The 57,671-nt window shown below is 59.1% G+C and carries 47 protein-coding genes and 6 pseudogenes (1 of these 53 running past the window's edge); 24 read left to right on the top strand and 29 right to left on the bottom strand.

Translation table 11 applies throughout. The annotated features are described in order from the left end of the window. Positions 1-389 carry the start of an aldehyde dehydrogenase family protein gene (locus AB4Z53_RS31825; protein ID WP_441599312.1) on the bottom strand. It extends 1,045 nt beyond the left edge of the window, so the window shows 389 of its 1,434 coding nt (coding positions 1-389); its start codon is at positions 387-389; its stop codon lies off the left edge, out of view. A gap of 170 nt (positions 390-559) precedes the next feature. Between AB4Z53_RS31825 and AB4Z53_RS31820 the strand changes: the two genes are divergently transcribed. From AB4Z53_RS31820 to AB4Z53_RS31810, 3 genes are all read left to right on the top strand, one after another. Continuing rightward, complete coding sequence (locus tag AB4Z53_RS31820; RefSeq protein WP_441599303.1) at positions 560-1,435, top strand: 2-hydroxy-3-oxopropionate reductase; 876 nt, start codon at positions 560-562, stop codon at positions 1,433-1,435. A 118-nt stretch (positions 1,436-1,553) separates the two neighbouring features. Next, positions 1,554-2,351 carry an IclR family transcriptional regulator gene (locus AB4Z53_RS31815; RefSeq protein WP_441599302.1) on the top strand — a complete coding sequence of 266 codons (798 nt, stop codon included), beginning with the start codon at positions 1,554-1,556 and terminating at the stop codon, positions 2,349-2,351. A 203-nt stretch (positions 2,352-2,554) separates the two neighbouring features. Beyond that, positions 2,555-2,977, top strand: a complete 423-nt coding sequence (locus AB4Z53_RS31810) for a GlcG/HbpS family heme-binding protein (RefSeq protein WP_192358135.1) — start codon at positions 2,555-2,557, stop codon at positions 2,975-2,977. Between the two features lie 597 nt (positions 2,978-3,574). Here AB4Z53_RS31810 and glcF read toward each other — a convergent pair. The 3 genes from glcF to AB4Z53_RS31795 are packed head-to-tail and all read right to left on the bottom strand — an operon-like array spanning position 3,575 to position 7,532. Next, positions 3,575-4,888, bottom strand: a complete 1,314-nt coding sequence (gene glcF / locus AB4Z53_RS31805; RefSeq protein ID WP_441599301.1) for a glycolate oxidase subunit GlcF — start codon at positions 4,886-4,888, stop codon at positions 3,575-3,577. After that, positions 4,888-6,096 (bottom strand): glycolate oxidase subunit GlcE, encoded by a 1,209-nt coding sequence (gene glcE / locus AB4Z53_RS31800; RefSeq protein WP_441599300.1) that lies wholly within the window; start codon positions 6,094-6,096, stop codon positions 4,888-4,890. Before glcE ends, glcF begins: the two co-directional genes overlap by 1 nt. Continuing rightward, entirely contained in the window at positions 6,093-7,532 is a 1,440-nt protein-coding gene (locus tag AB4Z53_RS31795; RefSeq protein ID WP_441599299.1) for an FAD-linked oxidase C-terminal domain-containing protein, read from the bottom strand. Before AB4Z53_RS31795 ends, glcE begins: the two co-directional genes overlap by 4 nt. Before the next feature lie 187 nt (positions 7,533-7,719). On the opposite strand from AB4Z53_RS31795, the gene AB4Z53_RS31790 reads away from it, so the two are divergent. The 3 genes from AB4Z53_RS31790 (at position 7,720) to AB4Z53_RS31780 (ending at position 13,583) form a co-directional block, all read left to right on the top strand. Beyond that, on the top strand, positions 7,720-8,976 hold the full coding sequence (locus AB4Z53_RS31790; RefSeq protein WP_441599298.1) for a glycerate kinase type-2 family protein: 1,257 nt from the start codon (positions 7,720-7,722) through the stop codon (positions 8,974-8,976). Between the two features lie 202 nt (positions 8,977-9,178). Next, positions 9,179-11,455 (top strand): NADP-dependent malic enzyme, encoded by a 2,277-nt coding sequence (locus tag AB4Z53_RS31785; protein ID WP_441599297.1) that lies wholly within the window; start codon positions 9,179-9,181, stop codon positions 11,453-11,455. Positions 11,456-11,534: 79 nt separating this feature from the next. Then, entirely contained in the window at positions 11,535-13,583 is a 2,049-nt protein-coding gene (locus AB4Z53_RS31780) for an alpha-amylase family protein (protein WP_441599296.1), read from the top strand. A 189-nt stretch (positions 13,584-13,772) separates the two neighbouring features. Here AB4Z53_RS31780 and AB4Z53_RS31775 read toward each other — a convergent pair whose 3' ends face one another. The 13 genes from AB4Z53_RS31775 to AB4Z53_RS31715 all read right to left on the bottom strand — a co-directional run bounded on the left by AB4Z53_RS31775 (position 13,773) and on the right by AB4Z53_RS31715 (position 29,762). Further along, on the bottom strand, positions 13,773-14,417 hold the full coding sequence (locus AB4Z53_RS31775; RefSeq protein WP_441599311.1) for a hypothetical protein: 645 nt from the start codon (positions 14,415-14,417) through the stop codon (positions 13,773-13,775). Between the two features lie 541 nt (positions 14,418-14,958). Then, complete coding sequence (locus AB4Z53_RS31770) at positions 14,959-15,774, bottom strand: ATP-binding cassette domain-containing protein (protein WP_192358149.1); 816 nt, start codon at positions 15,772-15,774, stop codon at positions 14,959-14,961. Positions 15,775-15,784: 10 nt separating this feature from the next. Then, the gene (locus AB4Z53_RS31765; RefSeq protein ID WP_441599295.1) at positions 15,785-16,669 is read right to left on the bottom strand and encodes an ABC transporter ATP-binding protein; all 885 of its coding nucleotides are present in this window, start codon (positions 16,667-16,669) and stop codon (positions 15,785-15,787) included. Then, a complete protein-coding gene (locus tag AB4Z53_RS31760) occupies positions 16,666-17,601 on the bottom strand; it encodes an ABC transporter permease (protein WP_291161593.1) in 936 nt (311 codons plus the stop codon). The genes AB4Z53_RS31765 and AB4Z53_RS31760 overlap by 4 nt, the downstream gene beginning before the upstream one ends. A 13-nt stretch (positions 17,602-17,614) precedes the next feature. Continuing rightward, positions 17,615-18,532: an ABC transporter permease gene (locus AB4Z53_RS31755; RefSeq protein ID WP_192358223.1), complete on the bottom strand. Its 918-nt coding sequence runs from the start codon at positions 18,530-18,532 to the stop codon at positions 17,615-17,617. A 65-nt stretch (positions 18,533-18,597) separates the two neighbouring features. Next, positions 18,598-20,139 (bottom strand): ABC transporter substrate-binding protein, encoded by a 1,542-nt coding sequence (locus tag AB4Z53_RS31750; RefSeq protein WP_441599294.1) that lies wholly within the window; start codon positions 20,137-20,139, stop codon positions 18,598-18,600. A 75-nt stretch (positions 20,140-20,214) separates the two neighbouring features. Beyond that, positions 20,215-21,243 (bottom strand): D-2-hydroxyacid dehydrogenase, encoded by a 1,029-nt coding sequence (locus AB4Z53_RS31745; RefSeq protein ID WP_441599293.1) that lies wholly within the window; start codon positions 21,241-21,243, stop codon positions 20,215-20,217. 321 nt (positions 21,244-21,564) lie between these two features. Further along, positions 21,565-22,452, bottom strand: coding sequence for an SMP-30/gluconolactonase/LRE family protein (locus AB4Z53_RS31740; RefSeq protein ID WP_441599292.1), 888 nt, complete (start codon positions 22,450-22,452; stop codon positions 21,565-21,567). Positions 22,453-22,610: 158 nt separating this feature from the next. Then, positions 22,611-23,840, bottom strand: coding sequence for a mandelate racemase/muconate lactonizing enzyme family protein (locus AB4Z53_RS31735; RefSeq protein ID WP_441599291.1), 1,230 nt, complete (start codon positions 23,838-23,840; stop codon positions 22,611-22,613). Positions 23,841-23,858: 18 nt separating this feature from the next. Beyond that, complete coding sequence (locus AB4Z53_RS31730) at positions 23,859-25,592, bottom strand: ABC transporter ATP-binding protein (protein ID WP_441599290.1); 1,734 nt, start codon at positions 25,590-25,592, stop codon at positions 23,859-23,861. 13 nt (positions 25,593-25,605) lie between these two features. Continuing rightward, on the bottom strand, positions 25,606-26,745 hold the full coding sequence (locus AB4Z53_RS31725) for an ABC transporter permease (protein WP_441599289.1): 1,140 nt from the start codon (positions 26,743-26,745) through the stop codon (positions 25,606-25,608). A 4-nt stretch (positions 26,746-26,749) separates the two neighbouring features. Beyond that, a complete protein-coding gene (locus tag AB4Z53_RS31720) occupies positions 26,750-27,736 on the bottom strand; it encodes an ABC transporter permease (protein ID WP_441599310.1) in 987 nt (328 codons plus the stop codon). Positions 27,737-27,809: 73 nt separating this feature from the next. Next, a complete protein-coding gene (locus AB4Z53_RS31715; protein WP_441599288.1) occupies positions 27,810-29,762 on the bottom strand; it encodes an ABC transporter substrate-binding protein in 1,953 nt (650 codons plus the stop codon). A 325-nt stretch (positions 29,763-30,087) separates the two neighbouring features. On the opposite strand from AB4Z53_RS31715, the gene AB4Z53_RS31710 reads away from it, so the two are divergent. The 3 genes from AB4Z53_RS31710 to AB4Z53_RS31700 are packed head-to-tail and all read left to right on the top strand — an operon-like array spanning position 30,088 to position 32,623. Then, the gene (locus AB4Z53_RS31710; protein ID WP_441599287.1) at positions 30,088-30,807 is read left to right on the top strand and encodes a FadR/GntR family transcriptional regulator; all 720 of its coding nucleotides are present in this window, start codon (positions 30,088-30,090) and stop codon (positions 30,805-30,807) included. A 3-nt stretch (positions 30,808-30,810) separates the two neighbouring features. Further along, positions 30,811-31,716: an NAD-dependent epimerase/dehydratase family protein gene (locus tag AB4Z53_RS31705; RefSeq protein WP_441599286.1), complete on the top strand. Its 906-nt coding sequence runs from the start codon at positions 30,811-30,813 to the stop codon at positions 31,714-31,716. Positions 31,717-31,768: 52 nt separating this feature from the next. Next, positions 31,769-32,623: an aldose epimerase family protein gene (locus AB4Z53_RS31700; protein WP_441599285.1), complete on the top strand. Its 855-nt coding sequence runs from the start codon at positions 31,769-31,771 to the stop codon at positions 32,621-32,623. A 324-nt stretch (positions 32,624-32,947) separates the two neighbouring features. On the opposite strand, the gene AB4Z53_RS31695 is transcribed toward AB4Z53_RS31700, so the two are convergent. Beyond that, positions 32,948-33,799: a ferritin-like domain-containing protein gene (locus tag AB4Z53_RS31695; RefSeq protein ID WP_113135603.1), complete on the bottom strand. Its 852-nt coding sequence runs from the start codon at positions 33,797-33,799 to the stop codon at positions 32,948-32,950. 185 nt (positions 33,800-33,984) lie between these two features. Here AB4Z53_RS31695 and AB4Z53_RS31690 point away from each other — a divergent pair, with 185 nt between their 5' ends. From AB4Z53_RS31690 to AB4Z53_RS31655, 8 genes are all read left to right on the top strand, one after another. Further along, positions 33,985-36,204 carry a 4Fe-4S binding protein gene (locus AB4Z53_RS31690; RefSeq protein WP_441599309.1) on the top strand — a complete coding sequence of 740 codons (2,220 nt, stop codon included), beginning with the start codon at positions 33,985-33,987 and terminating at the stop codon, positions 36,202-36,204. A 40-nt stretch (positions 36,205-36,244) separates the two neighbouring features. Further along, positions 36,245-38,158 (top strand): TAT-dependent nitrous-oxide reductase, encoded by a 1,914-nt coding sequence (gene nosZ, locus AB4Z53_RS31685; RefSeq protein WP_441599284.1) that lies wholly within the window; start codon positions 36,245-36,247, stop codon positions 38,156-38,158. After that, positions 38,155-39,525, top strand: coding sequence for a nitrous oxide reductase family maturation protein NosD (locus AB4Z53_RS31680; RefSeq protein WP_441599283.1), 1,371 nt, complete (start codon positions 38,155-38,157; stop codon positions 39,523-39,525). The genes nosZ and AB4Z53_RS31680 overlap by 4 nt, the downstream gene beginning before the upstream one ends. Further along, positions 39,522-40,436, top strand: coding sequence for an ABC transporter ATP-binding protein (locus tag AB4Z53_RS31675; RefSeq protein ID WP_441599282.1), 915 nt, complete (start codon positions 39,522-39,524; stop codon positions 40,434-40,436). The genes AB4Z53_RS31680 and AB4Z53_RS31675 overlap by 4 nt, the downstream gene beginning before the upstream one ends. Further along, positions 40,433-41,260 (top strand): ABC transporter permease, encoded by an 828-nt coding sequence (locus AB4Z53_RS31670; protein ID WP_441599281.1) that lies wholly within the window; start codon positions 40,433-40,435, stop codon positions 41,258-41,260. Before AB4Z53_RS31675 ends, AB4Z53_RS31670 begins: the two co-directional genes overlap by 4 nt. Then, complete coding sequence (locus AB4Z53_RS31665) at positions 41,257-41,823, top strand: nitrous oxide reductase accessory protein NosL (protein WP_060586046.1); 567 nt, start codon at positions 41,257-41,259, stop codon at positions 41,821-41,823. The genes AB4Z53_RS31670 and AB4Z53_RS31665 overlap by 4 nt, the downstream gene beginning before the upstream one ends. Beyond that, positions 41,816-42,811, top strand: a complete 996-nt coding sequence (locus AB4Z53_RS31660; RefSeq protein ID WP_192358028.1) for an FAD:protein FMN transferase — start codon at positions 41,816-41,818, stop codon at positions 42,809-42,811. The genes AB4Z53_RS31665 and AB4Z53_RS31660 overlap by 8 nt, the downstream gene beginning before the upstream one ends. Positions 42,812-42,888: 77 nt before the next feature. Next, positions 42,889-43,314, top strand: coding sequence for a pseudoazurin (locus AB4Z53_RS31655; protein WP_441599308.1), 426 nt, complete (start codon positions 42,889-42,891; stop codon positions 43,312-43,314). Positions 43,315-43,665: 351 nt separating this feature from the next. Here the strand turns inward: AB4Z53_RS31655 and AB4Z53_RS31650 are convergent, their stop codons facing one another. Then, complete coding sequence (locus AB4Z53_RS31650; RefSeq protein WP_441599280.1) at positions 43,666-45,462, bottom strand: chloride channel protein; 1,797 nt, start codon at positions 45,460-45,462, stop codon at positions 43,666-43,668. Between the two features lie 147 nt (positions 45,463-45,609). On the opposite strand from AB4Z53_RS31650, the gene AB4Z53_RS31645 reads away from it, so the two are divergent. From AB4Z53_RS31645 to AB4Z53_RS31630, 4 genes and pseudogenes are all read left to right on the top strand, one after another. Beyond that, complete coding sequence (locus tag AB4Z53_RS31645) at positions 45,610-46,041, top strand: MarR family winged helix-turn-helix transcriptional regulator (RefSeq protein ID WP_441599279.1); 432 nt, start codon at positions 45,610-45,612, stop codon at positions 46,039-46,041. Positions 46,042-46,650: 609 nt separating this feature from the next. After that, positions 46,651-46,788 (top strand): annotated as a pseudogene (locus tag AB4Z53_RS31640) (IS630 family transposase); the annotation flags it as partial. Then, positions 46,780-47,285, top strand: a pseudogene (locus AB4Z53_RS31635) (UPF0149 family protein); the annotation flags it as partial. The pseudogenes AB4Z53_RS31640 and AB4Z53_RS31635, both read left to right, overlap by 9 nt. Before the next feature lie 72 nt (positions 47,286-47,357). Continuing rightward, positions 47,358-47,525, top strand: a complete 168-nt coding sequence (locus AB4Z53_RS31630) for a hypothetical protein (protein WP_441599278.1) — start codon at positions 47,358-47,360, stop codon at positions 47,523-47,525. A 16-nt stretch (positions 47,526-47,541) separates the two neighbouring features. Here the strand turns inward: AB4Z53_RS31630 and AB4Z53_RS31625 are convergent, their stop codons facing one another. From AB4Z53_RS31625 to AB4Z53_RS31605, 5 genes and pseudogenes are all read right to left on the bottom strand, one after another. Next, a complete protein-coding gene (locus tag AB4Z53_RS31625; protein WP_441599277.1) occupies positions 47,542-48,417 on the bottom strand; it encodes a bile acid:sodium symporter in 876 nt (291 codons plus the stop codon). A 64-nt stretch (positions 48,418-48,481) separates the two neighbouring features. Continuing rightward, a complete protein-coding gene (locus AB4Z53_RS31620; RefSeq protein WP_441599276.1) occupies positions 48,482-49,459 on the bottom strand; it encodes a DUF2950 domain-containing protein in 978 nt (325 codons plus the stop codon). A 21-nt stretch (positions 49,460-49,480) separates the two neighbouring features. Beyond that, a complete protein-coding gene (locus tag AB4Z53_RS31615; RefSeq protein ID WP_441599275.1) occupies positions 49,481-50,848 on the bottom strand; it encodes a DUF3300 domain-containing protein in 1,368 nt (455 codons plus the stop codon). A gap of 439 nt (positions 50,849-51,287) precedes the next feature. After that, a pseudogene (locus tag AB4Z53_RS31610) lies at positions 51,288-51,923 on the bottom strand (adenylate/guanylate cyclase domain-containing protein); the annotation flags it as partial. A 47-nt stretch (positions 51,924-51,970) separates the two neighbouring features. Beyond that, positions 51,971-52,153, bottom strand: a complete 183-nt coding sequence (locus AB4Z53_RS31605) for a hypothetical protein (RefSeq protein WP_441599313.1) — start codon at positions 52,151-52,153, stop codon at positions 51,971-51,973. A gap of 44 nt (positions 52,154-52,197) precedes the next feature. On the opposite strand from AB4Z53_RS31605, the pseudogene AB4Z53_RS31600 reads away from it, so the two are divergent. Then, a pseudogene (locus tag AB4Z53_RS31600) lies at positions 52,198-52,455 on the top strand (transposase); the annotation flags it as partial. Positions 52,456-52,691: 236 nt separating this feature from the next. Beyond that, entirely contained in the window at positions 52,692-53,297 is a 606-nt protein-coding gene (locus tag AB4Z53_RS31595) for a toll/interleukin-1 receptor domain-containing protein (RefSeq protein ID WP_441599274.1), read from the top strand. A gap of 169 nt (positions 53,298-53,466) precedes the next feature. Here the strand turns inward: AB4Z53_RS31595 and AB4Z53_RS31590 are convergent, their stop codons facing one another. The 4 genes and pseudogenes from AB4Z53_RS31590 to tnpA all read right to left on the bottom strand — a co-directional run bounded on the left by AB4Z53_RS31590 (position 53,467) and on the right by tnpA (position 56,866). After that, entirely contained in the window at positions 53,467-54,273 is an 807-nt protein-coding gene (locus AB4Z53_RS31590) for a ParB/RepB/Spo0J family partition protein (RefSeq protein ID WP_441599273.1), read from the bottom strand. Beyond that, positions 54,270-55,781, bottom strand: a complete 1,512-nt coding sequence (locus AB4Z53_RS31585) for a recombinase family protein (RefSeq protein WP_441599307.1) — start codon at positions 55,779-55,781, stop codon at positions 54,270-54,272. Before AB4Z53_RS31585 ends, AB4Z53_RS31590 begins: the two co-directional genes overlap by 4 nt. A 355-nt stretch (positions 55,782-56,136) precedes the next feature. Beyond that, a pseudogene (locus AB4Z53_RS31580) lies at positions 56,137-56,316 on the bottom strand (IS30 family transposase); the annotation flags it as partial. A 103-nt stretch (positions 56,317-56,419) separates the two neighbouring features. Continuing rightward, positions 56,420-56,866, bottom strand: a complete 447-nt coding sequence (gene tnpA / locus AB4Z53_RS31575; protein ID WP_441599272.1) for an IS66-like element accessory protein TnpA — start codon at positions 56,864-56,866, stop codon at positions 56,420-56,422. Positions 56,867-56,906: 40 nt separating this feature from the next. Here tnpA and AB4Z53_RS31570 point away from each other — a divergent pair. Next, positions 56,907-57,002 (top strand): annotated as a pseudogene (locus AB4Z53_RS31570) (cold-shock protein); the annotation flags it as partial. A gap of 96 nt (positions 57,003-57,098) precedes the next feature. Here AB4Z53_RS31570 and AB4Z53_RS31565 read toward each other — a convergent pair. Beyond that, complete coding sequence (locus AB4Z53_RS31565) at positions 57,099-57,638, bottom strand: hypothetical protein (protein WP_441599271.1); 540 nt, start codon at positions 57,636-57,638, stop codon at positions 57,099-57,101. Positions 57,639-57,671 lie beyond the last annotated feature (33 nt).

Below are 57,671 nucleotides of genomic sequence, written 5' to 3'. Positions count from 1 at the left end.
CCGATGTTCGGGCGCACCGATGGGACCACTTCGCCCGTCAGACGCAGCGTTTCACCCGCGAAGAAGTCGAAGATCTGGGCTGCGCGAGTGACCTCTCCGATCGCCTCCGGAAGAATTTTGCCTTCCTCGCGAGCGAGCAACGCGCCAAGTTCGTCCTTGCGAGCCAGAATCTCGTCAGCGGTTTTCCTCAATATGGCATGGCGCTCGAGAATTCCCGAACGCGACCAGGTTGGAAATGCCGCCTTGGCGGCGGCGATGGCATGTTTTGCGTCATCGGCGCTCGCCCGCACGTACATGCCAACGACGTCATCCGTGTTCGACGGATTAATGTTTGGCGAGGCCTCGTCACCGACCCACTCGCCGGCAATCAGGTTCTGGTAAATAGTCATCTTCGTCATGGCTTTCTTTTTTGGTCCGAGTAAATGCCTACCTCTGAAGTAGACAGGAACTTACAACGTCGGGATCGCTCACTGCCGAATCCAGACAATTGACACTGATTTGTAATTTGTGCGATGAAGTTGTCAATATTTGCGTAAACCAATTGAGGTGAGGAGCCATCGTGTCTGTTATCGGATTTATCGGTTTGGGAACCATGGGCCGGCCAATGGCGGAACGGCTGATCCAGGCGGGGCATCAAGTCCGCCTTAATCGCGTCAAGGCTGCATCGAGCAACCTGGTCGAATTGGGAGGGGTTGGCGTCGATACCCCCGCGATGGCCGCCCAAGGTGCGGAGTTCGTGATCTTAATGTTGCCAAACACGCCCGACGTCGAGGCCGTGCTCTTCGGGCAAGCGGGTGTTTGCGAAGGCCTCTCCCCCGGCGCCCTTGTCATCGACATGAGTTCGATCGATCCGGTAGCCACCCGTGACTTCGCAAAGCGAGTCGAAGCCAAGGGTGCTCGATATCTCGATGCTCCGGTGTCGGGCGGTGAAATTGGAGCAAAAAACGGAACGCTTTCGATCATGGTTGGCGGTGACGAAGAGCAGTTTTCCCGTGCGCGACCTTTGTTCGAGACGATGGGCAAGAACATCACGCTCGTCGGCGCGAACGGTGCCGGCCAAGTAGCGAAGGTTGCCAACCAAATTATCGTGGGCCTCACGATCGAAGCCGTCAGCGAGGCGCTGGTCCTGGCTGAACAGGCGGGTGCAAACCTCGAGAAGGTTCGTGAGGCGCTGCTGGGTGGCTTCGCCCACTCACGCATCCTGGAGGTTCACGGCAAGAGAATGATCGACAAGACGTTCGATCCGGGCTTCGCCCTTCGCCTTCATCACAAGGATCTTAGTTTGGCAACAGACGCCGCGCAGGCCCTCGGAGTTAAGATCCCCAACACATCCGCTACGCGCGAGCTCATGTCCACTGCCTTGAAAAAGGGTAACGGTGACCGCGACCATTCCGCGCTCTTTCTGGAGATCCGGGATCTGGTCGAAACGCAATGAGCTGGCGCCGGTTGGGACGAGCCGTTTGGCGCGGCGATTGCCTGTCAATGGTTCGGCTCGCCAGCGTTTTAGGCTTTGAAGTTCCGTCGTCGACATCGGTTCCTGGGAGGAGTGGACCATGATGGATGAGGCTGCGAGATCGGGATCAGTCCAGTCGGTCGACCGAGCGATGTTCTTGCTTGAACTGCTTAGCCAGCATGATGAAGGATGCCGTTTGTCGCAACTCGGGCGTGAGGCGCGGCTGTCCCCGTCGACCACGCACCGCCTGCTCACCACGCTCGAGAAACGCCGCCATGTTCAATTCGACCCTCGCACGGCGAGGTGGCACATTGGCCTGGCGATGTTGAACATCGGCTCGGCCTTCTTGCGTAGGGCAAGCTTCGTGTCGCTGGCCCAACCGTTTCTCCAGCGTCTTCGCGACCAGACGAAGGAAACGGCGAACCTGGGAATGGCGGACGATGGCGAGATCACCCTTGTCTCTCAGGTCCCAAGCAGACAGATCGTACGGTCGATTGGCCGCATTGGAGGACGCGTGCCCATGACATCATCGGCTATGGGGAAGGCGATTCTATCGACCTACCCCTCCGAGGATATCGAGGAGATCGTCGAACTGCGGCGAATGTTCAGAAAGACGTCGCATTCGATAACGCGGCTCGAGGCACTTCGTCTCGAACTCGAAACCGTGCGAGCGAACGGCTATGCGATCGACAACGCCGAGAACCGTAGCAACGTCAGGTGCATTGCCGGTGTCGTCTACAATGAGCGTGCTGAAGCCATCTGTGCGATCTCGATTTCCGGACAGGTCGACCGAATGCCGGCCGAACGCATCGACCAGCTCGCGCCTTATGTTGTCGATACGGCGCGAAAAATCACAGCTGCGGTGACCGGCTCCGCTGAGTTGATGCGGTCGATGTAATAGTTCCGGCCGAATGTCAGTTTGAAGTGCGGCCGCACACATTCCGCATGGTGAAAAACCCAGAACTTCGATTGTCCCTTCCACGCCGTGACTCGTATCGAACGGCATTCGGCGCCCGGAACACCCCGCTGCCCGTGCGACGGCAGCCCCTCATCGTGGCCGATGACGAGCGCCGACCTACATGGTTCTTAGAAAGGAAAATCATGCTGACTGTAAAGAGACTGAGCCTGGAAGATGCGCGCGTACTCATCAAGGGGGCACGCGAGAAATCGGTCGAAATCGGCGTACCGATGTGCATCGCCATCACTGACGAATCTGGACAACTGATCGCATTCGAACGGATGGACGGCGGAAAGATAACCAGCTCCATAATCGCGCAGGACAAGGCTTTCACTGCTGCAGGCGCGAAGCGCACAACCGAAAGCTACGGCGTGGCCAGTCAGCCAGGCAGCCCGGCATATGGCATCAACGCCGCGATCGGCGGGCGGCTGATGATTGTGGCTGGCGGGTTGCCGGTTGTCGTCGAAGGTGAAGTGGTCGGCGCCATCGGTATTAGTTCGGGGACACCCGCACAAGATACCGAGTGTGCGCAAGCGGGTATTGATCGCTTTCTATCGTCTCTCTGACCGAGCCCTAGGATCCTCGGTCCTCCGCAGCGCGACTACGTTGGTGTCGCGCTGCCTGCTGAAGGCAGACGCCGATCGAGAACATCAAGAAGGCGGCGGCCGATTGACGCAAGCGCCGCCGAGCGATGTCTCGCACTTTCGAGCGTGAGAGACATTATTGACCACACGGCTCTACAAGCAACCGTACTTAAGGAAGAAACGACTGCTGCGCTGAAGTCCCAGCTTGAAGCTCTGTCGAATTCTGTTTCCGCGGGAAAGGCCTAGGCGCCGGTATGGGGCAAGCAGTTGCGCGGGAGCCAAAGCGGTGTCACCCGAGACGCCAATCCCAATAAGACTGTTTCTCGCGCGCGGTTTTAGCTAAGCGATCGACGGAGTTTCACCGGATCTGGCGAACGCGCTCAATCATTTCATGGAGAAAATTTTGAAAAGTCGGCCTAGCCCCCATCGGCCCAGCTGAATTGAGGCCACACCCGGAGTACGGCTATCGCCGCTCACGGTGACCAATTCTGGCGCGAAAGACCCCTAGCCTCCGCTGAATATACCGCTGCTTTCGCTATGGCTTGTACTTCGCTCAACAGTGGTCGATCGCGTAGATCGTTAGCCTTCAACTCCAAGTGCCGTGAGCTTTTTCGGCTTCGGCCCCCCATAGGCCCAGTCGAGCAGTTCGACCGTGTGCACGATCGGAAGCGCCGTTCCCGAAGCGATCTGCGTTATGCAGCCGATGTTGCCGGTGGCGATGATATCCGCCTTCGTCTTCTCGATGTTCTTCACCTTGCGGGCCTTTAACTGCGCTGAGATCTCCGGCTGAAAGATATTGTAGGTGCCGGCCGAACCGCAGCAGAGATGGCCTTCCGCCGGATCACGAACGGTGAAACCTGCGTTTTTCAGAAGGTTCTTGGGGAGCATGGTGATCTTTTGGCCGTGCTGCATCGAGCAGGCGGAGTGATAGGCGACGGCGAGCTGCTTCGGTTCCTGTTTTGGGAGGTCAAGTGTCGAGAGATACTCGGTGATGTCCTTGCCGAGACTAGAGACCTTTGCCGCCCGTTCCGCATACATGGGGTCGAGACGGAGCATATGCCCATAGTCCTTGATCGTCGTGCCGCAGCCCGATGCGGTGATGATTATGGCGTCCAAGCCACCGGTTTCGATTTCTCGCATCCACACATCGACGTTGCGGCGGGCGAAGTCGAGGGCCTGCTGCTCGCGGCCCATATGGTGCACCAGCGCGCCACAACATCCCTCCCCTTGTGGCACCACCACCTCCACACCGAACCTGTCCAGCAGACGAAACGTTGCCTCATTGATACCGGGATCCAGGACTGGCTGCGCGCAGCCGGAGAGGATCGCCACCCTACCACGCTTTTGAGCGCCGGCCGGTACGGCACCAACGGTCGATGAAGCGGAAGTGACGATGGAGGTCGGTGCAAGATCCAGCATCGCCCCGAGTGGCTTCAGTGCAGGTATACGACTGAAAATTGGAGCAAAGGGCCGAGCGAATTTCGCCAAAGAGAGAGCCGCGCGAAATCGGTTCGGATATGGCAGTACAGCAGCAAGCAGGCTGCGGAGCATCCGATCGATCAGCGGGCGTCTGTAAGTGTTCTCAATGTGGACGCGAGCATTGTCGACCAGATGCATGTAGTCGACGCCGGACGGGCAGGTTGTGACGCAAGAAAGGCAGGAGAGACAGCGGTCGATATGTGTGACGACCTCCTCGTCGGCGGGGCGGCCATGTTCCAGCATGTCCTTAATAAGATAAATGCGTCCTCGGGGGCTGTCGAGCTCGTTACCGAGCGTCACATAGGTGGGACAGGTGGCGGTGCAGAAGCCACAATGTACACAGCGGCGTAGGATCTTCTCGGATTCTGCCACATGCGGGTCGGCAAGTTGCGCAGGTGTGAAGGAGGTTTGCACTAGACGGTTCCTCCCATCTTGCCGGGGCAGAAAATGTCGGCTGGGTCGAGCTTCATCTTTATGCGCGCTGAAAGCGCGGCTACCGCGGGCGCCAAGGGTTCGAAAGCCAGAGTTTCGGCGGCTACCGCGTCAGACGTCCGCATGAGCGTTGCATGTCCTCCGCCGAGGGCGCTGATCTGCCGTCTGAGCAGCTCCGCTTGGGGATTGGTTTCCATTCGCATCCAGATCAGGCCACCTTGCCAGTCGAAGTATGCGTCGACATCGGTCTTCAGCCGCAGCGCAGCGACGAGCTGGACTCCGGCAGAGGGTGCGACGGAGATACGCCAGAGCGGTCGCCGCGTACCGTCGGCATAAGGGTGGACGTCTCGAATCTCACTCCAGAGCACCTGGCTTTCGTCCAATCCAAGACGAGATGTCGAGCCAAAGCTCTCCATCGCGGCGACAAGTTTCTCGGCCCGCGCAGAAACGGAGGCTGCGGTGCCTTCGAGGCGAAGAACAACCGCTTCGCTGTCCCGAAGCGCACCGCCACGGAAGCTCTCCTTGACGCTTGCTGGCAGGTAGGCCGCTCCCGATACTTCGACCGGCATCGCCATCGCAGTCGACATAGCCTTTACGGGGTCAACACCATCGAAGCTTGAGACCACAATCGTCTCGATTGCCGCCGGCAGCGGTTGGACGCGGAACGTCACTTCGGTCATGAAACCAAGCGTGCCATGGGAGCCGGCGAGAAGTTTCACAAGGTCGAGGCCGGTGACATTCTTCATCACGCGACCGCCTGCCCGGATCGCCTCTCCCCTGCCATTGATGAAACGTACGCCGAGCAGACCGTCGCGGGCCGCCCCCGAAACAAAGCGACGGGGACCTGACACATTGGCCGCGAACACACCGCCGATCGTTGGCTCGCCCGACGTCCCCAAGACTGCCCGAGGGTCCATCGGCTCAAAAGCCATCATCTGTCTCTTTTCCGCGAGGGCCGCCTCCACCTCCGCCACCGGCGTGCCGGCTCTGACGGTCATGACCATCTCTTGAGGCTCATAGTCGACGATTCCCACGAGGCCAGTGGATCGCAGGACCGTCCGGGCGGGCGCGCCAACGTAGAAGTTAGAGCGGGTAGATCCGCCAGCAACGGAAAGTGGCGTCCCATCCGTCATTGCTGCGCGCACCATTTCGGCCGCCTCGAGATCACTGGCCGGTATCAATGTTGTCATGCTGGGCGTCCATCTAACGGAAAAACCTTTGACGGGTTCAGGATCCAGTCTTCATCGAAGGCGGACCGCACCGCCATCTGCTGATTGAGGTCCGCGTCGGAGTATTGATGTCGCATGAGATCACGTTTCTCGATCCCGACTCCGTGCTCACCGGTGAGGCAACCACCGGCATCGACGCAGAGCTTTAGTATCTCATTGCCAGCGGCCTCTGCCTTGGCTGCATCGTCCGGATCATTGGCATTGAACAAAATCAGCGGATGCATATTGCCGTCGCCAGCATGGAAGACGTTTGCGACCCTCAATCCAAACCTCTCGATGATTTCGGAGGTCTTGTTGAGGACATAGGGGAGCTTGCCTAGAGGCACCGTCCCGTCCATGCAAATGTAATCGGCGATGCGACCGGTCGCACCGAAGGCGGACTTTCGGCCTTTCCAGATCAGTGCGGCCTCCGTGGCAGACTGACTTTCTCGTACCGTCTTGACGCCATGGCGATGTGCGATCTCGACGATGCTTTCAAGCATCGCCTCCATGTCGGCATCGGCCCCCTCGACTTCAACGATCAAGAGTGCACCCACATCGAGCGGATAACCCGCCTGGGCAAAAGCTTCACAAATCTCGATGGCCTGCTTGTCCATGAACTCGATCGCAACGGGAATAATTCCGGCCCCGATCACATCGGCGACGCAGGCGCCCGCCTCCTCCGAAGTTTCGAAGCCGAACAAGACCGGCCGTGCACCCTCCGGCTTGGCAATCAGCCTGACCGTCGCCTCAGTGATGATACCGAGCTGTCCCTCCGACCCGCAGACAAGGCCAAGCAGATCGTAACCCGCCGCGTCCAGGTGCTTGCCGCCAAGTTCGATGACCGTGCCATCAACCAGGACCATCTTGACGCCAAGCAGATTGTTGGTGGTGACCCCATACTTCAAACAGTGCGCGCCGCCGGAATTCATGCCGATGTTGCCGCCGATCGTGCAGGCGAGCTGCGAGCTCGGGTCAGGCGCATAAAAGAAGCCATCGGCGCTGACGGCTTCCGAGATGCTTAAGTTCGTCACTCCAGCTTGGACCGTCGCGGCGCGGTTGACATAGTCCAACTCCAGAATGCGTGACATCCTGGAAAGACCGAGCACGACCGCGTCTTGCTGAGGTATCGCGCCGCCGCACAGCGAGGTACCCGCGCCCCTCGGGACAATGGGAATTCCATTCCTATAGCAATAGCGCGTCACTGCGGCGACCTGTTCCGTCGTTCTGGGCAGAACGACGGCGAGCGGCAATTGCCGATAGGATACAAATGCGTCCGTTTCAAAGGGAACCAGCTCCCGCGCCTCATGCACTAGGCAATCCGTCGGCAGTAGACTGGCTAGGTCGGCCAGAATCGATTTTCTGTTCGCGATCACAGCCTCGCGTGGCGGTAGAAATCTAATTTGCTCAGCGATCATGGGGGTCCTGGAGCAGCAAAACAATGGTTATGACCGATGTAGCGGATTGATCGCGGAGCTTCTGCATTCGGCTTTGAACTTTCCACGATGCGGAAAAGGCAGGGGAGCCGGTTAACCAGACCCGGACTCAACGCTAATCATGCCACCGTTCAAGGAACACAAGCCAAGCTGCATGCTGGAGTGGGGTATGGAAAGCAGATCGCTCTTAACCGACTTGTTCGCCGCCGCCGTCGCGGCGGCGGATCCGACAACGGGTATGAAGAGGCACCTGCCCGCGCCGCCCCACGAAGGAAGAACCGTTGTGGTCGGCGCCGGCAAGGGAGCAGCCCAAATGGCGGCGGCGCTGGAACGACTTTGGCCAAAACCTCTGACTGGGGTCGTGGTCACTCGATACGGTTTCGGATGTCCGACCCAGTCGATTGAGGTTCTGGAGGCTTCGCATCCCGTTCCTGACGCCGCCGGCCTGATCGGCGCGAGGCGTCTTGAAGAGACAATCATACATCTCACCGAAAAGGATCTCGTGATCGCCCTGATTTGCGGCGGCGGGTCAGCTTTGCTGCCTGCCCCGCCGGACGGGGTGACGCTGGAGGACGAGATCGCGTTGAACAAGGCGCTCTTGGCTTCTGGCGCTCCCATCTCAGCTATGAACGTAGTTCGGAAACATCTCTCGACGATCAAGGGCGGTCGTCTCGCCGCGAAAACACGGGCGCGTGTGGTTAGTCTCATCGTCTCAGACATTCCTGGCGACAACCCGGCCTTCGTCGCATCGGGCCCAACCATTCCAGACGCTTCGACGAGACAAGACGCGATCGCGATTGTCGAGCAATACCGGCTGAAACTCCCCGACGCGATGCTTGCTCATCTCCATTCGCCAGCCGCCGATGCGCCAAAGGTCGATGATCCCATCTTCGCTCGTCACGAGCACTTCATCGTCGCCTCGGCGGCAAAGTCGCTCGAGGCCGCAGCCGAAGTGGCCCGCACGCAGGGCGTTGCCGCGCAAATTCTTTCGGATTCGATCGAAGGTGAAGCGCGTGAAGCGGCGCTCGTCCATGCCGCCATCGCCCGAGAGATCCTGTTGCGCGACCGGCCGTTTGCAAAGCCGGTCGTCCTGTTATCTGGTGGCGAAACCACTGTCACGTTACGCGGCAAGCACGGAAGAGGTGGGCGCAATGGCGAGTTTGCACTGGCGGTCGCACTGGCAATAGACGGCTTCGACATTACCGTGCTAGCCGCCGACACTGACGGAATCGACGGGTCTGAACAGAACGCGGGCGCTTTCGCCGACGGCACCACCGTGCGACGTCTAAGGGCTCTAGGACTCGATGGAGCGAAGCTGCTTCTCGAGAATGACAGCTTTTCGGGCTTCGCCGCCCTTGGCGATGCCTTCCACACTGGTCCGACCGGCACGAACGTCAACGACTTCCGCGCCGTGCTCGTCACGTGACCTCAAGCCCCGTCAGTGTGGATCGCACATTGGCTCTGCCCGCTTTCCATCAGGTGGAAAAGTTGGCGACTAGGAAGCCACGGCGACCGCGATCTCCTTAAAGCTGACGGAATGCAAAACGCCCCCTGCCCCGTTTCTGCAGCGACGCGTCTCACAACACCAACAACCGACCCTGACTTCAGACTACAAAGAGGAAGACGCCATGGACAAGCTCACTCGCACGCGTGCATCGGTGACCGAACAGGAAGCACTCGACTTCCATGCCGAGGGCCGACCGGGCAAGCTCGAAATCAACCCGACCAAACCGATGGCGACACAGCGCGACCTGTCGCTTGCCTATTCGCCGGGCGTCGCCTTTCCGGTAAAGGCCATCGCGGCGGACCCGGCCTCCGCCTACGACTATACGGGTCGTGGCAACATGGTGGCGGTCATCTCGAACGGCACAGCCATCCTCGGCCTCGGCAATCTCGGTGCGCTTGCGTCAAAGCCTGTCATGGAAGGCAAGGCCGTGCTGTTCAAGCGCTTTGCCGACGTCGACTCCATCGACCTTGAAGTCGATACCGAAAACGTCGACGAGTTCATCAATTGCGTGCGTTTCCTCGGCCCCTCCTTCGGCGGCATCAACCTCGAAGACATCAAGGCGCCGGACTGTTTCATCATCGAGCAGAAGCTGCGCGAGGTCATGGACATCCCGGTGTTTCATGACGACCAGCACGGCACGGCGATCATCGCCGCGGCGGGCCTCATCAACGCGCTGGCGCTGACCGGCCGCGACTTCAAGACGACCAAGCTCGTCTGCAACGGTGCGGGTGCGGCGGCAATCGCCTGCATCGAGCTCATCAAGTCGATGGGTTTTGCCTCTGACAACATCATCCTCTGCGACACCAAGGGCGTGATCTTCGAAGGCCGCACCGAGGGCATGAACCAGTGGAAGTCGGCGCATGCGGTCAAGACCGACCGCCGCACGCTCGCCGAAGCGCTCGACGGCGCCGACGTGGTCTTCGGCCTCTCGGCAAAGGGCGCCCTTTCGGAAGACATGGTGCGCTCGATGGCGCCGCGGCCGATCATCTTCGCCATGGCCAACCCGGATCCGGAAATCACGCCGGAAGAAGTCGCCCGCATCCGCGACGACGCGATCGTCGCCACCGGCCGTTCTGACTATCCGAACCAGGTCAACAACGTGCTCGGCTTCCCCTATATCTTCCGTGGCGCGCTAGACGTGCGCGCGACGACCATCAACGACGAGATGAAGATCGCAGCGGCTGAAGCGCTGGCGAGCCTTGCCAAGGAAGACGTTCCTGACGATGTCGCCGCAGCCTACCAGGGCAACCGTCCGCGTTTCGGTCCGCAATACATCATCCCGGTCCCCTTCGATCCACGGCTGATTTCGGCGATCCCGATGGCGGTCGCGAAGGCGGCGATGGAAAGCGGCGTCGCCCGCAAACCGATCACCGACCTCGAAGCCTATGGCCGCCAGCTTTCCGCCCGCCGCGACCCGATCGCCGCCACCACCCAAGGTCTCTACGAACGGGTTCGCCGCTTCCCCAAGCGCGTTGTCTTCGCAGAGGCGGAGGAAGAGCAAGTCATGCGCGCGGCGATTTCGTTCTGCAACCAGGGCCTCGGAACAGCGATCCTGCTCGGTCGCGACGACCTGATCCGTGCCACGGCGGAAAGAGCCGGCATAGAGCTCGACCGGCCGGGCATCGAAGTCGTCAACGCGCGCCTTTCGCACCGGGTGGATGCCTATGTCGAACACCTCTATGCCCGCCTGCAGCGTCAAGGCTTTCTCCATCGAGACGCTCAACGTCTGATCCACAATGACCGCAATCACTTTGCGGCGACGATGGTTTCTATCGGCGATGCCGACGCCATGGTGACCGGGACAACGCGGAATTACGCAACCGCATTGCAGGATATTCGCCGGTGCATCGACACCAAACCCGGACACAAGGTGATCGGGATTTCTCTTGTCGTTGCGAGAGGGCGCACCATTTTTGTCGCCGATACGGCGGTTCATGACATGCCAAATGCGGAGGATATCGCCGACATCGCCACCGAAGCCGCGCGCGTTGCCAAGCGCATGGGCTACGAACCGCGTGTCGCGCTACTAGCCTACTCCACGTTCGGTCAGCCGATTGGCGAACGTTCGCAACGGGTGCGGGAGGCGGTCGCAATCCTGGATCAGCGGCGGGTGGAGTTCGAATACGACGGCGAAATGGCCGCTGACGTAGCGCTCAATCCGCACCGGATGGAGCAGTATCCTTTCTGCCGGCTCTCAGCTCCGGCGAACGTGCTGGTGATGCCGGCAATCCATTCCGCGTCGATTGCCACCCGGATGTTGCACGAGCTCGGCGCTGCGACGGTGATCGGCCCCCTGCTACTCGGTCTCGACAAATCTGTTCAGATCACCTCGATCGGCGCGAAGGACACGGAGATTGTCAATTTGGCGACTATCGCGGCCTACAACGCAGGCGAGTAACAATTCACGTGGTGGCGGTCAGTCGCCGGAGGGGTGTTCTCGAGGTTCCTTTTAACTCCATTGGTAAAGGCGATACGTGATGATTGAAAAGGACACGACTGTCGACGAGACCTCCGACCGGTGGTGGACGCGGGCCTTCTCAAATGTGCAGACTAACATCCAGGAGATCGATGCAACGATGGACGTCGAGCAGGCGCTTGACTTCATCGAAGCTCAAGGGGCCGATACTTGGCTTCTCAACGTCGGGGGGATCGCATCCTTCTATCCGACGGACCTCCCGTTCCAGACCCGCGTCCCATTCCTCAAGGAGCGCCCATCAGGCGATCTGATTGGAGATGCGGTCGCCGCCGCGAGAAGGCGCAATGTCAGGGTGCTGGCCCGAATGGATTTCTCCAAGGTCTCGACCCGGATTGCCCAAGAACACCCGGACTGGCTTTTCAAGTCTCCGAATGGGAAAGCTCAAATCTACAATACGTTGTACACAACCTGCCCCTGTGGGGACTATTATCAGCATCGGTCGTTCGACATCATCGATGAAATTCTAGACCGCTATGAAATCGGCGGCTTTTTCGTCAATTGGTTCCGCTTTTCGGAATTCGACTATAGCCGTAACTATCACGGGGTCTGTCACTGCGAAAAATGCAAGACTGCGTTCGCGGCCTTCGCCGGCGACGCGGAAATCCCCGACACACCCCAACACCCCAGCTACTCACTGTGGTTGCGGTTTGCCACAGGGGTCCTCCAGGGACTTGTTGACAGACTGGCAAAGCACATAGAGGAGAAGAATCCCGGCGTTGCCCTGATCATGAGCCGCAGGTCGCCGATCATCTACTATGAGGCCAACAATGGCGTCGGACGCGAACCCTGGCATCACGCGACATCGGAAGCCGTGAGCGTCTACCGAACGGGCATGCCGACTTCGTCCATCCTGGTGAATTCAACCTCCTTCGTCGACATGCCCTACAGGATGGCAGGCGAGCAGCCCGAGCATTTCGCGCAGTATCTGCTCCAGGCGATCGCGCGAGGTGGCAATCCGTCAACGTACCTGATGGGCGCGCCAGGGCGCATCCCGTACGCGAATCTGCCGATTGCAGGCGAAATCCAGAGGTTCTACCAAGATAACCGCGCCATCTACAGTGACTACCGTCCGGGCTCAACGGTCGCGCTGATCCGACCCGATCCCTTACGCAAGGCGGAGGAAGGATACGTCGATTCCGTCTCGGAGTTTCGGGGGCTCTATTCCATACTGAAGGAGAAGCACATTCCCTTCGACGTGCTTGCCGCCGAGTTGATCGCAACGATAGCCGGTGACGGAAGTCTGGCGCGCTATTCGACGATAATCCTTCCCGACCTCGGTGAAGTGGGCATGGCGGCTGAATGCCTGGATGATTATGTCGTACGGGGCGGCAGTCTCGTGCTCACGGGAAGCAGCGCTGTGACTTCGGAAGGAGGGATCGAACTTTCTTCGGCTCCGGCCGCGATGAGGGCATCCAGCCCCAAGTCCGGAATTGAACTTTGGGCAACCTACATCTCCGACAGCGCACAGCCGAACGCCAGCGCGTTCCAATACGGTGGTGCGATCGTTCCCGTCTTCGGCGAACACGCAAGCTTTGTCTGGAAGCCGTCGAGCAGGAAGTCCAGTCACCTCCTCCCTCAAGCGCCTTACGGGCCACCTGAAAAATGCTACGGCCATATCAGCAGTGGCGAACCGGGAGCTGTTCGTATGTCGAGTGGCGAAGGAGTAGTTGTCCAGATCCCCTGGACAGTGGGGCGCACGTATCACGAGTTTGGCACGACCGCGATAAGAGACTACTTCCTCTCGACAATCGACGATCTGGTCAAAGCCCGCGTTTCCGCCAATCTGCCCGAGCAAGTCGAGGTAATCGTTGGGAAGGTCGACGGCGGTGAGGTCATCCACGTAATAAATCAGTCCGGGGCACGGCGCAGAACATTCGGGCCGCATGTTCGGATTACCGGAGGAAGTCTCCGGGTCCGCGACGGATCGGGATCGCCGAAGCTCTTGGTTTCACAGCGGCCGCCGGAGACGAAACGGGAAGGTGACGATCTGATTATCGAACTGCCGCCTGTCGAGCTGTTCGAGGTCCTCTTTGTCCCTACGTCGCCATAACAACAGCGTGCGCCCAAGCGGAGGTCGCAGCCCCTAACGACCAGACGTGTCTATCGGGCCGTTCGCAAGCGTCGTCCGAACGGCCTACGACGCCCATGAAGTCGCGGATTGTCACTGTGCTCGCAAGCTTCGGTGCCAGACGGACATAGACCAGTTCGCTGACAAGCTCGACGAGCGTCTGCGTTAGAATCACTGCGGGAAGCACGGGGACTTCGCCGGCACGGCGAAGGCCAGCGGCAAAACGACCAGAGAGTTGCGGGCGGCGGCGCTGAAGGCGACCGAGCGTGCCGCCGGCACGTCGAGCCGGAACAGGTTGGCGATGGCCCAGCCCGCAAGCGGTGCGATGACGGCGAAGGCCACGTAGATCGGCAACACCTGCAGGGCGTCATTGAGGGCCGGGTCGAGCTGCGGCACCACCGCCGCGACGACGACAAAGAGCACGACGGCGGTCGCCGGGACGGGCAGCAGGGCCAGTGCGACAGAGGTCCTTGCTCCGACCACGCTTCTGCCAGCCCAGAGCTGGACGAGCAAGGCAGCCGTCAACGGAACAGCAGTGAGCCAGACAAATGCATGCACGAATGGCCCGATCTGAACGAGTGCCGCCGCATCGGATCCGAGGAATAAGACCAGATAGCCCGGCAGCAGCAACATCTGGACGATCAGCAGCGCAGGCGTCGCTGCAAGGAGCAGCCGGGCGTCGGCACGGCCAAGATGCGAGAACGTGACGACATAGTCGATGCAGGGTGCGAACAGCACCAGCAGCACGCCGAGCCGCAGCATGGTATCGACAGGCAGAAACTGGACGAGCGCGGCCACGATTGCCGGGACGACCAGAAAGTTGGTGGCGAGCAGGATCGCGAGGAATCTGAAGCGGGAGAATGACTTGCCGTAGTTCGGCGAGCGGAACCTGAAGAAAGGTCACGAAGAGCATCAGCGCGAGGGCAGGATAGATACCGACCTCCAACGCCGTGGTGCCGGGGATGACAAGCGCGACGAACGTGGCAAGGACCACGGCGAAAAAGTAGATTCTTCGAGGATCTCGCGGAGGCTGGTCAAACGAAATGCTTTCCACTGTCAGATGAATCGCGGCAATGTTTCATGCAGTCGGAGGGACAACAACACCGGTCAGATTTTCGGGGTCAGCCGTCGGAGCCACTTCGCCATTGCGCTTTCAATGGCCGCCCTGCCCGTTCGACTCCGGAGAGGGTCATTCGTCGAGTTGATAATCCCGAGGTTCTCTTAAATAGAACTGTGATTCAGTTCCCGATGTCTACCTGGCGGCGGCGAGTGAACGAGTCAATTCTCTGAGGCCGCGGAACCGCGGCCCTGCCCAAGTTATACCTTTGATCAATCAATTGACCTGGTTAGGCGATGTTCAGTGCTGCTCTGCAGCCATCGGCGACGAAGCCAACAACGACTTCGTATACTCATGTCGTGGGTTCTCGAATACCGATGCAGTGGGCCCTGCCTCGACGAACGCTCCCTTGTTCATCACGGCGACCTTGTTTGCAACGAGGCGCACGAGAGGCAGGTCATGCGAGATGAATATGTATGCCAAGCCACGCCGCTCCTGAAGCGACATCAAGACCTTGATCACCTGAGCCTGAACCGATACGTCCAACGCGGACACCGGCTCGTCCAAAATCAAGATCTTGGGCTCAAGTGCGAGCGCTCGAGCGATCGCGACACGCTGTCTTTGTCCTCCCGACAGTTGGTTGGGATAATAGGAGGAAAAGTGCTGTGGAAGATTGACTTCCGCCAGCAGCGCATCAATCCGCGCCTTGCGCGCAGATTTCTCGACCACTCCGGCATGGATCTGCCAGGGCTCCGAAATGATTTCTGCCACCGTCCTTCTGGGGTGAAGGGACGCATAGGGGTCCTGAAACACCATTTGCAGGTACCGACGCTGCCGCTGCATGTCGGCATGCGAGAAGCGCAGGATGTCGTCGCCTCGGTAGAGAACGGCACCACTATCGGCGTCAACCAGCCGCAGGAGTGTGCGAGCGAGCGTCGACTTGCCTGAGCCGGATTCTCCTACGACAGCCAAACATTCCCCTTCCTCGAGGGTGAAGCTGATATCGTTCACCGCGACGATTGCGCCCGGCGTCTTTCCGCGACCACCGAAGGTCTTGCGGAGATTTCGCACCTCGAGCAACGGCGGTTCAGTGGCGGTGTGCGTTTTGTCGTTCATAAGGCATTCCCTATTGGCTGATCACGACCTGCGGGGCGGATGCGCTACCTCCGCCTCCCGATGACGAGTCCGTCACAAAGGCCTCTGGAATGGGTTCCAAGTCGCGCCAAGATTTGACCCGACCGGGATGTGCCATAAGCAATGCGCGGGTGTAGGGATGGCGCGGCCGTTGGAAGATTTCCTCGGTAAGCCCCTCTTCCACGATTTGACCGGCATACATGACGATGATCCGCTTTGAGATCATCCGGGCGACGGCAAGGTCGTGCGTCACGAAGATAAGGCCCATGCCGGTCTCGGCCTGCAAGCTCTTGATCAAGCGCAAGATGCCTGCCTGAACCGTTACATCGAGGGCGGTAGTCGGTTCGTCGGCGATGAGGATCTTCGGCTTCATCCCAATCGCCATCGCTATACAGATGCGCTGCCGCATGCCTCCCGAAAACTGATGGGGGTAGTTGTCGAAACGGTCCTTCGCGTTGTGGATACCAACTTGTTCCATAATGCGGATTGCTTCCGCCCGTGCAGCTTTAGTGGACATCCCCATGCGTACGGCGAAGATCTCGCTGAGCTGCGAGCCGATGGTGTATACGGGGTTCAGTCCGTCGAGGGCATCCTGGAAGACCATCCCGATCCCGAGCCCACGGATGTCTTGCATGGACTTTTCCGACCGGCCCACGATCTCGGTGCCGTTGAACATTATGCTGCCCCGAACAATGCCCGGCGCGTCGACGAGCCCTAGTAGCGACCGCCCCATCACCGTCTTGCCGGAGCCGCTCGCTCCAACCACGGCAATGGCATCGCCCATCTCCATCGAGAACGAAACACCGCGCACGGCGTCGACCGTCCCAAAGCCGCTCTCGAAAGTGATCCTTAGATCGGATACTTGAAGCAAGCTCATTGGGCTGCTCCTTTCTTCTTCTTAGCTCGGAAGAACAGCGTGCTCTGGGCGGGGTCTTCCACCGCACGGAGCCAGTTCGACAGGATGTTGGCCGACAGGGCGGTCAGAACGATGACCGCACCGGGGAAGACCGCGACGAACCAGGCCGATTTCAGATAGGCGCGTCCGTCCGAGACCATCATTCCCCAGTCCACGTCGGGGCGCTGCAGGCCGATCCCCAGGAACGTGAGACTTGCTGCAGCCAGGATGACGGCCGCCACCTCCAGCATCGCCAGAGTTCTGATTGTCGGGAACACAAGAGGTGCTATCTCCCGTGTCATGATCCGCCAGTTCGACGCGCCTAGCGATCTTGCGACTTCGACGAACATCCGCTCTCGAATTTCCATCGTCTGTGCACGGGTAGTCCGCAAGTAGACGGGAATGCGGGTGATCCCGAGGACAATGATTAGGTTGAAAATGCTCGGCTGGAGTACAAACAGCACGACCAGCGCCATCAGGAGCGAGGGAATGGTGTGCAGAATGTCCGCGATGCGGAGCAGGATGTTGTCGATCCAGCCCCCAAAGTAGCCCGACACCAGGCCGATTGCGTAGCCAAGGGCGGCCGATATTCCGACGGCGAATACCGCGATGAGAACCGATGTGCGCGCCCCGACGATCAATTGAAGCATGATCGGGCGTCCCAGGCTGTCTGCTCCGAGGAAAAAGGCAAAGCCCTTGTCCATCTGGAACGGTGCGAAGAATCGCAGCGCGATGGTCTGGTTGTTCGCCTGCTCGATGACAAGGGGCGCGACGACGAAGGCCATCACGATCACGAACAACAGCCAGCATGCGGAGGCGACAGCCAAGGGCGAAGCGACGAACATCTGCCAACGAGGGGAGGCGCGCCAGCGCGTCAGGCGATTTCCGGCTGTTGAAAGAAAAGCGGTTTGCAACGGAGTTACTCCCTCACGTCAGTCTGATGCGGGGATCGACGATCATGCAGATGATGTCGATCAAGAGATTGAGAATGATGACAGAGAGTCCGATGACCACAACGCTTGCTTCCAAAACCGGAAAGTCTCGGTTCAAGATTGCGCCCACGATCGACCGTCCGATGCCCGGAAACGCGAAGACCACGCTTACGATCACCGCGCCATTCACCATCCCTGCCGCGATATCGCCGGCAACGGAGATGATCGGAAGGGCGGCGTTGCGAAGCGCATGACGGTAGATGATCCGCCGTCCAGCGATGCCACGTGCTCTGGCGTTGCGAATGTAGCCGGACGAGAGGACGTCGATCATCGCGCCACGAACAACCTGCGTCAGCACGCCGATAGGGCCGATGCTCACGGTCGCGACTGGGAGGATCCAGGACAGCCAACTATTGCTACCTGATGTGGGCAAGACCCGTAGTTGCACTGCAAAAAGCAGGATCCCGACGAGAGCGAACCAGAAGTGGGGCATGCTGCTTGTCATGAGCGACAAGATGGTGATGACCCGGTCGGGGGTGCGAAAACGATACACTGCGGCAAGCGACCCTAGAGCCAGAGCTGCCGCGATCGCGATAGCCATGGCGATCGCCGCCAGGAGCAGCGTCATAGGCATCTCGCTCAAAGCCGCCTCCATCGCGGGGCGCTGTTGCCAAATAGACATTCCGAAGTCGCCGTGCGCGAGCCTGCTGACAAAGATCCCGAACTGCTGGATGACGGGCTTGTCGAGCCCATAGGCTCGATTGAACGCCTCGATCACTTCCGGCTCGGCGCCTTCCGGAAAGAACAGGTCGATGGGCGACCCGGTCAGTCTGGAAAGGAAGAACACGACGACAACAACGCCGAGAAGGGTCACGAGACCCGAAACCAACCGGCGGCCTAAAAAAGTTAACATTTCTAATTCCTCCGATGCAGGAGCCGCCTGGAGAACGCGGCTCCTGCATGTGGACCACGTTCCAATCAATCGTCGAGGGTGATATCCGCGATGCGAATCTCGAGCCCCGACAGCGGGTTTGGCTGGTAGTGGACACCCTCCGCCAGCATGATCAGCCTGATCTGCTCGGCGACGCCGATCATGCCCGCCTCCTTGAGGAGAAGGCTCGACGCCTGCTGGTAGAGTTCCGCGCGCTTGTCGCCGGAGGCGACTTCAGCGTCGGCTACAAGCTTATCGAGCTCAGGATTGCAGATGGCCGAATTGAGGCCCTTGCATGTGATGTACTTCGGGTAGCTGAAGCTCGCGTCGCCCGACGTGTTATCATGCGAGATCATCTGCAGCGTGGCGGGCTCTTCCGGCGGGAACGGCTGCCGGAGGAATTCGCGCCAAGCCGTGTTCTCCATGCTCATGATGTTGGGATTGAGGCCCACTTCACGCAGGTTTTGGGCGATCGCCTGTACGAGTTCGCCTCCATCAGGAAGAATGTCCGGGCGGGTGATGATGTCGAACGAGGTCTCGACCGCATGACCATCCGCCTTTGCCGCTGCAATCAGTTCTTTCGCCTTCGCCGGATCGAACTTGAAGGCCTGTTTGTCGTCATAGCCCGAGAGATATCCGTTCACCTGCGGTCCGAGCATCTGGTAGTACGGGGCGCCTGTCACGCCCAGGATGGCCGGCACAAGCGTGTCGCGATCCACGGCGTAGGAAAGCGCCTGGCGTACGCGTGGATCGACGAACGGCTCCTTCATGGTGCTGGGGCGCATGATGAAGATACGGTTGTCCTTGAACGTCACCGTCCGGCCGTCGTCTGTGGCATCCTGCGCTTGGATGCTCAAGGCAATCTGAGCCTCACCCGTCTCTACCATGCTTGCGCGAACCGACGGCTCCTTTCGGTAGATATAGGTGACGTCCTTGATCTGCGGAGCTTTGCCCCAGTAACCATCGAAGCGGCTCAGCTTGACCGACTCGCCCTGCTTCCTGCTGACGAACTGGTACGGGCCGGTGCCGACAGGGTTGAGGACTTTGTCGGGCTTGGTTTGGCTGGCCAGATCACCAATGTCTATATAGGAAAGTCGGAGCGGCAGGATCGGATCGACGACCGTCGTCGTAACTCTCAGCGTCTCGTCATCGACGACTTCAGCTTTCACCGGGTCCGGAATTTGCCCGCTGTTGAGGCATGCGAGGCCGGGGTAGTTCGGTCCGCCCTGAGTTCGCATGATATTTGCCGCAGCGGCGGCGGCGTTGAAGTCGGTGCCATCATGGAACTTGACACCTTTCTTCAGCTTGAACTCCCATACGACGTCGCTGGTCTGCTTCCAGGACTCCGCGAGAAGCGGCTCCACCTTGCCGTCGACCGGACTGACATGCGTCAAGGATTCGAACAGGTTTCCTCGTGCGATGTTCCCGTTCTGCGCGGGTTGGGTGTCGCAAGGGTCGAGCGAATCCAGCTCGACGGCCAGAACAACGGTGATCGGCTTGTCCGATGCCTGCGCAAAGGCCGGCATCGCAGTCAGCATAGTGGCAGCGCTCGCCGCGGCAATGGCGCTCAGTACGAGATTGCTTTTCATTTCATCCTCCCTGATGTTGAACCCACTGGCTGCGGTGGTCGGTTCCTCCCGCAAGCCAAAACTTCGATGCCGCCCTCACGACTTGGGCGTGAACATATCTTTCGCGCTCAGCGCGTTGAGCATGGGCTCGCCTGAAAGGTAGCGGCCGATGTTGTCCAGTATCATGTTGATCGACCGGCGACGCTTGTCGGGCAATCCAGGCGTCATGTGCGGCGTTATGAGGACGTTCGGTTGATCCCACAACGCCGAGTCCGCCGGCAGCGGCTCTTTGCTGAAGACGTCGAGGCCCGCGCCCGCGATCTCGCCGGACTTCAGGGCCTCTAGCAATGCGGCTTCATCGATCACCAGGCCGCGCGCCATATTGATGATAAGCGCCGTGCGCTTCATCTTCGCGAACTGCTGCGTCGAGAACATATGATAGGTGACGTCGGTGAGCTGCGTCGCCAACATGATGACGTCGGCTTCTTCGACCAACTGGTCGATGCTGTCTCCCCGCTCGGAGCAAAGCATAAGGTCGACGTTGGAAGGTGAAGAGACCACGCTACGATTGTAGGCAATCACCTTCATCTGGAACGCCTTTCCGAGAGCTGCCATCTCCACGCCCGTCTGACCGTAGCCGACAATCCCGAGCGTCTTGCCGGCAAGTCCCAGCTTTTCGCCATAGCCTGGAATTCCCCGCCAGACATGAGCGGTTTGCATCTCGATAAGTTGCTTGGCGTCATAGGTGAGCGCCAGAGCAAAGTAGAACGCGTGCTGAGCGAGTGCAGCGGCTGATCTTCCTGCCGCGCCGGTGACGATCAGACCCTTCTCGAAGACCTCGGGCCGTGCTGACTTCGTTAGCCCCGAATGGTCGCAGTGCACCCACTTGAGGTTCGGAGCGTTGATGTACCGGTCGTCGAGATCGCCGGCGATAATCGCAACATCGACGGCCTCGAGGGCGGCTGCAATTCCCTTCTCGTCCGTCGACGAGCAGTGAATGAAGTCCGCCGGCGCAACCGCTGCCCGCAACTCGTCGAGTTCCTCCGGCGCGTAAGGGAGAGTGACGAGCGCTGCCTTGATCGGGCGATCATGGGACATTCTCGGCACGGCTGATGGCTGCTGCATTGCGTTAAATTCCTCCGATTCAATTTCCTGCGAGGGCGCCGCTCGTATCGCCGGCGCTCCGTCATGGTCCTGCGACCATTCTCACACTGCGATCTTATATAACAGACAGGAAAAGGCAAGTATTAACAACTTTTATCGACCGGATTTGAGCAAACATTTCCGAATTCCCGGATTTTGGCGGGTTTTCGCCTTCGAGAGCCTCCGAGACAAAACAAATTTTGCCCTATCTGAGGGAGCCACGACGGTATCTCGGGAAGGAATTAGACGAGAGTAGCGAATTCTGCGGTCCGCTCAGGGTCGGAAGACGCCGCCAATTGCGCTCTATCTGGCGAGGATGTTCTCACTGAACCTTGCGACAGGTGCGCCCGGCACGTCGACGGGGAATGCTATGACGGTTCCCGCAACCTCGGTGCCTGTGCGCGCCGAAGTCAAGGAAGTGACGAACATCGTCTTCATATCGGCCCCCCCGAAACAGGGCATGGTGGGCGCTGGCACGGGAAGCATTACCTTGCGATCAATGCGACCATCGGGAGCGATGCGGTTAAGGCATCCGGCGGTAACCCCGGCTGACCAATAGAATCCCTCCGCATCACAAGCCGCGCCGTCTGGTCTGCCGTCGTCTTCGGTCAGTTCCACGACAAGGCGCCGGTTTGAAAGCGCACCTGTCTTCAAGTCGTAATCGAAGCTTTGAACGTAGGAACTGCGGCTGTCCGAGTGATACAGCGTCTTGCCATCCGGGCTCCAGGCCAGGCCGTTCGAGACGATCAAGTTTCCAAACATCCGCGTCGCCTCCCCGTCAGGATCGACACGAAACAAAGAGGCGACACGCTCCTTCTCGGGTCGTGTGTCCATGCTTCCCACAAAGAAACGACCGTCGGGAGAAACCTTGGCGTCGTTCAGCCGGTTCATCGGCCGATCCGCTTCTGGGTGACAAATGAGCTCAAATCGCTCGGCACCAGGGTCGAAGTAGTGCACCCCCCCGCGCAGTGCGACGATCAATCGCCCATCCCGACATAGACCGAATCCGCCGATAGTGCTCGGCATGACCCACCGATCGAGCTTCATGCTGTTGAGGCTCAAACGAAACAGCGCCGGACCCCTAATGTCGATGAAGTACAACGCCTGCTCCCCGGCACTCCACAGCGGCCCCTCGCCCGCTCCGATGGGCTGGTCTAAGAGATATTCAACTGTTGGATAGTCGATACGCACGGCTGGTCCGATCTTGGTACGATGTAGCTGGTCGCCTGAGCAGCAACGATAACTCGAAAGCCCTGATTTGCTGCTTTGCGGGCGGACAGGGTAGACTGGGTTGTCCCAGCCTACCCTACAGGGCGCGCGACGCCGCCCGTTCTGCTGGTGACCGCGCGCTATTCCTGCGGCTGGCTCAAACGCAGGCGTGCTCGACGGCGAAGCCGTGGTTGGAAGTAGACGCATTCAGTGAGCGTACCAGGCTCATAAGCACGCCCGTCGTCCGGCGGCATGTCGCCGATATTTCGCCGGCTCGGATACTTTTCGATTTCTTCTTCGATGATCTCGACGCCCAATCCGGGCGCATTGGGAACCGGTAAATGACCGTCCGTGGCCTTGAGCACCGGCTGTACGACCTCGTAGCGCCCCGGCCAGTCGATCTCCACGCGCTCGAGCATAAGAGCGTTCGGAATCGTGGCCATGACATGTAGTGCGGCGAATTCCGCAACTGGCCCAAGCGAGCCGGAATGCGGCGCCACGGTGATGTAGTGCGCCTCCGCCATTGCCGCCATCTTGCGCATCTGCGTGATTCCACCGGCACGACCGGTGTCGGGTTGAATGACGTCCACCAGATCACGATCGATGTAGGGACGGATGCCCCAAATATTGCTGACGCGTTCGCCGGCGGCGAGCGGGATGTCGACTGCGTCGCGAACCCTTTGCAGGGCATCGAGGTTTTCAGGTGCGACCGGATCTTCGAGGAAGAGGAGGTCGAGAGCCTCAAGCTCGCGCCCTAAGATGATAGCGTCCTGCGCCGTCATCCAGGATGGGCCGTGCGCATCGACCATGACATCCACCTCGGGGCCAACGGCCTCGCGCACTGCAGCAACCTTGCCGATGTCAACGGCCCCGGTGAATCCGACCTTGACGGCCCTATATCCCCGTTCGAGCAACTCGCGGGCCCGCTCCGGGGTTTTTGCGTGTCCATAAACGGGAATCCTGTTGCGGAACTGGCCGCCAAGCAGGTTCCAGATCGGCTGTCCCAACGCTTTGCCCTTGATATCCCAGAGTGCCATTTCGATGCCGGTCAATGCGCCGCCACCGATCGTACCAAGCATGCCGTGTCCCATCGATGCAACGAACATCCGGTGCCAGAGGCGATCGATGTCGCGAGGATCCTCGCCGATCAAAATCGTCCTGTAGTCCTGAATTGCCGTCTGGACCACCCTTGGCCATCCGGAGCATTCACCAACACCGGTGACGCCTTCGTCGGTCTCGATCTTCACGAACAGCCAGTTGCGCGAGCCACGGAAGTCCGCCTCACCGGCGACGCCAGTCGGCGAAGCGCCGGGCAGGCCCGGCCGCGCACCGACCTGCATGAGATAAGTCTTGATGTCTGTAATCTTCATTCTAATTCACCCTTGCTTTTATGCGTCTTCACGGTAGCGGACACGTTCTGCCATGCCGCGCTTCTTGGGGTCGGCGACTGGAACTGCGGACAGGAGCGATCGCGTATACGGATGTTGCGGATTGCTGCAGACGACTTCCGTTTCGCCCGTCTCAACTATGCGCCCACGGTACATGACCGCCACGCGATCGCAGAAGTAGCGGATGACTCCGATATCATGGCTGATGAAGATGAAACTCAACTCGAGCCGTTCCTGCAGGTCGAGGAGGAGGTTCAGAATTTGCGTGCGTAGGCTGACGTCGAGCGCGGAGGTCGCTTCATCCGCAATTATGACACGCGGATTTGGCGCAATGGCGCGAGCGATCGAGATTCTCTGACGCTGACCTCCCGAAAACGCGTGCGGATAGCGCTCGATCGCCGATGCCGGCAATCCAACGAGATCCAACAGTTCCGCCACCCGTTCGCTGAGGGCCTGGCCGGACAGTAACCCGTTGGCGACTAGCGGTTCGGCGATGATCTGGCCGACGGTCATGCGGGGATTGAGCGAGGCAAACGGATCCTGGAACACCATGCGCACGTCGCGCCAGGGCTGTTTCAAGGCCTGACCCTCAAGTGGAGCGAGATCGATCTGCCCCCCTGCCCGGTCTGTGTAGAGGATCTTGCCGGAGGTTACGTTGTGCACGCGCTGCAGGCATCGGCCCAACGTCGTCTTTCCGGACCCGCTTTCGCCAACGATACCCAGGTTCTCCCCTTCCCTAAGCTCCAGATCGGCATTGTCGACCGCGACCAGGCTGCTGCGTTGAAGTCCCAGGAAGCCCTTCGAAAAGTTGTACTCCTTTCGGACCCCTTTCGAAACGAGGCACGGTGGGCCAAGCGGCCGCTCCTTGCGCATCGAAAGGCGCCGTTCCGAAGGACGGTCGAGTTCGCGAACGGCCTCCAAGAGCCGTTGGGTATAGGGGTGTTCCGGCTTCTCGAAGATTTGATGAACATCTCCACGCTCAACAACCTTTCCGAAGCGCATGACCGCAATTTCGTCCGCAATCTCCGCAACCACGCCCATGTCATGCGTGATGAACAACACGGCCATATCACTGGACGCTTGCAACGACTGAATGAGAGCCAGAATTTCCGCCTGTATTGTAACGTCCAGTGCAGTCGTGGGTTCGTCAGCGATGAGGACGGAAGGGTTGCAGGCAAGCGCCATAGCTATCATCGCACGCTGCCGCATTCCGCCGGAAAATTCGAAGGTGTATCTATCGATCGCCGACCCCGGATCGGGAATCTCCACCTTGCGCAACAACTCAACAGCCCGCTCGCGCGCTTCCTTTTTGGAAACGTGTTCGTGTAGGCGTATCGCCTCTCCGACCTGATCGCCAATTTTATGGACCGGCGACAGTGAGCTCATTGGTTCCTGAAAGATCATCGCGATGTCACGACCGCGGATTGCGCGGATGGCCGCCGACTTCGGATTGAGCGAAAGAATGTCCACGCAGTTTGGCTCGGCGCTACGATCCGAGCTGCGATGGAGGATCACCTGACCTCCAACAACCTTGCCCGGAGGATCGACAATCTGCAGGATCGAACGAGCCATAACGCTCTTTCCCGAGCCGCTTTCCCCGACGACGCAAAGCGTCTTCCCTGCCCGCAGCTCGATCGATACATCATCTACTGCGCGATATGGACCAAGTCGGGTCTTGAACTCGGTGGTTAGGTTTTTCACTTCCAGAATTGTTCTGCTATCCGAAGTAACCATGGCTCGTTCCTCTTCAGCGGCTGTCTTGAGCGTAAGGGTCGGCAGCATCGCGTAGCCCGTCACCAAGGAAGTTCAGTGAAAGCACTGCGAGGCAAACGGCGGCTCCGGGAGCGAAAAGCCAAGGCGCTTGCGCTATGGACCTGATGTTTTGGGCCTCTTTGAGCAGGACGCCCCACGAGATCGTGGGTGGCATCAAGCCAAGGCCAAGGAACGACAATGAAGTCTCGGCAATGATCATCACGGGAATGGCCAACGTGACAGAGGCGATGATGTGGCTCATCATCGAAGGCATCATATGCCGAAAGATAATTCGCGTCGTGCTCCCACCGTCGAGCCGGGCCGAGATCACAAAATCCTCGTTTCGGAGGGCGAGGAAACGTCCTCGCACCACACGGGCGAGTTCGGTCCATGCCACGAGGGAAAGGATTACAGTGATCGCAAAATAGCGCTGAGGCGGCGACCAGGACTGGGGGAGAGCGGCACTCAGCCCCAGCCAGAGCGGTATCGTCGGCAGGGAGAGGATCAGTTCGACAACTCTTTGGACGACCATATCGATCACCCCGCCGTAGTAGCCGGAAAGCCCCCCGAGCATGAGGCCGAGCATCAGGCTCATTCCAACACCGATCAAGCCGATCGACATGGACACACGCGTTCCATGTATGATCCTGCTCAGCATATCCCTGCCGAGGCGGTCCGCTCCAATCAGATAGAAATGTTCCTCCTGGTTCACGGGAGCGAGCAGATGCCGCTCCATCGGTATCAGCCCCCAAAGCGCGTAGGGATCACCCTTGCCGAATATCGAAAGATAGATCTTCTTGCCCGGATCCGAAACAAACGTGGTCTCGAGTGTAAACTTATCGCGCTGCGCCTTCATTCCGTCGACATGAAGGCGCAGTTGCCAGCCGCCTTCAGCATCTCGATCGATGAACCGCAGCATCTGTGGTGGATGGTAGATGTCCTTCGCAGAGGACGCGTTCGGATCGAACGGTGCCAGGAATTCGGCGAAGGCTCCAATCATGTAGAGAGACAGGACGACGATCGCCCCTGTCATTGCTAGGCGATGCCGCCGAAAAGCTATCCAGATGAGGCGCCATTGCGAGGCCTGATCTTCGGCGGAGGTTGTAAGAAGACGTGGATCTGCTGTCGCTGTCATCGGTTCACCTGTAGCGAATTCGCGGATCGATCACGGCCAACAGAATGTCTGAGACCAGCATGCCAATGATCGATAGGCAGCATAAGAGGAGGATGAAGGCGCCGGCCAAGTACATGTCCTGCGCAAGCAGAGCTTGCAAAAGCAGCGGCCCCGATGTTGGCAGCGAGAGCACGAACGCTGTGATTACAGCGCCGGAAATCAGATGCGGAAACGCCCAACCGATCGTAGACACGAACGGGTTCAGCGCAAGGCGCACTGGATATTTCATTATGAGATGGAATTCCGACAACCCCTTGGCGCGAGCCGTCGTCACGTATGGCTTGTGGAGCTCATCCAAGAGATTTGCGCGCATGATGCGGATCAAGCTCGCCGTGGAACTGAGACCGAGGATGATCACCGGTATCCACAGATGCGAAAGCAGGTCACCAACCTTGCCCCAGGACCAGGGAGCCTGTTGATACTCGGGAGAGAAAAGACCGGAAACATCTGCGCCGAAGTGAACGACCGCGACGTACATCAGCACGAGCGCGACGAGAAAGTTCGGAGTGGCGAGCCCCATGAAACCGATGCCGGTGATGATGTAGTCTCCAACGGAGTACTTCTTGACAGCGGAGTAGATGCCGATCGGAAACGCAAGCGCCCACGTGAAGAGAAGGGTTGCAAACGCGAGCGTTACCGACAGCGCCATGCGTTCACCGATCAACTGAGAGACCGGTTGCTGCCACTCGAACGAGATACCAAAGTCGCCCGTGAGAACGCCGGATATCCATCGGAAATACTGAACAAGGAACGGCTGGTCGAAACCGTAACGCTCTCGAAGCGCGTCGAGTCGGGCTTGGTCTACCACGTCTCCTGACTGGGCAAGCGTCGCCGCGAACGTGGTGAGATAGTCGCCGGGTGGGGCGGATATCAGAGCGAAAGCGATGAGAGATGCCGCGAACAGGAACGGAACCGCCCATAGAATGCGCCGCAGGATGTAAGCAAGTAGCATGAGCTCATCTTTCTGCGAAAACCGAAAGGCGTGGCGCTGCATCAGCAGCGCCACCTGTAACCATTCCTGATCTTCAGGCTCCCCAGAACCACGTCTGGGGGAGAGCCTGCGACGGAGCGGCGCAATACCAGGTGTTCGGAATCTCTTCCGGCACGTTCTTCATCTTGTTTTTGACGATGCCATAGGTCGACTGCGCCTTCGCCAGCCCGAAAACCTCGAATTCATCAGCGGCGATATCCGCGATCTTCTCGATGAGTTCCTTCCGGCGCTCCGGATCCACCACGCCTCGCGCCTGGTCATAGAGCTTGATCCTTTCCTTAACGCTTTCCGGAGGCTCTTCGCCTTTCGACCCGCCGCTCACGTACCAGTCGCGCCAAGCAATTCCCCATCGGCTGTCCTGGTGCAGCGGTACGATATGTTGCGGGATCTGGCCCGGAACCCAGCTTTGAATGGCCGTCCACACCGCCGCGTCATGATCGTTGCTACCGGATGTCCGCTCGAAGAAGAACGTCCGTTCGAGGGGATTGATGTCCACGTCGACGCCGATCTTTGCCCACTGCTGTTCCACAAGCTGCAGGATGTCGACCCACTCCGGATTGAATGTCGGGATGACGTCGATCTTGAACTTCAGCGGTTTTCCGGTTGGCAAAAGCCGCATCCCGTCAGCGCCGCGCTTCTCCAAGCCGATTCCATCGAGAAGGCCGTTCGCCTTGTCCGAGTCGAAGTCTAGGTATTGCGTCGAAATTCGCTTGTGGAAGTACGGATGGTTCTCGAACGGGCCGTGCTGCCACGGCTCGCCCTCCCCGAGCAGCACCGTGTCGATGATCTCGCGCCGGTTCAGCCCAAGGGAAAGGGCGACGCGAAAGTCCTTCTTGTTGAAGAGCTCGCGCAGCTCAGGATTCTTATGGGTCAGATTGAGGTTGAAAATGGTATCAACGCCGCCGGGAGGCGTCGCTGCGAAGAACCGATAGTCGCCCTTCTCGCGATTGGCCGCCAGCACCGGGCGGTTCGCCGGGGGGTCAAGGTGACGCAGTCCGAAATCGACGCGGCCGCCAATTGCCGAGAGCACGAGGCTTTCGACATCCTGCGAGATGGCGCCGCTTACGCTGTCGATATACGGCAACTGCTTGCCTTCGGGATCGACCTGCCAGAAGTATGGATTTCTAGCAAGCACCACTCGGGTCGCTGCTCCGACATAGGGCTCCCTTACCACCCAAGCATCGAGCGTCGGGCGCTCGGGATTGGCCCATCGGGACGGGATCTCGATGTCACCGCATTTCTGAAGGAAAAGAGTCTGCCAGTCGCTGGCCCCGTTTTCCTTGATTAGTTGCTGGATATTGCCGCTGTATTTGGGATGGAACTGCGAGCAGTAGTGCTTCGCATAGAGGACGGGGTGCTGCCCGAGCGGGCTCGCGAGCTCCGCCAGAAAGTCCCCGTAGGATTCCTTGAAAGTGAAGCGGACTGTCAGGTCGTCGACTTTTTCCACCTTCATGGGCTCGCCGCCCATGATGTAGCGTGGCTGCGTCGGCGCGAATTCGTTGTTGAGGACGATGTCCTCGATGTTGAAGAGAATGTCGTCGACCCCAAATGGATGACCGTCCGACCATCTCATCCCTTTGCGGAGATGGAATGTGAAAACGCGCCCTGTTTCATCAACGTCGTAGGACTTTGCGACGTTCGGCACGATCTCCGTGTAAGTCGGGTTCCACCGCACCAACCCCTGAGGGCCGACCATGCGGAGGATATTGTTGTGATCGGAGCTCCCCCGCAGACCGAACCGCAACTCGCCACCGTAGGTGCCGCCCCCCTCCAATGGCTGAACGATCAACGGCTCGGGGCCAACGCGTTCGGCCAAGGGCGGCAGTTTCCCCTCCTTTACAAGATTTGCCAAATCTGTCGCCTCATTTTGCGAAGCCTGGCCGCTAGCGACAGATCCCAGCAACGGCAGCGCTGCGACGCCTGCCATACCCTTCAACACTGCTCGACGCCCAAATGACCGGGTGTCATGCTCACGATTGTTGCGCATTCAACGTTCCTCCTCCACTTTAAAAGCCTCGGTCAGCCTCCAGGGCCTTCCGTCCTCAAGCCTTTTGTCGCCGTGAAGTCGTATTACAGCTATTTACAAGTGTCAACGCTATTGCCCGTATTCGTAAAATGTGATTTTAATAGGTAAACAATAGTCCGAAAGCGAATATCGGACGGACGCAGGAAGGAGCGAACTTGTCTTCGCGAAGCATACGTTGCTATAAGTTCAACAGTCGGAATTCGCAGTGGGAATTCCGTTCGCTTGCTGGGCGACTTCACACTGCCTTTCGGAGAGAAGCACTTCTTACAAATCGGGATAGAGCGACATGACCGATACCGGGTTAGAACTCGCGGCCAGGGATACATCTCCGGAGCGATTGAGCGATGTCGTCTATGACGGGATCGTGGCGCTTATCGCCCGTGGCGATCTGAGACTGAACAGCAGACTCCCCTCAGAGACCGATCTTTCAACCCGATTTGCTGTTTCAAGGCCCGTTGTACGCGAAGCTCTGGGTCGCCTTCGGGAGGATGGCGTCGTCGTCTCCAGACAAGGCTCAGGTACCTACGTAAAGCGGCAGCCTGATGTGGCGGTTCTTCGGTTTGCGCAGGTTGGATCACTTGCAGACGTTCAGCGCTGTTTCGAGTTCCGAGCGGGTCACGAAGCCGCGGCCGCTGCGCTGGCTGCTGAAAGGTGGCAGGAGGAAGATCTTCAGAACCTCAGGGAGGCGCTCGAAGTGCTGGAACGTTGCGTCAAGACCGGTACGGTCGGGATTGAAGAGGATCGTCAGTTTCACGAAGCGGTGGCCCATGCGACACGAAATCCATACTACATCTCTATACAAGAATCCCTGGCACCACACATCGCCACGGGCATGAATATTACTCGTCAGCTCAGTCTGCTACGTACACCCGAGCGTCTACGGTCCGTTCAGTCGGAGCACGACGCAATATTCGAAGCGATCCGGCAGCGTGACTCGGAAGGCGCACGTATTGCGATGCAGCGCCATATCCTGAACGCGCGCCAGCGAATGTTCGACGGAGTTTAGAAAGTGCAATACCCGAAAACATTGCCTGATGCAGCCGCTGCATCAGATGGAGAACCCGTGTCATATCGGTCGGACCAGGTCGTGGCGCTCACTGGTGGCTCAGGCAGAGTGGGCCAGAGAATTCGAGAGGCCCTTAAAGGGAAAATCCGATCGATCCGTATCCTGGACACTATGGATCCCGGCGATGTGCGTGAGGACGAGACCTGGTCCCAGGTCGACATTTGCGACTTGGGAGCTATGCGGAACGCCTTGGACGGCGTCGACGCGGTCATTCACCTAGCCGGATATCCCGGCGAGAGAGCGATCGAGGATATTCTTCGTGTGAACGTTCTCGGCACGCACAATCTGTACGAGGCCGCGCGGGAGCTCGGCATCAAGCGGGTGATACTTGGATCCAGCAACCATGCCACTGGATTCTATCCCCGCGATCACCAGGTGCCATCGGATGGCTTGATGCGCCCCGACAGCTTCTACGGCCTTGGCAAGTGCTGGAATGAACTTGAAGCCGGCCTGTACTTTGAGAAGTTCGGAATCCGCAGCCTCATCATTAGGATCGCGAACGCTACGATCGACCCGCATGATCCACGCAGTGACTCACGCAGTCTCGGCACGTGGGTCAGCCCGCGAGACCTTGCACAGCTCATTCTAATCGGGCTTGAACATCCCGACGTCGATTGCACCACTGTCTATGGGGTTTCTCAGACCGAGTACGACTGGTGGGACAACTCGATTGCGAAGAAGCTTGGCTATCGGCCGCTGGATCGGGGCACCGCGCACGACGCGGCCGCTTCGTTGAACGCTCAGGCGCCGACAGCGGAAAACATCCACGTCGCCGACCATTTTCAAGGCGGGCGGTTTTGCGCGAAGGATCACGACGGCGCGATCAGGCGTCGCCGGGTAGGACCGTAGGGACGCTGGGCGGCATGATTCAAGGCCTATCGGAATGTGATTGGAGCTTATCGTGCCCGATCTGACCATCAACAGCGGTGCGCTATCGGCTACCTTCCGGCCCGACCTTGGAGGACGTCTGGCGCGGTTGTTGCACAGAGATTACGGCGACGTCATCGTTCCACTGATCGATTTGGACTTCGATCCTCTCGACTGGCCAAAGGCTGGCGCCTTCCCTTTGTTTCCGTTTCACGGACGACTGGCAGATGCCCGCTTCAAGCAAGGAGACGGAAGCCATCAGCTTCAGCCGAATCCATACCGCGGCGCGGATGCCATGCACGGACCTGCGCATCGCCGACCGTGGGATGTTCTGTCGTCAACGCCGGACGAGTTGGTGCTGACGCTGCACTACAAGGCTGATCCCGAATGGCCTTTTGAATTCCTGGCGATGCAACGCTTCCGCATAAGCGGTTCAAGATTGGACGTAGAGCTTGAACTCACAAATCAGGCGAGCACTTCGGTACCGGCTGGACTGGGTTGGCACCCATATTTTGTTTCAACTCTGGACACTCCGGTACAATGCAATGCAGGCTTGAGGCGGCCGTCGTCGGTCTCCAGCCAGCCAACCGATGGCTGGGAACGGCGGCCTCTGCCAACGGAGCCACTAATCAACCGCCCCTTCACCGAGCATTTTTCGGAATGGTCCCATACGACGATATCGACGGACGCAGGCAGGCTGGAAGTCTCCCGGCAGTCCGGGCTTCCATTTGTCGTCGTGCACCGGACGACCGGCTACATTTGCGTTGAACCGGTCTCTCATGCCGCGGGCGCATTTGCCCTCTCGGAAACCCTCAGAGAAAGCGCAGGGCTGACGGCATTGAAACCCGGAGCAACCATTCGTGGACGTATCTCGCTTTCCATAACCTGACAGGTGATCGTCTATCAGCCGACTCTCCAAGCGGCCTAACCACTCACCGAATCGTGGGCGGCCATCACACGGCGAAATTGGCGACCAGGCAAGATCATACACAGGCGAAAACGGACCTGATGCCGGCAATCACGAACTCGTCCCACTAGATACATTATGCGATCCTGGGCGCACAAATCGGAAACAAACACGATACCGTATGCGGTAATCTGGAGCACGATCGGCTCGACGTTCATTCTGATGCAGTTCGGCGCCCCGAAGGAATTGACCGCGTCGTCTCCGCCATGACTAGATGCTGAGATGGACTAGGACAGTGGCTTGCGATCATGTCGAGGGTAGGCGGCGAAGCGCCCGAAGACAGTGAATGACCTGGGAGGCGAACTCGCGGGCCCTATCAGCATCCTCCTCATTGGCCGCGCGATCTCCGATGTCGAGGTAGCACTCTGCCAGGAATTCACCGAGCGGCAGCGCACTTTCGACTGCCTTTTGTGTCGCCCTCTCCGGACGCGAAGTGGTCAAAAACGGGTGTTCCAGCATCGTTTTTGACCTCAGGTCGGCTTCATTTGAACGAGCCAGTAGGTCGTCGCGTCCGCCCACCGTCGATAGTTCTGCCATCGATTTAAGGAGGTTCGACAACTTCCGCTCGAGGAGCGGCAAATCGCCTTTGTCGACCGAGAGTACCTGGCTTCGTTCCTGATGAAATGCACGCCGCCGCTCGCGTCTCAACGTGGCAACGTGACCGAGTTCCTCCCGGGCCATTCGTTCGGCCGCGTCTCTAATGTCTTGCGACCGGGCATGGGCCGAGACGTAAGACCAGAACACGAACGCGCGTTCCTCGTTGCGAACGGCAATCGAGAACGCGCGGTAGGCGCTCAGCATCTCGGGAGCCACTTTCCCCGCTGCCTCGTCGTCGAACAAATGCTCGGGAGGATGTGTGGAGACCGAGCGCGTTTTGTGTCCAAGCGCGTTCTCCCATTCGCCCACTTTTCTCAAGTGCGCCCGCTCCTCGGCGACCAGCGCGTCGAACACTGCCGCAAGCTCGGGACGTCCCATGGCCTTCATCCTGAGACCGAGGGCGACGTATCCGTCTATCGCTTCCTGTTCCATCGCACCAGCAAGCGCCAACAGCTCGTCCAATGATGCCAGTTTCCAAGGATCAGAGGTGTTTGACGACATACCAGCTCACTCCTGTCAGGTCTTCCCCTTGCCCGAATATCCACTGTCAGAGAATCGTAAGTTTTTCCAACGAGGAGTTGTCTTTGATCAAGGTTAGGATACATTCTGATCTTGGGACGCAAAGAAATCCAACGGTCAGCGCAATGAACTTTTCACAAAGAGTTCGGTTGTCATTGTTTGCAAACATGCTCGTGCTTGCAGTGGCGTTCGTCGGACTTTTGTTCGGAACCGCAGCATTGGCAGGACAGCTTCCCACTTTTCTTGAAAGAGTCCAGCCGGGTGAGCTTTTCGAAGGTGCTGACCGCTTCGGCGACGCCGTGGGGGAACCACCGATCGCGCCGGTCTTTCGAGGTGAGGACCTGCTTGGGTATGTCTACCTTAATTCCGATTTCACGAGTTCGGTCGGCTATTCCGGCAAGCCTATCCGCATCGCGGTTGGCATCGATCCGTCCGGCATCATCAAGGGCTTCAAGCTCATAGAACACCACGAGCCGATCGTCCTGATCGGAATTCCTCAGGCCAAAGTCGTCGCCGCCTTGAATTCGATCATCGGCAAAGACCTTGGAAGGGTCGCCGCCGGGGCTGAGCGCCCGCCGGAGGTGGACATCGTCAGCGGGGCGACGGTCACGGTTCTCGTCATGGGCGACAGTATCGTCCGCTCGGCCGTCAGCCTCATCCGGAGCAACCGCTTGGGTGGAGGCCGGTCAATCGGCGTTCAGCAGTTGCCCGACGTCAAAACACTCGACCTTTCGAAGGACCAGGCGAGCGACTGGCAAACCCTCCTCGGAGACGGCTCGGTCAGGAGCCTGCGACTGACAGTCGACGAGGTTTCGAAGGCTTTTCAAGAGGCCGGACATTCGGAAGCGGCTTCGCACCCGGAAACCGCAAACCCCGAAGACCGTTTCATCGATCTGTACATCGCCCCGGTGAGCGTGCCCGTGATCGGCAAAACCCTCCTTGGCGATGTCGCGTATCAGCGTCTCGCCGGCAAGCTCAAACCGGGCCAGTCTGCAATCCTTGTGGCCGGGGACGGCGCATACTCCTTCAAAGGCTCCGGATACGTCCGGGGCGGTATTTTCGACCGCATCGAATTGCTACAGAGCGGACAGGGCCTGCGGTTTCGCGATCGGGACCATACGAGGATCGCAGCGCTCGCGCCGTCGGACGCACCGCGCCTGAGGGAGATCGCGCTGTTCGTCGTGCCGCCCGAATTCACCTTCGCGGCGACCGAGCCATGGGAGCTGGAACTGCTCGTGCAACGCAGCAGCACGGGCGCTCGCGACAAATCAGTTATCCCGTTTACGATCGGTTACTCGCTTCCCTCCAGCTACTACACCGTCACGAAGGCGGAGGTGCCGACGACGCCGGCCCAGACATCGCAAGTCGCGCCCCCCCAGGCGAGCGATCCGAAGTTGACGCCAGACGAACAGCCGTTGTGGAAGCGCATGTGGGACATGAACAGCGTCGAGATCGCGATCACCGTCGCAGCGCTCCTCGTCCTGACGGCGATTTTCTTCTTCCAGGACTGGCTGGTCAAAAGGCCCAGATTATTCGGCTGGCTTCGTACCGGATATCTGGTTTTCACCCTCGTCTGGCTTGGTTGGTATGCCAACGCACAGCTGTCGGTCGTTAACGTCCTCACGTTCACGAACGCACTGGTCACCAATTTCAGCTGGGAGTTCTTCCTGGCGGCACCGTTGATCTTCATTCTTTGGGCCGCCGTCGCAGCCGGCCTTCTGTTTTGGGGGCGCGGCCCGTTCTGTGGATGGCTCTGCCCGTTCGGCGCTTTGCAGGAACTGCTGAGCATCGTCGCCAAGCGACTGAAGGTGCCGCAGGTAACCATTCCCTGGGGACTTCACGAGCGCCTTTGGCCAATCAAATACATCGTCTTCCTCGGGCTTTTCGGCATGTCGTTCTATTCGATGGCCTATGCGGAAATGCTGTCCGAGGTCGAGCCGTTCAAGACCGCGATTATCCTCAAATTCATCCGTGACTGGCCGTTCGTGGTCTTCGCCTTGGCACTCTTGGCAGCCAGCCTCTTCATCGAGCGGTTTTACTGCCGTTATCTCTGCCCGCTTGGGGCAGCGCTTGCCATACCTGGCCGTATTCGCACGTTCGAATGGTTGAAGCGCTGGTCCGAATGCGGCTCCCCCTGTCAGCGTTGCGCCAAGGAGTGCCCGGTACAGGCGATTCATCCGGAAGGTCCCATCAACGTCAACGAGTGCATCTACTGCATGCATTGCCAGGAGCTCTACCATGACGACCAGCGCTGTCCGCACATGATCCAGGTGAGGCTGAAACGCGAAAAGTTCATGGCGCTTTCGACCCCGGAATCGAGGGGAGAAAAGAAAATGCCAAAGACGCTCGTCACGCATAACGGAGAGCCGGTCACCAGTTCGAAATAGGCACGCGACAAATGCGGGCCGCACCCCAGGAGGCAATACCATGTCGAATGAAGACAACAAGCTGCCCCTTTTTAACAGACGTCAACTACTGGGCACCACTGCCGTGGCCGCGGCTGCGGGAGCGGCGACGGCTAGCGGTGCGTTGGGCCTATCTGGCGGAGCGTCTCAAGCGATGGCCCAGGAACCGTCGAAGGGCGAGGTTCGCCCCGGCGAGCTGGACGAATACTACACTTTCTTTTCGAGCGGCCAGTCGGGCGAAGTCCGCATCGTCGGCGTTCCCTCGATGCGCGAAATCATGCGCATTCCGGTGTTTAACCGTTGCAGCGCGACGGGATGGGGGCAAACGAATGAGAGCCTGAAGGTCCTCACGGAAAACATGCGACCCGAGACAGTGGAGTTTCTCAAAGATCGCGGCGGCGTCTACCAGAACGGTGACCTTCACCACCCACACCCGTCGTTCACGGACGGCACCTACGACGGCCGTTATCTCTTCGCCAACGACAAGTCCAACACGCGGGTCTGCCGTATCCGTCTCGACGTCATGAAGTGCGACAAGATCATCGAGCTTCCAAACCAACATACCGTGCACGGGCTGCGCGTCCAGAAGTTCCCCAAGACAGGCTACGTCTTCTGCAATGGCGAAGACGGAGTGCCGATCCCCAACGACGGCAAGGTCCTGGACGATCCGAAGCAGTACCACTCCATCTTCAGCGCCGTTGATGGCGAGACGATGAAGGTCGCCTGGCAGGTTATCGTCGACGGCAACCTCGACAACGTCGATGCCGACTACCAGGGAAAGTATTGCTATTCCACCTGTTACAATTCGGAGAACGGCGTCACACTCGAGCAGATGATGGCCAACGACCTCGACTGGGTTGTGGTCTTTAACCTCAAGCGTATCGAGGAAGCCGTTGCCAAGGGCGATTTTAAGGAAATGAATGGTGTTCCTGTCGTCGATGGCAGAAAAGGTTCGAAATACACCCGCTATATTCCCGTCCCGAACAGCCCTCACGGGATGAACACGGCTCCGGACGGCATCCACGCGGTAGCGGCAGGCAAGCTTTCACCGACGGTCACCGTATTCGACGTGCGCAAGTTCGACGACCTCTTCGACGACAAGATCAAGCCGCGCGACACCGTTGTCGCCGAACCGGAACTTGGGCTCGGGCCACTGCACACCGCCTATGACGGCAAGGGGAATGCCTACACCACGCTCTTCATCGACAGCCAGGTGTGCAAGTGGAACATCGAGGATGCCAAGCGGGCATTCAAGGGTGAGAAGATCAACCCCATCCGCCAGAAGCTGGATGTCCACTACCAGCCGGGGCACAACCACTCCTCGATGGGCCAGACCAAGGAGGCCGACGGCAAGTGGCTCATCTCACTTAACAAGTTCTCGAAAGATCGCTACCTCAACGCCGGCCCGCTGAAGCCGGAGAGCGACCAGCTGATCGACATCTCAGGCGATGAAATGGTGCTCGTCCACGACAACCCGACCTTCGCCGAGCCCCACGACGCGACGATCGTGCATGCGTCCAAAATCAATCCGGTTCATGTGTGGAACCGCGAGGACCCGTTCTTCGCCGAAGCGGTCGCACAGGCGAAGAAGGACAACATCGACCTCATGGTGGACTCGGAGGTCATCCGCGACGGCGACAAGATTCGGGTTTACATGACATCCGCGGCTCCCGCATTCGGGCTAGAGTCCTTCAACGTCAAGGAGGGTGATGAGGTCACCGTCTATGTCACCAACATCGACGAAGTCGAGGACCTGACGCACGGTTTCTGCATCGTCAATTATGGTATCAATATGGAGGTGGCACCGCAGGCGACGGCGTCGGTGACCTTCAAGGCAGCCAAGCCAGGTGTCTATTGGTACTATTGCTCGTGGTTCTGCCATGCGATGCACATGGAAATGAAAGGCCGCATGATGGTCGAACCGAAGTCGGTATGATGACGCGCGTGACGATCATAGCGATGGTGGCCTTCCCGGTCGCCATCGCCATCCCCGCCGAGGCCGCGGAGCGTACAGTCACGCCTGCCGACAACCTGGCAGCGATCATCGAGGCGGCATCGCCGGGGGACCGTATCATATTGCGTCCGGGCAAGTACAAGGGTCCCGTGAAGATCGCCAAGCCCGTGACGCTGGAAGGGGAACCTGGTGCTGCGATCGTGGGCGAAGGAAAAGGCACCGTCGTCACCATTGACGCGGCTGGCGTAACACTCCGTGGCCTTGAAATTGGCGGTTCGGGCACGAACCTCGAACGCATGGACTCGGGCGTGTTCGCCACCGAGAACGCAAAAGGCGCGCTTATCGAACTCAACAGGGTCACCGGGAATCTCTACGGGATCTACGTCCATGGGGCCGCTGATTCCTCGGTCCGCAATAACACGGTCATCGGCCTGAAGAAGGGCCACATGAGCGAATTGGGCAACGGGATCGCGGTTTGGAACGCGCCAGGTGCCAAGATCGTCGATAACGACGTCAGCTTCGGCAGAGACGGCATCTTCACCATCGCGAGCAAACGCAATGTGTTCAGTGGCAATAAGTTCCACGACGTGCGTTTCGCGATCCATTACATGTACACCAACGACAGCGAGATCAGCGGCAACACGTCGATAGGAAACGCTGTCGGCTATGCGCTTATGTTCTCCAACAAGCTGAAAGTCGTTGGCAACGTATCTGACGGCGACCGCGATCATGGCCTCGTGCTGAACTTCGCCAACGGATCGAAAATTGAGGGGAACGTCGTTATTGGACGGATGCAGCCCCAGAGCCGATGGACAACGGCCGGGAACCGCGACCCCACTGACAAAATGCCTTCCGATGACAGCCCGGTGAACCCCGACGCCAGCCTTTCGGGCGAACGACTGGGCCCCGAGAAGTGCGTTTTCATCTACAACGCCAACAAGAACCGCCTGAAGGGCAACAGGTTCGACGGCTGTTCAATCGGCATTCACTTTACGGCCGGCTCGGAGGGCAATTCGATAAGCGGAAACGCCTTCATCAACAACCGCAATCAGGTCAAATACGTGGGAACTCGGTATCTCGATTGGTCGGTGGACGGCCGCGGCAACTACTGGAGCGACAATCCGGCGTTCGATCTCGATGGTGACGGGGTCGGCGACAACGCCTACCGACCGAACGATGTCATGGACAAGGTGATGTGGACTGCTCCGCAGGCGATGGTGCTGGCCACCAGCCCCGCAGTCCAGGTCATCCGCTGGGCCCAGGCTCAATTCCCGGCCCTTCTACCGGGCGGCGTCGTAGACAGCCATCCCCTGATGACACCCCCCACCCAAGGGAGGCCGGCGCAATGAATGTCACGACGGTAGCAGTATCCGGGGTCGCCAAGCGCTATGGCAGCGTCGAAGCCGTCAGGGATGTTACGTTCGAGCTCACCGAAGGGGAGACGGTCGCGCTCGTCGGCCACAACGGGGCTGGCAAGACGACACTGATCAAACTCATGCTTGGGCTCATTCGCCCCTCGACGGGCAGCGTGCTCGTTCTTGGCGAGGATCCGGCCAAGGGCGATTTCGAGGTTCGCAGGCGGCTTGGCTACCTGCCGGAGAGCGTGTCCTTCCATTTGGCCCTGACGGGACGGGAAACGCTGGCCTTCTACGCCCGCCTCAAGCGCGTCGAGGTCTCCTCGGTACCTGAGCTTCTGGAGCGGGTTGGTCTGGCTCCGGCTGCGGCCGACCGCCCGGTTCGGACCTATTCAAAGGGGATGCGGCAGAGACTGGGACTGGCGCAGGCACTGCTTGGCCACCCGCGGGTCCTGCTTCTGGACGAACCTACAAGCGGTCTCGATCCGGCGCTTCGTCGGCGGTTCTACGACATCCTGGACGGACTGCGCTCCGCTGGAACCACGATCCTTCTTTCGTCGCACGCGTTGACCGAACTCGAAGGCCGTGCCGATCGCGTGGTGATCGTCAACGAAGGCGTGAAGGTCGCCGATGGATCGCTGGACACATTGCGCGGTTTGGCTCACCTGCCCACGCGCGTGAGTGTCAAACTTGCCAACGGTAAATCGACAGCCGGCTGGAACGCAGGCAGGTGGAGGATCACAGGCGTCGACACCGTCGAGACCGAGGTGGCGGTGGAAGACAAAGTCTCGCTGCTTCGGGCGGTCACAGCCAACCCCGCGGAGGTTGCCGGGCTGCAACTCGTCGAGCCGACATTGGACGACCTCTATGCCCATTTTCTTGGCGGGCGGAAGGCGGCCGAATGAAGAACATCCTTATCATCGCCCGCAAGGAAATCCGGGAAGGCTTGCGCAATCGATGGGTGCTCGGGGCTACCCTTCTCCTTGCGGCATTGGCGCTCACACTTACCGCTCTGGGGAGCGCGCCTACAGGCAATGTCGGGGTCAACCAGCTCGATGTGGTCATCGTCAGTCTTTCCAGCCTGACCATTTTTCTCGTGCCGTTGATCGCGCTCCTGCTCTCGCACGACGCGATCGTTGGCGAAATGGAGCGTGGCACCATGCTGCTGCTCTTAAGCTATCCGATCGGACGCAATCAGATCATTCTCGGCAAGTTCCTCGGCCATGTTGCCATCCTCTCGTTTGCGACGCTCTGCGGCTATGGTGCCGCCGCCCTGGCGCTCGCTATCACGGGAGGCAACATCGACACGGGCAGTTGGTGGGCCTTCCTCAACATGCTCGGATCGTCGGTGCTCCTAGGGGCGGTATTCGTCGCGATCGGATACCTCGCCAGTGCGATCGTCAGCGAGCGGAGCACGGCGGGCGGGATAGCTATCGGCATCTGGCTGCTTTTTGTCCTGATTTACGACATGGCGTTGCTCGGCGCACTGGTCGCGGCGGGAGGGCATGCTATCCCGTCAGGCCTGCTGGATGCGGTTTTGCTATTCAATCCAACCGACGCTTACCGGATGCTCAACCTCGGTTCGGGAGAGGCGAGCGCCTTTTCGGGTCTGGGCGGCGTCGCCGAGCATTCCGGGCTTAATGCCGCGATGATGGTCGGCGCACTGGCTGCGTGGACCATCGTGCCGCTAGCGCTCGCCGCGGCAGTATTTTCGAGGAGGGAGCTATGAGACGCGCTTTGGTGGCCGCGGCACTCCTGTCGGCCTTTCTGCTCGCAAGCTGCAAGGAAGAGCAAAAGGCTCCTCCGCCCGCACCGTACGCGCTGACGTCCGAAGCGACAGGCAGATACTGCGGAATGAACGTGCTCGAACACCCAGGACCCAAGGGGCAGATCATTTTGGATGCGCAAGTTCCCGAACCCATCTGGTTTTCGTCCGCTCGCGACGCCTTGGCGTTCACCATGCTGCCGGAGGAGCCGAAGGACATCGCGGCGATCTACGTCTCCGACATGAGCAAGGCGCCAAGCTGGGAGAAGCCCGGAGAAAACAACTGGATTGACGCCCGCAAGGCTTTCTACGTCATCGGCAGCTCTTTGCGGGGCGGCATGGGCGCAGAAGAGGCTGTGCCGTTCGGCACAGAGGAAGCGGCGCAACAATTTTCCGTCAAGAACGGCGGGCGCGTCGTCCCGTTCGGCGAGGTCCCGCAGGACTACGTGCTGGGTGCAGGCGGTGTCGACGCCACGACAACCAGCCCCGACGCCGAGGAAAGTGTGGAAGGGCACAACCATGGCTAAAGGATATACTCGACGCCGCGCAATCGCGATTTTCGCCGCAGCTGCCGGTTTGCCCCTCCTGACTGCCGCAAAGGCAGCATCAAGCACCGTCACCTGGAAGGGACAGGCTCTCGGCGCGCCAGCGACACTGATCCTCAATCATGAAGACCGCGCGCGAGCCGAACGATTGATCGACACAGTCGTCGCCGAGGTCACAAGACTGGAACGCGCGTTCAGCCTCTATCGTGACGATACCGCGCTTTCCGAGTTGAACCGCGTCGGCGCTCTGGTCGCTCCCCCGCAAGACCTTGTGGCGCTGCTTGGCTCCTGCCAAGAATTTTGGAACATGAGTGACGGCGGGTTCGATCCCACTATACAGCCGCTGTGGTCGCTATACCGAGACCACTTCACGCGGCCCGAGGCGGACCCATCCGGCCCTTCAGCCGAAAAGATCAGGGACACGCTCGACGCCGTTGGCTTCGAAGGGATCAGGTTCGATCGGGATCGCATCGTCCTGACTCGACCGAAGATGGCACTGACCTTGAATGGCATCGCCCAAGGCTACGTCACGGACAGGATCGTGGACTTGCTGCGAGACGCCGGGGTAACTAGCAGTCTCGTGAACATGGGGGAAAATCGCGCTGTAGGCTCGAGGTTGGATGGAACGCCCTGGCGGATCGGCCTAGCAGAGCGACAGGACGACGCGTTTCCCGACGTCGTTCTCGACGTGATCGACAAGGCTGTCGCGACCTCCAGTGGCATGGGTTTCCACTTCGACAAGGCACAGCGTTTCAGCCATATCCTTGATCCGCGCACCGGAGGAGCAGCTGCATTGTACAGGCGTGTGACCGTCATCGCCGATGATGCGACCACCGCCGATGCTCTGTCGACGGCATTTAGCTTGATGGATGAGACCAGTATCCGATCCACGTTAGACCGCAGATCAGGCGTACTGGTTGATCTTGTCCGGGCGGACGGCGGCCATCGCCGTTTCGAAACACGAGCCTGAGGACGCACAACGCGGATGCTCGCATTTTCCATAGCGCAATCACACCAATCTCAACGGAGTACTTGACCATGCACCTTCTGAAAAATCTGGCTGCGGCAACTTTGCTCACAATGATCGCAGTTCCGGCCGCAGCTGCGGACTTCGAGGTTCATATGATGAACAAGGGCCCTGACGGGGTGATGGTATTCGAGCCTGCGCTGACGAAGGTGCAGCCAGGTGACACGATCACCTTCCTTCCCACCGACAAGGGTCACAACGCTGAAACGATGAAGGGTTTGATCCCGGAAGGAGCCGAAGCCTTCAAGAGCAAGATCAACGACACTTTGAAACAGACGTTCACGGTGCCAGGAGCCTATGTGATCAAGTGCACGCCGCATTTTTCGATGGGCATGGTTGCCGTCGTCGTGGTTGGGGACTCTCCGGCGAACCTCGATTCGATCAAGTCTGCGAAACTCCCGAAGAAGGCCCGCGAACGGGTCGACAAGGCGCTTTCGCAACTCTAGGCTTGCTCCAAGAGAAAACCGGCGGGCGACGAGATCACAAAGCTCGCCGGCTTCTCCCGCACGATCGGCCGCATCGGCGTCTTGGCTTCGCCGCCCTACCGGCTCGCTCTTGCTTTTGAAGCCCGGCATTCAACAGTCGCCGAGTTTCCTCCATTGCCTGCCGGCGCGAGACCTGAACAATGACGACCGGCGTATCGACTATTTCAGAACTCGATGGGGTGCCTCACGTTCGGCTGCCACCGGCCGTTCAGTTTGCCGAGTCTGTCTGTGGCCGCCGCGCCCTCCTGGCTTTCCACTGGCCACAAGCAACCAGGGTGCAATAGCCCCGTCAGACCACTCTAATCAATGCCTCTATCGCATCCTTCCAAGATAGGGCCGCCGTTCCAATTCAGCGGATTTATGGGATTGCCTGAGTCGGAGAAGGTCCTTGCGGGTGACAAGGCCGACCAAGGTGCCGGATAGCGGATCCGTGATGGGTATCCTCGCAGCATCGGTCGCAATCATGATGTCCGCGATGTGACCAACAGTGTCGTCGGGATGCCCGATCGGGATCGAGGTGTCCGATACCTTGTCTGCCAGCATGTCGGCCCCAATGTCCGGACCTCGCTGCCACCGAAGCGCATCTGAACGCGAAACCATACCGACAAGCGCGCCGGCCCCGTCAACGACCGGATAGGTCCGGTGTGCCTCATCCGCCGCGGCGAAATGCGCACACACCTCCGCCACCGACATCGTCGCCGGCAAGGTGTCGACGGTGCTGACCATAATGTCGCGAGCCCGGGCGAACTCAAAAGGGTCGACACCGTATTCACGGCTGATGTGCTGTCCTCTCCGCGCAATCTTCTCCGTCAGGATCGAGCGCCTCAGCAGGAGCACAGTCACGGCGTAGGCGGCAATCGTGGCGGCCAGCAAGGGTATGAGCGTGCTGAGATCGCCGGTGATCTCGATCGCGAAAAACGTTCCGGTCAACGGCGCGCGCATCGTGCCACCCATCATCGCCGCCATGCCGAGAAGCGCCCAGAATCCCGGATCTCCGGGAAGCATCAAGCCCGTCAGCCATCCTAGTGCGCCTCCGAGGATCAGCAACGGCGCCAGCACACCGCCCGATGTGCCCGACGAGAGAGCGATCAGCCAGATCGTGGCCTTGACCAGGAGAATGGCGATGACCGTCGATGTTGGCCAGCTGTTTTCGAGCAGCCCCTCGATCACGTCGTAACCGACACCGAGAGCATGTGGCTCGACTAGGCCACCGAGCCCAACGGCAAGACCTCCGAGCGCCGGCCACCACATCCAGTGGATCGGGAGGCGCTCGAACAGATCCTCGATCTTGTAGAGCAGTGTCGTCAGCAGACCCGATTGAAGGCCGGCAACAGTCCCCACTCCGGCGCAAAGCAGAATCCCCCACCAGGGAAGGTCGGCCCGGAAGTGCGTTGGAAAAAGCGGTCCCGTGCCGAACAGCAGCGGTCGCCAGGAGATGGCAACGCAGGCTGAGACTGCGACGGGAATGAAGCTGCGGGGCTTCCATTCAAACAGGAGGAGTTCGACCGCAAGCATGACGGCTGCGACAGGTGAGCCGAAGATTGTCGTCATGCCGGCCGCCGCCCCTGCGACCAACAAGGTCTTTCGCTCTGCCGCACTCAAATGGAAAAACTGGGCAAAAAGCGAACCAATCGCGCCACCGGTCATGATGATCGGCCCCTCGGCCCCGAACGGGCCTCCCGTGCCGATCGAAAGCGCCGACGACAGCGGTTTCAACACGGCAACCTTCGCTGACATGCGACTGCCGCCGATAACGATGGCTTCTATCGCTTCGGGGATACCATGCCCGCGGATCTTCTCCGATCCGAAACGCGCCATCAGGCCAATGACGAGCCCTCCAACCACCGGGATCAACACCATCCAGGGCGAGAAGATCACGTCGGCTATCCGCGCTTCCCCGATGCTCACCCGCCCAAACCAGACGATGTTGGTGACGAGAGCAATCAGATTGACGAGGAACCAGGCCGCGAACGCGCCACCGGTTGCGACGATTATCGCCATTCCGATCAACAGGAGCACGCGCCGGTCGGTGGTGAAATCACCAGCTTCGCGGCGAGCAAGGCCGCCCATGAAATCGTGCTGGTGCGGACGGGAAGGTTTTGACGACATCGGGAAACCTGTGTGGCGGCTGAAGGGAGGGCGCGATCGCCCGCAGCGCACATATATCGCAATACGATATAAATCAAGTCGGTGTTGGCATCTCGTCCCGCGAGCGCTATGCACATAGCCCGTGAAACACTCCTGGTGCCAAAGTCTGTGACCAAGAAACAAGACGCACTCACCGATGCCGATTACGAGGCGCTTGCCAACCTGCGCTACGCCCTGCGGCGTTTTACGGATTTTTCGATGTCGGCAGCACAGCACGAGGGGCTCCCAAGTCAGCAACATCAGGCCCTGCTGGCCATCAAAGGCCATCGCGGCGAAGCTCCCATGACGGTCGGAGACTTGTCCGAGCGCCTGGTCGTTGCCCGGCACACCGCTTCCGAACTCGTCGAGCGGCTCGTGGGGGCCGGCTATGTCACGCGTGAGCTCGATCCGCATGACAGGCGCCGCCAGACGCTTGCGCTTACTGAGAAGGCGGAAGACATCCTTACGCGATTGAGCGCCATTCATCTGACCGAGATCCGGGAGATGGCCCCGCGCTTGATAGAGCTGCTTAACGATCTCCAGATTAAAGGCCCACTCTGAGAGCCTTTATCAACTGCGTGCGCGCAATTGCTCATCCCGGCCCAGTTCCTGCTTTGAACTATTCCGCCTTCGTCACCCGGAGAAGCGGGAGTAAACCGACGCTTTATTTATATCGCATTACGACATATATTGCAACGTGCGGGATTGTCGGAGTGCCCGATTGATCTCTTCCCGCCAAATGAGGAGCAGTTCAGTATGATCGCAAATCATGCCGCGGCGCGACAGGAACGCGTATCCAGATCATCGCAACACATTCCCATCGACTTCTGTTCGCCGACGGCGAAAATGGATCTGCTTCGCGCGCAACTTGCCGCTCGCGGCCATTCACCTGATGGCATGAGCTTGAGACTCCTCATCCTGGAATGGAGATATGACCTTCTTGTGCTCGCGAACCATCTCGGCAATTGGATGACGGAGGTCGACCGGCGATTTAGCCGGTTCAGTAACTGACTTGGCAAGCCAGCGCGACCAATCTCACCGGAAGGCTCCATGCGCCTTTTTGCCAATGGCACCCCACGCTGGCAGAACCGAGCAGGTCAACCAGATGAAAAGGCGCGAAACTGGGTCACTGCAAATTTGACGAGGGCTTGCCGGAACGGAACACAAGAGGGGAAAACAACAACATTCACCGGCGCGCTTTGCCTCACAGGCATGACCGCACCCTTTGTCTACAATGGAGCGATGATCGGCAATGTCTTCCTGACCTATGTCGAGCAAGTGCTCGCGGCGACCCTTCAGACCGGCGACAGCCAAGGGACGACGGCACGACCGAAGCTCGATGACAAGGCGTTCGAGGCCTTCATCAGGGCACGTCGTCCCGTGTCGCCGATCTGGTCGATGAGTGGCCTCAACGGCTATCTTACGGCGCTCATCATCGGCCCGAAGTTTATCGACCCACGTCAGTGGATCCCGGAACTGACTGGCCCGGAGGCCCTGAACCTGCCGATGGGAAACGACCGAGCATCGGGCCGTGCAGACCATCGTTGCGGAATACAACCGGATATCGGCAAGCCTCGCTGAAGCGCCGAAAGACCACCGGCCCCGGTTCACCCGGATCGATGATCAAGCCTTCGATGCTGATGGGAACCGGGTTCGCCCCCAAGCTGTGGCGCCCCGTCATTCGCGGCCATGCCGTCACCGGCGATATCATCGCTCCAATCCGCAAACTCAGCGAAACTAAAGGGCCTACCACCCACGAGGACGCCGCTGGCGTCGCCGAAGCGCTCGTCAATATCCGAAGATAATTCATGCCAAAGCGCGCAAAGCAGAAGTTCTGAAGCAACGGACGGCTCCTCGTCCGTCAACAGGGGAAAGCCGTGGGCTGCTCGTCGCGCTCACTGTTGGAGCGCCACTTCACATACGAGCTGCTGGGCATGGTATTGGCAGGCAACGACGAGGATTTTCGCACAATCTTTACGGAATGGTTCGGCCCGCCGGATGATAAGATCATCACCTTTTTCCAGCAGACGACGTTACCCGAATGAGGCGTCGGCGTGGGCACTATTCGATAGTACCCATGTTGCGTTTCCTCGCGTGAGAAAGACGGGCGAGAATATTTGCTGCCGCGAACCCCATCGGTACAGTGATGAACGCAGCCATGATACACATGGTCAGCGAGCGTGAATCAGCATCGGCAATTGTCGTCAGGGGCGCCAGGGCAGCGCCGACGTTTCGAGTGCAAACCCCGAGGACGATGACGCTTCGCTTCTCGTCAGGAAGGCTAGCGCAGCACAGATAGGATCCGAAGCCGAGTATGGGATAATAGAGGATCTGCGCCGCCACCGCGAAGGTGCCGAATGCACTCAGCATATCTTCCCAGTTCAGCAGGAACGCTGTGGCCAGCATGATCGCGATGTTGAAAAGCGTAAACTTCCGGACGACTGGGTGACATTGCTCGGCGAACGGTTCCGAAATACGCCGAATGGTTACCCCAAGTGCGAAAGGCAAGAGAACCAAGTACAAGAGCGGTCGAGCGATGACTTGTGTGTCCGCGTGAAGGCCAGCGATCAACCAAGGTACGACGAGCGGCATCACAAGAAGGGTACCCGTAGCGGACAACAGGATGAAAGCGGCAGCGTAGGCGGCCGCAGCATTGGCTTTCTCAGTCACGAGCGGCAAGAAGGGCGCACAGGGTGTCAAACCCAACAGCAGCAGCCCGGCTGCGTAAGGTTCGGGCATTGGGACCATGTTCACGATAAAAATGGCGGCGGCCGGTCCGACTATGAAACTGAAGAGCAAGCTCAGCATCACGAAACGGCCGTCGCGCAGCGAAAGCCAGGCGTCCTCAAGTCGAAGCTTTAACGCAACCTCGAAGAGGCTGCCCAACATGAACAAGACGAGCGTAAGCGACAGGAGAGGTTGGAGTATCTGGGCCATGAAGGGCATCTTTCAGGCAATGTCCCGCCTCTTGGCGGGGACCATCTTGCCCGTGTAAAGGCAGCTAATCTGGCACCACGTCCCACTTGTCGTCGGGATCGAAACGATCGATGAAGGGCACGATCTCTTCGGTGCTCGGCCCCAGGTCGCGTTCATAGACGATACCCTGCTGGTTGACGACGAAAGTCTTGACACCGGTTTCGGCATAGCTCACCGGCCAGGCGATCAGGGCAAAGCCGCCGATCATGTTGCCGTTGATGACATAGTCATAACGGCCGCCGGCGATGTTATCGCCCTGTGACGTCAGGATGCGGAAACGGTAGCCGAAATAGCCTTGGCCGGCCTTCGCCTTTTCCAGTACTGCTTCGCTGATCGCTTCGCCGACCGGGCTTTCGCTATCGCCCTGGTCAGCCGGCCAGTAGAGCCCGTCCGTCTGGCCCGGGCTACTGATCAGCTTCTGGGCATATTCGAGAACGCCATCGGCGTCGCGGTCCTGCGAGGCATATTCCTTCTGGGCGTCGACATAGGCCTGTACCGTATCGATCGCTTCGAGTTCGTTCTCGCCGACGCGGCGATTGATGATTTCCTCGAGCCCGACATAGGTGTCGAAGGCCCATTTGCCGTCTTCGCCCTTGGTGATCGGGAATGGCAGCGGCCAGAGCCGATCGCCGATCTGGATGATCTTGCGCCCTTCGAGATCGCGTACGATCACATTGCGGGCGGCACCTTCACGGATGAGCGCGAAAGTATCCATCGCGCCTTCACCGGCCTTCAGCTTCTCGGCGTTGAGCCCCAAAAGCTTCGCCAGACCGTCGAAATCATTGGCGGCGAGCTTCGCCTTGAATTCGTCGACCGCCTTGGCCGGGTCATCGAAGACCGGAGGATCCTCGTCCGCCGCATAGGCGTCGAGGCCGGCCGCCATTTGATCCATTGGTCCTTGTTCCGCTGGCGCCTTTGTCTGCGCGAAGGCGTTGAGCGGCACGGCGGCCAACGTGAGGGCGATCGCCGTTCCCAGGAGAAATGGATGAAAGAGCTTTGCCATGGTCGTTCTCCTATAATCCGTTCACCGTCTGCCGCCACCGCCACGGTGGATCGGCGGCCTGCCGCCGCCACGGCTCATCTGTGGCCGTCCGCCCCCGCGCTGGCCGCCACCCATGCTCTGACCGCCGCGGCGCGAGGAGTTGACCTCACGCCGTCCGGAGTTGACGTTGCCAAGCCCCGACGGCTTGTTCGGGCGATTCTGCGCCTTGGCCCCCATCTTCGGCTTTCCGGAGGGCCGGCTCACCTGCGAAGGTTTCTTGCCCTTGGAGCGGTTGATGTTCTGTTTGGTGTTACCCGCTTTCGCCTTTGCCCCTGCTTGGCGATCCGCGGGCCGGGCTGCCGGCCTCTGCTGCGCCTTCAGGCCATCAAGCGTGCTCTTGCGCACATCGCTGATCTGACCATCACCGCCGGCGGTCGGACGTGCTTTTGGCCGATCGCGGTTGATCTCGGCGGCGCGGTTGCGCAGGTTGTTGTTGCCGTTCGCCTCGATGTTGTTCTTGATGCTGTTTCGGTCGAAATGCTGAAGCTGGTCGCGGTCGAACTTGATCTTGCTGCGATCGACATTCTTCCAGTCGACGTCGTTCCACTTGACCTTGCCGTTGATGTTGTTGAAGCAATTGTTGCAGTCGATGTCGATGTCGCCGCCGTTCCAGGGTCCGCCCCAGACGCCCCAATCGTCCCAGTCGACGATCGCGGCGAAGGCAGCCCCGGTCACCGCGCCGGCGAAGAAGGCCGCACCCGGATACCAATAGGCCGGATAGGGTTCGTCATAATAGCCGATCGGCGCCGGTGCATAATTCGGCTCGTACAGCATCTCCGGCGGATACTGCGGCACGTAGATCGTTTCAGGGTTGGCTGCCTGGATGACGACATTGTCGCCCTCCTGGACCACTTTTACCTTGTCGTCCGTCTTGATGATGTTTTTGGCGACGGCCTCGTCGCGCAACTGCTGTATCGCGATCAGCACGTCCTTCTGCTGATTGGCGATCGCATCACCGAAGGACTGGGTCCAGTCGAGGTCTTCGGCCATCATCTTGACGATCTGGGGATAGTTGAGCAGCGAGATGACGCTGCCGTCCCAATCGTCCTTCGGCTTCATGTCGGGCTTCTTCTGGCGTGCCTCGAGGAACCGCTCCGCCTCGACGATCTGCAGCGGATAGAGCGCGGCAGCGGAAATAAGCGCCACCAGCTCGTCCGGATAGAGCGCGATGCGCGCGACCAGGATTTCGAGTTCGTCGTCGCTGAGCGGTTCCGGCGCTGTCTGCTGTTCAGCGGCTGGTGCAGCTGCGGTCTGCTGTGCCAATGCGGCGGGCGCTAGACTTGCTACCGCAAAAAGCGACAGCATAAATGCTGTTGCTCGACAAAGCCTGAAACTCTGCTCCTTGACCATTTTCTATCTCCGATAGGGCTGTCAGAATTGACTCTTACGCAAAATGGGGAAACTGAGATCGCCATGCGTCGCACCCCCCCCCGCATGGTCCGTTATTGCGCAGGTTTGGTACGTTGGTTTTGGGGCTGATTGTTTGGACCGTTCGCGCCAGGATCATTTTGTGATGTCGCGTTTCGGCGATTGAGGAGATACTTGTTTAGCGGCTCGCGCTGTCCATCGATCGTTCGTTGATTGATATCAACGCCGCCGTGGTAATCTCCCGAGTAAGGTTCAGCCGAGGATATGGAGACGGGCGACACCGCTACGATGGAACAAACTATCGCACAGACGACTGCTCTTACGGAACGCTTCATCGAACTCTTCCGGTATATGTTGACGTTAGTTTTTACGCCCTTCCGGCCGTCTCGTCGTTGATTGAGATCAAAAGCGCGCTTCAATCAGCCGACGTTGTAGATTGCTTGGCCCAAACATGGTCGCCGTTTGCGGTATCAATCAGTTGTGCATTGATCCGGATTTGATCCCCGGCTCGTCGAACGCTGCCCTCGACGACAAAGCGCGCGCCGAGTTCGCGTCCGATGTCTCCGCTGCGTCGGCTTTGCCTCTGTATGCGAAAGCCGAATTCCGGGCGGCGACCGCTAGGTCCGGCAGGCTGGCGAGGTCGGTGGTCAGGTCGTAAATCCTCGGTCGGGTTGCCGCTCAGATTGACAAATGGCAGCACCGCTACCGATGTGCGTTGGGGGGCAAATGATCATTGTCACCCTAAGAAAATCGCAAAAGTTCCGATCAGCAGCGCTGCAAGGCCCACCACGACAACAATGGCCCGACGGTCGCGCTTACGGGCGGCAGTCACGACCGTTCCCGCCTCGGACGGGTCGAGGAGAACGCGATAGACGCGGACAGGATCGGCTATATTTTTCAGGTGCTGCTCACCCATTGCCGAGAAGCCGACATCGGCCTTGTGCACGGCATGATCGAACGCGGTTCCGGATATGCAGATGCCGCCCGGCTGGGCGATAGTTTGTAGTCGCGCGGCTATGTTCACACCGTCGCCGTAGAAGTCATCGCCTTCGACGATGCGGGATCATCTGCAAGAATGGTCAGCCAGACGCACTTGGTGAAGAACTACTCATCATCCAGAAAGAGTTTGACGGTTTCGACGAGACGCGCGAGCGACTGGATCTTCTCGCGCTCGACAAGGCGGGCAACCTCGTTGTCATCGAGAACAAGCTTGATGACTCCGGTCGCGACGTGACTTGGCAAGCTTTGAAATACACTGCCTATGTGCACCTCACCGCGTTCCTGCACGAGCATCTTCCCCGGGAACGACGCGCAAGCGTTCACACTCGCGCACCGGTTTCAGGGCTTTGGAAGATGGCATCGGCGCGCGCAGTTGGTTTTGCGACCCCAGCGCACCGTGGCAGAAAGGTGCGGTGGAACACACCAACATGCGCATCCGCCGCTTCATGCCAGGCGACACGGATCTTGCAGCTGTATCGCAACGCAACCCCATCCAGCTTGCTCGCCATCTCAACGACCAGCCAAGAAAGTGCCTCGACTACAGAACACCGGCCGAAGTGTTCCGGGCAGATTTGCAAGAGGGGGGCTGAGCCCCTACCCTGAAAACCGGCGTGATGCACTTCTGTTAGGATGTCCCGAACGTGAACATCCTAGCAACAAGCCGAGCACTGGGCAGGCGTAGGGTCGGCTACGGGCCCGTCTTGGACATTCACGTATGCACCGTCGCTGCCTGAAGTAGACAATCCGGCAACGCGCGCGCTGGCTGTTTTGCCTGAACGAAATGGTTTAAACGTTCGAGTCGATTTTGCAATAACGGGTTAAGCGCGTGAATATCTTCCTGAGCCATAACAGCGCCGACAAAGATACGGTTCGAGCGCTCGCAATGCTTCTCGCCGGCGAGGGTATCAATCTCTTTTTTGATGAGTGGGACATTCGCCTAGGTGACCCGCTAATGGGGACGATAGAGCGCGGACTTCATGATGCCGACGTGTTCATTGTTGTTTGGTCGGCTGCGGCATCTCGATCCAATTGGGTGGACGTCGAACTCCAGACTTTCCTTCGCCGCCGCATCGACAATGACACTCTCCGCGTGATCCCCTTGATGCTGGATGAAACACCACTGCCTCCGTTGCTGGCCAACTATGCGGGCATGAACCTCATGCCAGGCAATCCCCTCAACAATACAATTGAGACGGTGGTACGGGCCCTTCTCGGCAACGAGCGAGACGTCCAGCTCGCTCAGCGCTTACAGCGCCGCTTAAACGAGCTGGCGAAAGCCAGTCTTGGCGATGACGATCATTTCGGTTGGCTCGTTTGCCCGGGCTGCGGCTCGGAGAACCTGCGTCGCGATAGTGCCACCGACGACCAGCGCGACAATACTTACTACACGATCCATTGCGAGGATTGTGGACGCAGCGACTGGACGCAGTAGCGCGTACGACCTCGTCGAAAACTGTTCCGTTTGTAACTCGGTAGCCTGCACTGACGCTACCTTTCCCGCCGGTGGACGCTGCCCCGGAACATCGATCGCCCCGGCTCGACGAAAACGGCCCAGAACTATCGTATACAATACCGGATAGCTATGTTGACAATGTTGTATTTTAGCGTTTCCTTAACAACTGGCGCACGGCATGGGTGATAAAAAGCAGACGATTGCGAGCGGCGTCGGCCTTGCGGATCAGCAACCGCTTCCGGTCGGTGTCTTCCTGGTAGGCGCGAATAAGCGACGCTGAAGTGACATTATCCCTTCGTCGAGCGACAGAGCCGCCTATCCCTTTTCCTCGCCGGCGGCGGTTTTCAACCAGCTTTCTGGCAATAAGAAGCTTGCGCCCCCGCAACTCGTTTCGCTCATATGCCTGTTGCAGTGCTTCCTGAATTGCCGCATCATCCGTGGTGGCGATATCGACCGCAACGGAAAGTGGTACCTGACCCGACTCAACGGCACGCAACAGGCGCTGTTCGCCCTGAGCCATCAAGCGGGTGACGCCTCTGACATATTCCGCCGACAATCCTGTCTTGCGCGCGATTTCGGTGTCGCTGTATTGATACTCCTTCAGACGGGCGATGTCGCGCAGGAGGTCATTTGCCGAATGCTGGCGACGGGCGCAGTTTTCGACAAGGCTCTTAATCATCGCCTCCTTGAGGTCAGCGACGATGACGAAGGCCGGGATCATTGTCTCACCCAACACTTTGTACGCCTCTAGCCGGCCTTGGCCACAAACCAGATCGAAGTCGGTCCCTTCGCCAAGCCTTTGACATTGCGTGACGGTGATGGGTCGCTTCAATCCGAGCGTCTCGATGCTGTCGACAAGCTCGCGAAAAGACTTCTTGCTACGCATCCGGGGATTAAGAACGTTGATACAGTCAACGGGGATGATTTCCACCGTATGAGTGTGTTCCTCCATCATGCGACCTCCTTGATAGGGCAACGTTCTGCCAGGGCGAAAAACGGTTCCAGATCGTCGAACAAGAATGCATCCAGCATGATACCGTTCGCCTCCGCCGTGCGGACTTTACCGCCGTCGATTTCACTCGTCGGCAGGATGAAGTAGTCGCGCACCGTCATGTTGTCGGGATTCATGCGCACCGCAATTGTGATATCGGGATCAAGTCCGCGTTCGAGACCAACGTGCCAGCGCAGCGAACCAGCAGAAGTAGAATGGCAACGGACGATAACGATGGAAACAGAGAACTCGCCGTTGACTAATAGCAAGCCGTTTCCCTTGGGTGAAACCACTGCTCCACGCTCCGTGATCCTCGCAGTGGTATCGAGGATCACGTCAGGGTGCATGGCGCGAAGCCGGCGATTGATCTCGATATACCGATAGTCCCGCTCAGGCGTATAACTGATCAGCTTGTAGGCTCGGAGCAAGCTGCCGAAGCGAGCGCTGAAAGCGCTGCTCGAGGGGCAATCCGCCGCCTCATCGATAATAATACCCGAGAGGGAGCCCACCTTTTTCAGCAGGCCCGCGAGCGCCGCGAGCATTTCCTCATCGGTCAAGCGCGCCGACCGCGCAGCAATGATCGCCCGTGCACTTTCGAACTGCTCCCGATCGACAATCGCCTCGAAAGCACCATTAGCGCGCGCCCAATGGCTCGCCTCATTCCGAACACGTTGGCGTTTCAATTTGAAGGATGCACGGTTCCAGACATTGTTGCCGATGTATTTCTCGTTGATCAGGATTTGGTGGACAGTTCCTCGGGTCCATTGCCTGCCGAGGTCGGTCTCAATGCCGCGAGCGTTGAGGACACGCGCTATCTCGTCCTCGCTTCGGCTATTCATCACGAAGTCATGATAGATAGACCGCACAATTCTGACTTCTTCGTCTGGACCGGGAACGAGGATGACACGGTCCGTCTGGAGACTCTTATGCTCGTTTCGAGCCAAAAGCGTCTTGGGCTGTCCGTTCTGATCGATCAACAACCGCCTCAAGCCAAAGCCGGCAGGCCCGCCTTGCCGATAGCCCATCCCGATCAAGCGATACTGGCCAGCGAAGACCTTGACCGAGAGAACCCTGCTGTGTTCGGCAGCCATACTGCGCTTGATCGCCTTCAGAACGTCGGAGCCGATGCTGCCATCGTTGACGAACTGTTCCGCGCAATATTCGACGCGGACGCCGGCCACGTGACACCGGAACTCATAGGATGCGCTCTCGTCTATGTTCTGGAACCTGCCCCATCGGCTGACATCGTATACGAGAACCACGTCGAATTCAGCGCGTCCACCCTCAACATCCGCCAATAACCGTTGAAGTCCTATGCGGCCTTCAATATTCAACCCACTGCGGCCAGCATCCTCATATGTCGCGACGATTTCGTATCCAGCCTCTTCCGCAAACAGTCGGATCGCGTCCTTCTGATTATCGGTGGAGTATTTCTGAAGCTCAGTCGACATGCGAACATATTGCGCCGCCAAAACCTTGGCAGACGGGTGTGCATAGTCCGACGTGGGGCGCTTCCTCTCCAAATGGGTGCCAGTCCATTATTAGACGACCAAGACTTACAAATTCTTCTATCGCTCACAAAACGAAACCATCATGTATACGGTCTTCTACTTTAGGTACCATTGATAGAAAACGAACGATTTAGTTCAATGTTTATCCCACTTCCGACGTCGCTTCCGGCTCCCGTCTTCAACTGATCGAGACGAATGCCAATTGCAGCGCGAGGCTATTCGGCCTTACACCGCCGCTTTCCTCCGGGACATCCTAGCCGAAATTCATCACGCCGATTTTTAGGGTAGGGATTCAGCTTCCATCTCGCAAATGTGTCTAGAATACTTCGGCCGGAGTCCTGTAGTCGAAGCACTTTCTTGGCTGGTCGTTGAGACGCCGAGCTAGCTGGAGGAGTTCGCGTTGCGACACGGCTGCAAGGTCGGTATCGCCTGGCATGAACCGGCGAATGCGCTTGTTGACGTTCTCGACCGCACCTTTCTGCCAGGGCGCACTGGGTCGTAGCACCTGCACCCGAAGCGCCAGCGAGGGAAAGCCACAGCGCATGTCCGTATACCCCGTCGAAAGCCAAGTTTGACCCCTGTTCTCATCGGAAACGGATTCACCGCAATGCCTCCAGGCCTCGGACAACCCGGAGCAGCGCTTCAACGTCGACATCGCGGTCCACGATCACACGGCGACCATTGGCGCCCACAACCTCCATAAGCCCACTTTGTGCCGTCGAAGAATTGGTCGACGCAACAACCGGCATGCCTGGCTCCGGGACCAACAGTGCAGGAATAAATCCTTCACTTCCGCGGCCATTGCCGAGCCGTCCGACGCGCGCTGCTCTACGCCAATCGTTCAACTGAAAGCGTGTGATTCCATGGTGACGTGCCATTGCCGTGACCAGACGCGGGGCAGAATAGCTCTCCGCCACGATCGCAAGTTTGGCCTCGATGCTAAAACGGCGACACCGCCCGCTATCGACGATCTCCATACGGCTGACTTGCGGCCGCTTCTCTATCGTTAAATCCACAGTTCCCACACTGTCTATATTGACGCCCATATAGACAGAACATCCAGCTCGCCTCACTTCTCAGCAAGGCGGCCCTCCTCTGCGGGATGGTCAAAAAGTCAGCTACGACATTGGCCAAGACCGCGAGACAGGAAAATCGCGAGCCGAAAACGTCAGATCAGCGTGAATTCCAACTGTGCAACAGTGACAATGGCGGCGGTCGCGAACTCTAATCCAACGAAAATACGCGCTGACCTTCGAAGCGAAGGTCAGCATCCACCGTTCAGTTTGTCTTGAAGCGTTCAAGCATTTCTTGAAGCAGGAAGTTTTCCTGCCGAAGCCGTTGCGCGAGCAGCGCTTTCAGACGGCGGTTCTCTTCTTCGAGTGCGGCAAGGTCGTCAATTGCTTGGGGAGTAGCGATATCCGTCCGGCTGCCAACAGGACGACCACGGCGCGCCGAGCCCTGGCGCTTCAGCTTCGTTATTTGCGGGATAGCCTTCGGGTGGTCCACTTCCAAGGGCGGGATCAGAGAAGGACCGGAAGTATCCTCGCTAGCAGTGCCGCCTTCTGTCGGGTTCGCCAGATCTGCGATTGGCGCAGCAGCCTCGATTACGGCGTCCTCGCTCGGCAAAACTTCTGCAGTGGTCTCTGGAGAAGGCAGCTCCATGCGCTGCGCCGGTTCGAACAGATGCGGTGCTTCTGTCTCCGCCGCGCGCACGAGGGCCTTGAGGTCCGTGTCACCCCAAATTGAAGACTGGCTGGTAGTCGACCGCCGGCGAGCCGATTTGACTTCGACGATAAACTTTCGCTGCTGCGGTTTCATGCGGCTCCAACGTTTAGGGGTGCGATATCAGTT

Origin of the sequence: Ensifer sp. 2TAB8 (assembly GCF_052115125.1) — a bacterium.
Classification (GTDB): Bacteria; Pseudomonadota; Alphaproteobacteria; order Rhizobiales; family Rhizobiaceae; genus Ensifer.
This window is presented reverse-complemented; position numbering and strand designations above follow the sequence as displayed.

Bases quoted from the DNA above. Each gene is read 5' to 3' on its own strand.
- AB4Z53_RS31815 (WP_441599302.1), top strand. From the start codon at position 1,554: ATGATGGATGAGGCTGCGAGATCGGGATCAGTCCAGTCGGTCGACCGA.
- AB4Z53_RS31810 (WP_192358135.1), top strand. From the start codon at position 2,555: ATGCTGACTGTAAAGAGACTGAGCCTGGAAGATGCGCGCGTACTCATC.
- glcE (WP_441599300.1), bottom strand. From the start codon at position 6,096: ATGACAACATTGATACCGGCCAGTGATCTCGAGGCGGCCGAAATGGTG.
- AB4Z53_RS31795 (WP_441599299.1), bottom strand. From the start codon at position 7,532: ATGATCGCTGAGCAAATTAGATTTCTACCGCCACGCGAGGCTGTGATC.
- AB4Z53_RS31790 (WP_441599298.1), top strand. From the start codon at position 7,720: ATGGAAAGCAGATCGCTCTTAACCGACTTGTTCGCCGCCGCCGTCGCG.
- AB4Z53_RS31785 (WP_441599297.1), top strand. From the start codon at position 9,179: ATGGACAAGCTCACTCGCACGCGTGCATCGGTGACCGAACAGGAAGCA.
- AB4Z53_RS31780 (WP_441599296.1), top strand. From the start codon at position 11,535: ATGATTGAAAAGGACACGACTGTCGACGAGACCTCCGACCGGTGGTGG.
- AB4Z53_RS31770 (WP_192358149.1), bottom strand. From the start codon at position 15,774: ATGAACGACAAAACGCACACCGCCACTGAACCGCCGTTGCTCGAGGTG.
- AB4Z53_RS31765 (WP_441599295.1), bottom strand. From the start codon at position 16,669: ATGAGCTTGCTTCAAGTATCCGATCTAAGGATCACTTTCGAGAGCGGC.
- AB4Z53_RS31755 (WP_192358223.1), bottom strand. From the start codon at position 18,532: ATGTTAACTTTTTTAGGCCGCCGGTTGGTTTCGGGTCTCGTGACCCTT.
- AB4Z53_RS31750 (WP_441599294.1), bottom strand. From the start codon at position 20,139: ATGAAAAGCAATCTCGTACTGAGCGCCATTGCCGCGGCGAGCGCTGCC.
- AB4Z53_RS31745 (WP_441599293.1), bottom strand. From the start codon at position 21,243: ATGCAGCAGCCATCAGCCGTGCCGAGAATGTCCCATGATCGCCCGATC.
- AB4Z53_RS31735 (WP_441599291.1), bottom strand. From the start codon at position 23,840: ATGAAGATTACAGACATCAAGACTTATCTCATGCAGGTCGGTGCGCGG.
- AB4Z53_RS31730 (WP_441599290.1), bottom strand. From the start codon at position 25,592: ATGGTTACTTCGGATAGCAGAACAATTCTGGAAGTGAAAAACCTAACC.
- AB4Z53_RS31725 (WP_441599289.1), bottom strand. From the start codon at position 26,745: ATGACAGCGACAGCAGATCCACGTCTTCTTACAACCTCCGCCGAAGAT.
- AB4Z53_RS31720 (WP_441599310.1), bottom strand. From the start codon at position 27,736: ATGCTACTTGCTTACATCCTGCGGCGCATTCTATGGGCGGTTCCGTTC.
- AB4Z53_RS31715 (WP_441599288.1), bottom strand. From the start codon at position 29,762: ATGCGCAACAATCGTGAGCATGACACCCGGTCATTTGGGCGTCGAGCA.
- AB4Z53_RS31710 (WP_441599287.1), top strand. From the start codon at position 30,088: ATGACCGATACCGGGTTAGAACTCGCGGCCAGGGATACATCTCCGGAG.
- AB4Z53_RS31695 (WP_113135603.1), bottom strand. From the start codon at position 33,799: ATGTCGTCAAACACCTCTGATCCTTGGAAACTGGCATCATTGGACGAG.
- AB4Z53_RS31690 (WP_441599309.1), top strand. From the start codon at position 33,985: ATGCTCGTGCTTGCAGTGGCGTTCGTCGGACTTTTGTTCGGAACCGCA.
- nosZ (WP_441599284.1), top strand. From the start codon at position 36,245: ATGTCGAATGAAGACAACAAGCTGCCCCTTTTTAACAGACGTCAACTA.
- AB4Z53_RS31680 (WP_441599283.1), top strand. From the start codon at position 38,155: ATGATGACGCGCGTGACGATCATAGCGATGGTGGCCTTCCCGGTCGCC.
- AB4Z53_RS31675 (WP_441599282.1), top strand. From the start codon at position 39,522: ATGAATGTCACGACGGTAGCAGTATCCGGGGTCGCCAAGCGCTATGGC.
- AB4Z53_RS31670 (WP_441599281.1), top strand. From the start codon at position 40,433: ATGAAGAACATCCTTATCATCGCCCGCAAGGAAATCCGGGAAGGCTTG.
- AB4Z53_RS31665 (WP_060586046.1), top strand. From the start codon at position 41,257: ATGAGACGCGCTTTGGTGGCCGCGGCACTCCTGTCGGCCTTTCTGCTC.
- AB4Z53_RS31660 (WP_192358028.1), top strand. From the start codon at position 41,816: ATGGCTAAAGGATATACTCGACGCCGCGCAATCGCGATTTTCGCCGCA.
- AB4Z53_RS31650 (WP_441599280.1), bottom strand. From the start codon at position 45,462: ATGTCGTCAAAACCTTCCCGTCCGCACCAGCACGATTTCATGGGCGGC.
- AB4Z53_RS31625 (WP_441599277.1), bottom strand. From the start codon at position 48,417: ATGGCCCAGATACTCCAACCTCTCCTGTCGCTTACGCTCGTCTTGTTC.
- AB4Z53_RS31620 (WP_441599276.1), bottom strand. From the start codon at position 49,459: ATGGCAAAGCTCTTTCATCCATTTCTCCTGGGAACGGCGATCGCCCTC.
- AB4Z53_RS31615 (WP_441599275.1), bottom strand. From the start codon at position 50,848: ATGGTCAAGGAGCAGAGTTTCAGGCTTTGTCGAGCAACAGCATTTATG.
- AB4Z53_RS31590 (WP_441599273.1), bottom strand. From the start codon at position 54,273: ATGATGGAGGAACACACTCATACGGTGGAAATCATCCCCGTTGACTGT.
- tnpA (WP_441599272.1), bottom strand. From the start codon at position 56,866: ATGGGCGTCAATATAGACAGTGTGGGAACTGTGGATTTAACGATAGAG.
- AB4Z53_RS31565 (WP_441599271.1), bottom strand. From the start codon at position 57,638: ATGAAACCGCAGCAGCGAAAGTTTATCGTCGAAGTCAAATCGGCTCGC.